The sequence below is a fragment of the Legionella israelensis genome, from assembly GCF_004571175.1.
Lineage (GTDB): Bacteria > Pseudomonadota > Gammaproteobacteria > Legionellales > Legionellaceae > Legionella_D > Legionella_D israelensis.
In genome coordinates this window covers 173014-230684 of the sequence record NZ_CP038273.1, presented here as the reverse complement: position 1 = coordinate 230684, position 57671 = coordinate 173014, and the positions used below count along the sequence as shown (strand labels likewise).

The following is a 57671-nucleotide window of genomic DNA, read 5'->3' as shown; positions in this document are numbered from 1 at the left end:
CTGATAATTGGTCGTTGATATTGGCTTATTTGATATCCTTTTGGCAGATCAGGATAAAAATAATTTTTTCGCTCAAAGGTTGAAAAATTATTAATTTCTCCATCAATTGCAAGACCAAATCGAACAGCTAAAAAGACGGCTTGTTTATTCAATACAGGTAAAACACCAGGTAAGCCAGCATCGATAAAGCTGGTTTGGGTATTAGCCTTGGCGCCGAAATCGGTGGGGGCACCGGAAAAGAGTTTTGAAACTGTTTTTAACTGGGCATGAATTTCCAGACCAATAACTGTATCCCATTCCATATCTAACCTTATTCTGTTGGATGAACTTGATGCCAGTGTGTTCGTTGCTGATATTGATGTGCAATGTTCAGCAATTGATCTTCACTGAAAAATCGTCCGGTTAACTGTAAACCCACAGGAAGACCTTGAGAAAATCCTGCCGGTATGGAAATTGCAGGAAGGCCGGCAAGATTAGCGGCAACAGTGAATACATCCGCAAGATAATTTTGCACTGGATCGCTGTGTTTCTTTTGCTTAAAAGCACAAGTGGGCGCAGTGGGTCCAAGAATGACATCGACCGTTTTTAAGCTCTCCAGTAATTCATTTTGAATGAGACGGCGTATTTTAAGTGCCTGTAAATAATAAGCATCAAAATAGCCGGTCGATAAAACATGGACTCCGGTTAAAATACGTCGTTTAACTTCTAAACCAAAACCTTCATTACGTGAATGCTTAATCATATCATGTACCGTATCAGCCTTTTTACTTCGATGACCAAAACGGATGCCATCATAGCGTGAAAGATTGGATGATGCCTCAGCACAGGCAATCACGTAGTAACAGGGAACCCATAAAGATTCAAGTGTTAAATTCAGTTCAACAATTTCAGCGCCTTCCTGCTCATAGAGCTTTGCAGCATCATAAATCAATTGTTGAACGTTAGCATCCACTCCTGGTCGAAAAAAACAAGAGGGGAGGCCGATTCGCAAATTGGCTAAAGGTTTGTTCAGGTTAAGGCTATAATCGGGAATGCTGTGATTGACGGAAGTTGAATCTTTAGGATCATGTCCTGCCATGGCTTGTAAAATATAGGCTAGATCTTCGGCGCTTCTCGCCATTGGCCCTGCCTGTTCAAGACTTGAAGCATAAGCCACCATACCATAGCGTGATAATAAACCATAAGTGGGTTTAATCCCTGAAATGCCGCAAAAAGCGGCTGGCTGCCTTATGGAGCCGCCTGTATCTGTGGCTGTGGCAAATGGTATGAGAGAAGCTGCTACAGCCACAGCCGATCCACCAGAGGAGCCGCCGGCAACCCGTGAAGTGTCCCAGGGATTTTGCACAGCACCGAAAAAACTCTTTTCACTGGAAGAACCCATGCCAAATTCATCCATATTGGTTTTTCCGAGCATCACTGTTCCTTGCTCATCCAGCTTTTTTACTATGGTTGCATCAAAAGGGGATACATAATGAGATAACATGTTGGATGCACATGTGGTTGGCAGGTGTTTTGTGCAGAAAATATCTTTGTGAGCCATGGGAATGCCTGTTAAGGTATTGGTCTGACCTTTCTGAATAGACTGATCTGCAGCTTTTGCTTTTTGTAAAGCTTGTTCTTCATTTGTACAGATAAAAGCATTTAATGACTGATGTTGTACGATTCGTTTCAAAAAATATTGCGTCAGTTCAACACTCGATATTTCACGTTGATGAAGTGCTTCGGATAATTGCTTTATCGATAATCGATGCATAGACTATTTCCCGGAATCAATCACTTGAGGAACAAGATAATGGCTATTTTCTTCATCAAACAAAGGGGCTATTTCTTCCAGTTCAGCTGCACAATTTTCTTCACTGATCACATCTGCTCTTAAGGGTTGGTGAAGATCAAAAGGGTGGAACAGTGGTGCGGTGCCATTTGTGTTGACTGATCTTAACTGCTCAACAAAATCCATGATTTTATTGACATCCTGCCCTAGAAGTTCACTTTCATTTTCTATATCCAGACAAGCCAGCTCGGATATTTTTTGCAAATCTTTTGCTTTAAGCGTCATTATGCCACCTATTTTGAAAAACGGTCATTATATCGGTTAAAAACAAATTCTGAAATCTCATATTTTAAATGAATGAGAAGATAAACTCATATTTCCCGCAATTTTTATTGTTTACTCATGTTACGAGCTTCGTTTTTTTGCCTCTTTGGACGCAATTTGGAATTTCAAATGCTCATTTACTCCATGTACACTGTGCTTTAAAATTCCAAATTGCGTCCAAATGTTCTAAAAATACCATGCTGCGTAACATGAGTTAAAAAAAGCACGCCACATTCCCTTTTTTATTAATATTGTATACAGTAAGATAATCCGTTTTCACGTTTTGATGCTAAGAGTAATTCATTTATGTTTCGGTCTGTTAAAACATCAGGAGGAGTGAATATATCAATCACTCAGGAAAAACTTATTTATGGACAGGCTATTGAATCACTTATTGATAAATTGGATGCACATCAAGGTGCTTTATTTGCTTCGAGCTATGAGTATCCTGGTCGCTATACCTGCTGGGACATTGGTTTTTTTAATCCACCCTTGGTTATTGAATGTCGACAGAAAAAAATCCGGATTAAAGCCTTAAATTCACGCGGCAAAATATTAATGCAAATCATCTCTCCTTTATTGCATGGATTAAACATGGCTGTTCTGGTTTCAGAGTCACAGGAAAACTGTGAGCTTGAAATCCTTACATCTGAATCTTTCTTTAGTGAGGAAGAGCGGAGTCGTCAACCTTCAGTGTTTAGTGTATTAAGGGAATTAATAGCCTTCTTTAAAAGCCCTGATGAACCTTATCTTGGAGTTTATGGTGCTTTTGGTTATGACCTTATTTTTCAATTTGAAGCCTTGCACAAGCATCAAGTGCGGGATATGGAACAACGTGACATGGTCCTGTATTTACCCGATGAAATTTACGTTGTGAATCATCGTAAAGAAGAGGCGTTTATAAGACGTTATGAGTTTGAATATGGTAAGAAAACAACCGCTTATCTTACACGTGAGGGTACTGGATATCCATATTACTCTGAAGATAAACCAACAAAAAAGGCCGATCATGAGGTGGGTGAATACGCCAGAATTGTGGAATTAGCAAAAGAACGTTTTGCTTGCGGTGATCTCTTTGAAGTTGTTCCAAGTCAGACTTTTTATAGTCATTTTACTGAGCAGCCTTCCAGTTTGTTTCGTCGCATGCGCCAGTTAAATCCATCTCCCTATGGCTTTTTTATCAATCTTGGAGAAGGAGAATATCTGGTTGGTGCTTCTCCAGAGATGTATGTCCGTGTTCAAGGCAATCGTGTAGAAACCTGTCCTATTTCCGGTACGATTCAAAGAGGAACCAATGCTATAGAGGATGCTAAAAATATTCAAAGACTTTTAGATTCAGAAAAGGAAGCCTCTGAGCTGACCATGTGCACGGACGTTGATCGAAATGACAAATCTAGGATTTGTGAAGCGGGGAGTGTAGAAGTCATTGGTCGACGTCAGATAGAAATGTATTCGAGACTGATTCATACTGTTGATCATGTAGAAGGAACGCTCAGAAAAGAATTTGATGCGATTGATGCTTTTTTAACTCATATGTGGGTTGTGACTGTAACTGGCGCTCCCAAGCTATGGGCAATGAACTTTATTGAAAAACATGAAAAATCACCGCGAAAATGGTATGCCGGTGCAGTTGGATGGATGGGATTTGATGGCAATATGAATACCGGCCTGGTTTTACGAACCGTCCGTATTAAAAAAGGTATCGCTGAATTAAGGGTAGGGGCAACACTTTTGTATGACTCTAATGCTGAAGCTGAAGAGCAGGAAACAAGGCTGAAAGCTTCTGCATTTCTTGATATGCTGAACAATAACAAGCCTTTCACGTCCGCGAAAAAAAGCCACTTAAAGACAGGTGTGAATAAAAAAGTACTGTTGATCGATCATCAGGATTCATTTGTGCATACTCTGGCAAATTATTTTCGACAGACTGGCGCTGAGGTTATCACGGTTCGTTTTGACCGATGTCTTGATTACTTGAAAGATCATCGTTTTGATCTGGTCGTTCTTTCTCCGGGCCCAGGAAAACCTGCCGATTTTAATATTAGTCAAACCATTTCAGCCGTTTTATCACATGGCATGCCTTTATTTGGGGTTTGTTTGGGACTACAGGGCATTGTTGAATATTTTGGCGGTTCATTGGGCGTGCTGGACTATCCTATGCATGGTAAGTCGTCTTTAATTCAGGTTCAGAAAGATACACCGCTTTTTCATGGTCTGGGGAAGTCTTTTAGTGCTGCGCGATATCATTCTCTCTATGCTTTCAGAGAACATCTTCCTGAAGAATTGATCATCACAGCTGTAAGTGGGGATGATAATGTTATTATGGCCATCACACATCAGTCATTACCCATTCATGCCGTGCAATTTCATCCCGAAGCACTACTTTCCTTGCCTGAAAATGCAGGAATAAAAATAATAACTAATTTAATGGACATGGTTGGTTTGAATGCGTGATAAGCTACTGATTATATATGGTATTTCCATTCTTCTTGGAATTGCTACTGGACTTATTGGCTCGTTATTTCAACTGGCCATCAGTGGTTTGAATGATGTACTGGTTATTTTTTTCAATTTTTTTCAAAGCATGGGTTGGCCTGTGCCTCTGATGTCTGCATTAACTTCCATGATCATGGTCGTGATGGCATGGATTTTAGTTAAATATTATGCTCCTGAAGCATCGGGCAGCGGTGTCCAGGAAATTGAAGGTTCTTTATTGCATGAACGGCCTATTTTCTGGAAGCGATTAATTCCTGTGAAATTTTTTGCCGGTGTTTTGGCCATTTCTGCCAAAATGGTGATAGGTCGTGAAGGTCCAACGATTCAAATGGGCGGCAATCTCGGTGAAATGTTTGGTGACTTAATGCATATTCCAAGACATCGTCGAGATACTTTGATTGCTGCTGGAGCTGCTGCTGGACTTGCAACAGCTTTTAATGCTCCTTTGGCAGGAGTGCTGTTTGTGCTTGAAGAAATGCGCAATGAGTTTAATTTTTCCTTTACCAATTTTAAAATGGTTGCTATTTGTTGCGTAATGGCAGTTATCACTTTACATTTGATTATGGGTGCACATCCTGCGATTCCAATGAATATTTTTTCTCCTCCCGATATGGGCTCACTCTGGCTTTTTTTCCTTTTTGGAATTCTTGTTGGTTTTGTTGGCCTGTTGTTTAATAAAATACTAATGAGTACTCTTAATAATCTGGATTTACTTCATAGATGGCTGCGAATATTGTATGTGCCTTTTGTCGGTGCTCTGGTAGGGTATTTAGCGAGTGTTTATCCTGATGCTGTGGGTGGAGGGTACAGTATTATTCAGAATTCTTTAGCGATGCCACTTGGTTTCAATGTGTTGTGTTTATTGATTCTGATTCGCTTTGTCACGACCATGATGTGCTATTCGACCAGTGTTCCTGGAGGTATTTTTGCTCCAATGCTTGCTCTTGGAACTTTGCTTGGACTTGCTTTTTCTCATATGTTTCAACCGCTGATTCATGACTTGTCTGTACATTCTGGTATGTTTGCTGTAGCAGGAATGGGTGCACTTTTTGCTGCAGCTGTTCGTGCGCCAGTTACCGGTATTATATTGGTAGTGGAAATGACGCAGAATTATTTATTGATTTTACCCTTAATGGTAACCTGCTTGACCTCAACCACTATTGTCCAGTTGGCCGGTAATCCACCTATTTATACCCAGCTCTTACGTCGTACTCTAAAACTGCAAAAATTAAAAACATGATTAAATGATGCGCAAAATAATAAAAAGCCGTACCGGAACTATAGAAAGCTTGGATTCCTATTTTGAAGTCGATATACTTTGCGATTATGCAAGTAATCTGGTTGCCTGATGGCAAGTTATCTTAAGCACTATAAAACAGCCTGGTTTTTTATTGTTCCCCAGTTGCTGGTCACTTTGGTGTTTTTTATATGGCCAGCTTTCAGCGCTGTGATGCAATCTTTTTTTTATTCCGACCCTTTTGGTTTGAATCGTCATTTTGCTGGTTTCGCTAATTATTTAGACCTGTTTCATGATCCTGCTTATGGTAAAGCCGTTTGGATCACATTCATCATCGCCTTTTTTGTCACAATATTAACCATGGGATTTGGCTTGCTTTTAGCTTACCTTGTTCAACAACGACAAAAGAGTCAGGCTATTTATAAATCCATGCTCATCTGGCCTTATGCCGTTGCTCCTGCTGTAGCTGCCATCTTATGGCGTTTTTTATGCCATCCGACCCTGGGTTGGCTGGCACAGATTTTGCAAAAAGTAGGTATAGATTTTGATTATCTTAAAAATCCGCTGCAGGCAATTTCTGTTGTGGTGTTGACAGCAAGCTGGCAGCAATTCAGCTATAATTTTTTATTTTATTTTGCTGCCATTAAAGCCATTCCACAATCACTAATTGATGCAGCAATTCTTGATGGGGCCTCTAGCTGGCGTCGCTTTTACCAAATCATTTTCCCCTTGCTTTCACCTACCACTTTTTTTCTCCTTATTATGAATCTGATTTACGGGTTTTTTGAGACTTTTGGTATTATTCACGTCATGACTCATGGAGGACCAGGAAACAGTACCACCAATTTAATTTATAAAGTATATCAAGATGGATTTATAGGTATGGATGTAGGCAGCTCATCGGCACAGTCAGTTTTGTTGATGTTGATAGTGGTGGGATTGACTTTAGTGCAATTTAAATTTATCGAAAACAAGGTTCATTATAAATGAGTCTCATAAAAAAATCATTGCCTGTAAACATTTCTGCTGTCTTGGCCACAACATCTCGATTTTTTGTGCGTCGGTGCTCATATGCTGTGCTGCAATGCTCGAAAATCAAGGTCTTGGGGCTCAAACTAACAAAATGTCTACAGACTCTGATTCCTCATATCTTTTTATCTCTGTTTGTAATAATGCTTTTTTTACCATTGTATTTGGCTTTGGTGGCTGCCACTCATGAAGGTTCTGCCTTAATGCACACACCTTTACCTCTATGGCCAGGGACTGAGTTTTTTAAAAACATGAAAACTGTATTAACCTCAGGCTTAGCTGTGACCGGCGGTGAACCAATTTTAAATATGTTATGGAACAGTTTAATCATGGCACTTCTTATTGCCGGCGGTAAAATTGTTCTTGCTTTATGCTCAGCCTTTGCTTTGGTCTATTTTGATTTTCCATTTAAAAAATATTGTTTTGCTCTCATCTTTTCCACCATGATGTTGCCTGTGGAAGTAAGAATCGTTCCCACCTTTCAGGTCATTGCTTCATTTGGCTGGCTAAACTCATATTCCGGACTCACTTTGCCTCTCATGGCTTCGGCAACAGCTACTTTTTTATTTCGACAGTTTTTTAAAACTGTGCCAAGTGAACTGGTTGATGCGGCAAAACTTGACGGTGCAGGGCCGCTTCGCTTTTTTTGGGATATTTTGCTACCTTTATCACGAACGCAGATGGCGGCATTATTTGTTATTTTATTTGTGTATGGCTGGAATCAGTATTTATGGCCACTCGTTATCACTACAGAACCGGATATGGCAACTATTGTAATGGGTATTCGTTATGTGGTAGGAGTGGCTGATCAGGTACCTCAATGGCATTATATTATGACCATGGCAATTATTGCTTTGGTGCCACCCTGTATGGTAGTTATGTTGATGCAGTATTGGTTTGAAAAGGGGCTCAAGTAAAATATGGCTGCGGTTAGTCTAATAAATGTCAGCAAGCACATTAAGCCTCACTCCATTCTCAATGAAATTAATTTAAGCATTGAAAAAGGAGAATTTATGGCTGTCGTTGGCCCTTCCGGCTGCGGTAAGTCAACCTTATTAAGGTTGGTTGCCGGATTGGACTCAGTGAGTAGTGGGGAAATATTAATTAATAATCAATGTGTTAACAAAACTCCTGCCTCCAAACGAGATATGGCAATGGTTTTTCAAAGTTATGCCCTTTATCCTCATATGACCGTATTTGACAATATGGCTTATGGCTTGAAAATGAGGCGATTAAAAAAACAGGAAATATTCAAGCGGGTTGAAGAAGCCGTTGAAATGTTGCAACTTAAAGAATTTTTATGTCGTAAACCGAAGGAATTATCCGGAGGACAAAGACAGCGTGTTGCCATGGGACGAGCCATTGTGCGTTCTCCAGCGGTTTTTTTATTTGATGAACCCCTATCTAATCTTGATGCAAAATTACGTACTGAAATGCGCCATGAGATAAAAAAACTTCATCAACAACTTAAAACCACATGTTTATATGTAACGCATGATCAGACAGAAGCTATGACAATGGCTGATCGCATTGTTATTCTCAACAAAGGTTATATCGAACAGGTAGGTACACCGCAAGAGATTTATCAAAAACCGGCTTCTGTTTTTGTTGCAGGGTTTACTGGACATTATCCCATGAATTTTTTTCCTGCCCGCCTATGTGCGCAAGGAAAAAATATTGAAACGAGCATAGGTTTGTCTTATACCTTATCAAGTCGGTCTGATGAAATCTCACTCGCACAGGAGTTGTTAATGGCTGTCAGGCCGGAACACTGGCTGGTGAAATCCGATGAAGACAAGAATTGTATAAAAGCTAAGATTAAATATATAGATGACATGGGAGCAGATAAGCTGGTCCAGGCAACTGATTTATGTCAGGGCATTGATGTGACAATAAGAGTGCCGGCAGATTGGAAATTCCAGGATGAATCTATTTATATCGGTCTACCGGATAAAAAAGTCCATTTATTCGATTTAAAGACAGGCGAGCGTGTCGGAGATTGATTGATGAAAAAAGAAAAAGCTGGTCTTAAACCTATTGATAAGCCCGTATTTGGTTACTGGCAGGCTTTATATCGAGCATTTTATTCGAGCCGATTATACATTGATGTTGGTAAGCGATGGAAAGGATTCGGCTTTTTGTATTTACTATTGGTTATTGTTTTATTTTCAATTCCTTTAACTGTACAGACCATTGCTTATTTTAATCGCTTTTACACTCAACAGATTGTTGAGCCACTGAGAAAAATACCGACTTTGTATATTCAAAATGGAGAAGTCAATTTTGACAAACCTATGCCTTACTTCGTAAAAAATGAAAAAGGCAAAGTTCAGGTCATTATTGACACAACAGGCACCATTTCAAATTTAAGCCAAAATTATCCAGAGGCGAGTATTTTGATAACCAAAAACAAGCTTTATTTCCGAACACCCCAATCACCTCTGCAATATACTTTGCAGGACAGTTCCGACAGTCAGTCGGTATATGTGGAAAAACTGGATAAAAACATGAACCAGGTTTTTAACGGCGAGGAATGGTTGAAAAATAGTCAGGTTATATCGCTTAAGTATCTTTTTATCGCTTTAGTGCCGCCTGTTGTCATAGGCTTCTTTTATGTCATGTTTGCTATTTTTATACCGGTACTGGCTTTATTAGGACAGGTGTTCTCACAAGTCTTTTTTACTTTCAAAATCAGCTTTAAACAATCCTGTCGTTTGCTCATGGTAGCGGGAACTCCAGCCATTTTATTCTTTTTAGTGGTCTTGTCCCTGCCTATCAGAATTCCCGCTGCGGGGCTTATTCTGCTGATTATTTTATCCATATACTTTGCTTTTGCTCTCATGTTTTTGAAACGCGAAAGTCGACGAGTAGTCCGTCAGTGAAAGATTTAATTCATTTTGCACATGGAAACGGTTTTCCTGCTATGTGTTATAAGCAACTTCTGACAGAGCTGGCAAACAAATTCAATTATTGTTATATCGATCGTATAGGCCATGATCCTGGTTTCCCGGTTACAGAAAACTGGAATTATCTTGTTAATGAGATATTAACCAGTGTTCGTGCACAAGGGAAACAACAACCGGTTATTGCTCTTGGCCATTCTCTTGGTGGTATCCTAAGCTTGCTGGCAGCTATAGAAGAGCCCGGTTTATTTAAAGCCGTTATTATGTTGGATTCCCCTTTTATTGGCCCGTTTAAATCCAGTATGGTTCGATTGGCAAAGGTATTAGGTGTGATTGATCGTGTTACTCCGGCATTCAGAACGCGCGGAAGACGCCAACATTGGCAAAATAAAGAACAAGTGCTGGCTTATTTAAAAACTCGTGATTTATTTAAAACATTCAGTGAAGAATGTTTACAAGATTATGTGAATTATGGGCTGGAAAAACGAGAAGATAGGTTTCATTTACGCTTTGATAAAGATATTGAATACCGTATCTATAGAACCATTCCACACACTTTGCCCCATTATAAAGGAAAATTAACAGTACCTGTTGCCTTAATATATGGTGACAAAACAAATATAGTAGATAAAATGGATCTAAGATATATGAAAAAGAAGTTTGGTATACAGTGCTTTGCAACAAAGGGTACTCATTTGTTTCCAATGGAATACCCACAAACTGTAGCTCAAAAAATTATGCATGTGGTGGATGCTATAATTTAAGGATAAGTCACTCTATCATTGTAAAAAATTCCCAAGAATAAACTGGGTTTATTTCCTCGGGTATTTTTTTCGTAATGATAGAATTTAATTGTAACAACAACGCTGACAACGCAAAACAAAAGGAGAGGATCGTGTTACAAAGTATATTCATGATTGCTGCTATCGGGTTTGGAGTGTATTTATTATATAAACGGGCCTCTCTTTCAGTTTGGGCTATCAGTTTTACTCTATTTTCTGCACTGATCCTCAAATATGTAGAACCGGGTGCTATAACAAAGTTATTCTTGCTCGCGTCTCTCACTATGTTGGTGTTTCTTAATATAAAGCCATTGAGACGCCAGTTGATCTCTCAACATTTGTTTAAATTGATTTCGAAATCCATGCCGTCTATGTCTTCGACCGAAAGAGAAGCCTTAGAAGCAGGGACGGTAAGCTGGGAAGGCGAGATTTTTTCTGGTGCTCCGGATTTCAAGACACTGAGAAACTCACCGACTGTTCAATTAAGTGAAGAAGAACAGGCTTTTATGGATGGTCCAGTCAATGAATTATGCCGCATGATTGACGATTGGGATATTACCCATAATAGAACGGATATGCCGGAAGAAGTATGGGCATTTATTAAAGAAAAAGGTTTTTTGGGGATGATTATCCCCAAAAAATATGGCGGGCTTGAATTTTCTGCCACAGCCCAAATGTCAATACTGACAAAAATCTATGGCCGATCGATTACAGTGGCTACTTCCATATCTGTACCAAATTCATTAGGTCCAGCAGAGTTATTACTAAAATATGGCACAGAAGAACAAAAGAGCTATTATTTACCTCGTTTGGCCGATGGTCAGGAAATACCGTGTTTTGCATTAACTGCCCCAGATGCCGGCTCTGATGCGGCCTCTATTCCTGATAAAGGGATTGTTTGCCGGCAAGAATTTAATGAGGAAGAGGTTGTTGGCATAAAACTGAGCTGGAACAAGCGTTATATCACCTTATGTCCTATAGCCACAGTGATTGGTTTAGCATTCAGGCTGTATGATCCCGAGCATCTTTTGGGTAATAAAGTTGACATTGGAATAAGTTGCGCTTTAATTCCTGCTCATACTCCTGGTGTTGTTAAAGGCCGCCGCCATTTTCCTCTTAATTCTGCTTTTTTAAATGGACCGACACAAGGAAAAGATGTTTTTATTCCAATGGATTATTTGATTGGCGGTGCTGCAATGGCAGGACAGGGCTGGCGCATGCTGATGGAATGTCTTAGTGCAGGAAGAGCGATTTCTTTACCTTCAAGTGCTTTGGGAGGCGCTCAGGCGGCGGCATTAACGACAGGAGCTTATGCAAGGGTAAGAAAACAGTTCAACCAGCCCATTGCGAAATTTGAAGGGATTGAAGAACCTTTGGCACGTATTGCCGGATATACTTATTTGATCGATGCTGCATTAACCATGACGGCAGCAGCTATTGATCATGGCGCCAAACCATCCGTTGCAGGCGCAATTCTGAAATATCATACTACAGAACGGGCGCGACAAATTGCACTGGATGCCATGGATGTTCATGGAGGTAAGGGAATTTGTCTGGGTCCCAATAATTATTTGGGAAGGGGCTATCAAGGAGCACCCATTAGCATAACGGTAGAGGGAGCAAATATTTTAACACGAAGCTTGATTATTTTTGGCCAGGGTGCCATTCGATGCCACCCCTACATTTTCAAAGAGCTGGAAAGTGTCAGGAATCATGATTTGGTATCTTTTGATAAAACATTCTTTGCCCATGCCGGGTTTGTTCTGTCGAATTTAACCAAATCCATTGTTTTCTCCATAACCGATGCACGCTGGTCGAAAACACCAGCCAGTTCCGTCAAGCGTTATTATCAGTTGGTTCATCGTTACAGTGCTAACCTGGCTTTTCTGGCTGATTTCTGCATGTCTGTTATTGGCGGTGATCTTAAACGAAAAGAGAAAATATCGGCTCGATTAGGTGATATGTTGAGTACTCTTTATCTGGTTTCTGCTGTACTAAAGCGTTTTCATGAAGATCATGAGCCTGTTTCAGACTTACCATTGGTGCAATGGTGTTGCCAGCAAATGCTTTATGAATGTGAGCATGCCATGAGTGGTGTTATAACAAACTTCAATCGCAAATGGGCAAAAATTATGCTAAAAGTTATTCTTCTTCCTTTTGGTCGTCGTCGCCATAAGCCGGAAGATAAGTTAGGTCAAAAACTTGCACAAATAATTTCTGAACCCAATGAAGTTCGTAATCGTTTGACCCGTTTGGTTTTTAAAGATTCTATAGAGAATTGCCCTGTGGGTCGACTTGAAGCTGCCTTTCAATTAATTTGCTCCACTGTTGATCTGGAGAGAAAAATTATAAAAGCTGCCAAAGAGGGTTTATTACAAACTCCAAGTTTTTTGGATCAAATCAAAGAAGCCAGAGAGCTCGACCTTATTTCTGATGAAGAAGCGGACCAACTATATAAAGCAGAAGCAGCAAGACAGCAGGTTATTGCTGTGGATGATTTTGCCAGTGATGAATTAAGTCGAAATGTGGTAAAGCTTGCCACTAAATCCCTGGAGGATAATTTGTTAACAGAAATGGTATAACTTTTGTTTGGAGATCCATCTTGCGAGAAAGCTCCTAAAAGTCGACACGCCTGTATTAGACTTTTTTGGGGAATTTTTCTCGTAGCTTGGACCAAAATCTCTCTGTTGTTATGCTACTATCAACAAAAGGTTAGCTTATAGCTGAAATGTAAGGAGCTTGACCCTGGCATAACAACGGCAAATTAAGCAAGAAATAAAGAAAAATTTAAATCAGATGCATTGGGCACAATGGCATTACCATTTCGCCATAATACTTTGTATTTACTACCAGAGTTGGCCGTATCTTTAGATTATACTTCTTCTAAAGTTTCATCAGGCATAGTAACGTTAAGTTCAAGCACAGCACTGTCACCCATCCTCTCTAGATTTACACTGACTTGATCATTGCTGATTGGTACATATTTGGCAATTACTGATAATATTTCTTCTTTTAGTTTGGGTAAGTAATCTGGAGTATTACGCTGAGAGCGTTCATGCGAAATAATAATTTGTAATCTCTCTTTTGCTAAAGAGGCCGTGGATGTTTTTTTTCGCAGATAATTGAATAAGCTCATGCTGGCATATCCTCCTTATTTTTGCCGAAAATTCGACGGAGTATTCCTTTACGCTCGTTGCTTATGTATCTCATAGGTCTTTCTTCACCTAAAAAACGTGCTATGGCATCCTGATAGGCAAGACTTGCATCACTTTCCGCTTCCAAAACAACAGGTGTACCAGTATTAGAGGCCTTTAAGACTGCCTTGGATTCAGGAATAACGCCTATCAATTCAATAGCAAGAATCTCTTCAACATCATCAACTGATAACATTTCCCCTTTTTCAACCCGGTGTGGATCATAGCGAGTTAACAAAAGAGATTCTTTGATTGGCTCTTTATTTTCAATAGCGCGTTTTGATTTACTTGCCAGTATTCCCAGAATACGGTCGGAATCTCTTACGGAAGACACTTCGGGATTAGTGACAATAATAGCACGATCGGCAAAATACATTGCCATAAGAGCACCAGATTCTATACCGGCTGGTGAGTCACATACAATGTATTCAAATTCATTGGATAAATCATTCAGAATTTTTTCAACACCTTCAAGTGTCAGAGCATCCTTATCGCGTGTCTGTGAAGCCGGAAGAATATATAGGTTCTGAATTCTTTTATCTTTAATTAAAGCCTGATTTAATGTGGCCTCTCCATTGACAACATTAATAAAATCATAAACAACCCTGCGTTCACAACCCATAATAATATCGAGGTTTCGCAGACCAATATCAAAATCAATTACAACGGTTTTATGGCCTCGCATGGCCAGTCCAGAGGAAATGGCCGCTGAAGACGTGGTTTTGCCTACTCCACCTTTACCTGACGTTATTACAATAATTTCAGCCACAGATGTTTCCTTCCTCTTTGATAAAAGATTTATTATTTGCCCTCAGTTTACACGTTTATTAACCATGAATTCAAGATGTCATCGATTGAATTGTAAAAATGTTAACAATAGGCAGGCAATAAAAAACATTAGAGTCTAAAAGGGTGGGTAATTATGTTTTGAGGAAGCTTTTATTTATCATGAAACATTTTCTTTTCAGTCACCATTTTGTGCCATAATTTGCTGAATAAATGAAATTGTTGTTTAACATTTTCCAATTTTAATGTATACTAATCGGTTAATTTAACCGCAGGAGTAAGGATGATGTCTCTATCCAATCTTCCACTAGCACTGACATTTGATGATGTCTTATTAGTTCCGGCTCATTCCACTGTTTTACCGAAAGATGTTAGCCTTCAAACCAATGTGACTCGGGAAATTCCGTTGAATATTCCCTTGCTTTCTGCTGCTATGGATACTGTAACAGAGGGAAGATTAGCCATTACCATGGCCCAGGAAGGGGGTGTTGGTATCATTCATAAAAACATGAGTATCCAGGCCCAGGCCGAGGAAGTGCGCAAGGTTAAAAAATTTGAAAGTGGGATGGTCAAAGACCCTGTTTCTGTGACACCTCATATGACCGTACAGGAACTTTTGCAGGTTATGGCAAAGCATAATTTTTCAGGCGTTCCTGTGGTTGATGGAGAATACTTAATCGGTATTGTTACCAGTCGCGACATTCGTTTTGAAACCAATTTATCTCTTCCTGTCTCTGCAGTCATGACGCCCAAAGAACGTTTGGTTACTGTCAAAGAAGGTGCCAGTCGTGAGGAAATACGAAGTCTTTTACATAAACACCGGATTGAAAAACTGCTCGTTGTCAATGAAGCATTTAACTTGCGCGGGCTCATTACTGTGAAGGATATCCAGAAAGCAAAAGAAAATCCATTTGCCTGTAAAGACAGCTCAGAGCAACTGAGGGTGGGTGCTGCTGTGGGAGTCGGCGAGGGTACCGATGAACGTGTCGAAGCCTTAATTGAAGCTGGTGTGGATGTCATTGTGGTGGATACGGCTCATGGTCATTCTCAAGGGGTTTTGAGTCGGGTGAAATGGATAAAAACACATTTTCCCGACATTCAGGTAATTGGTGGTAACATTGCCACCGCTGATGCAGCACTGGATTTGGTAAAGGCTGGTGCCGATGCTGTTAAAGTAGGAATTGGACCTGGTTCCATTTGTACGACACGTATTGTAACCGGTGTTGGTGTTCCCCAGATAAGTGCCATTACCAATGTCGCAGAGGCTTTAAAAGGAAGTGTCCCCATTATTGCTGATGGAGGCATTCGATTTTCCGGTGATGTCTGTAAGGCTCTGGCCGCCGGTGCTGATGTAGTCATGCTGGGGTCGATGTTTGCTGGAACAGAAGAATCTCCTGGAGAAATAGAACTTTATCAGGGCAGAACTTATAAGAATTATCGAGGGATGGGGTCGATTGGAGCAATGGCTCAAGCACAGGGTTCAAGTGACAGGTATTTTCAGGATACGTCTTTGGGTGCTGAGAAACTGGTACCGGAAGGTATTGAAGGTCGTGTTCCTTACAAGGGTCTGGCACAGAATGTAATTCATCAGTTAATGGGCGGATTACGTTCTTGTCTGGGTTATACTGGTTGCAGTGATATAGCAACCTTGCATAAAAAAGCCCAGTTTGTCCAGGTGACTAATGCAGGCATGCGTGAATCACATGTTCATGATGTCAATATCACCAAGCAGGCCCCTAATTACCAGGTTGATAATTAATGAAAACAAAATTTAAAGAGCAACCCATTCTTATCCTTGATTTTGGTTCACAATATACACAGCTCATTGCACGACGAATTCGCGAAATGGGGGTATATTGTGAAATATATCCTTATTTTATTGAAAAAAAGCAATTTTTAGAAATGAATCCCCGCGGTGTCATTTTATCGGGAGGTCCTTCAACCGTTACCCAGATTAACAATCCCCGAGCACCTGAGTGGTTGTTTAAAACCAGTCTTCCTATACTTGGCATTTGTTATGGAATGCAAACAATGGCCGTTCAGTTAGGAGGCGAGGTACAAATCTCTTCTTTGCGCGAGTTTGGTTACGCAGAATTGCGTTTGCATGGCCATAGCCATTTATTGAGCGATATTGAGGACAGAGCCGATGAAAACGGCAATGCACTGCTGGATGTATGGATGAGTCATGGGGATAAAGTGACTGCTTTACCTCAGGGATTTAAAATCATTTGTGAAACGCAGAATGCACCTATAGCTGGCATGGCTGATGAATCTCGTCATTGGTATGGCCTGCAATTTCATCCGGAAGTGACGCATACCCTTCAGGGCTTAAGAATTTTACAACGATTTGTAGTCGATATTTGCAAAGCTTCAACTACATGGACCGCAGGCCATATTATTGAAGAATCTGTTGATCTTATCAGACAGCAAGTGGGTAAAGATAAAGTATTGCTGGGTTTATCAGGTGGAGTAGACTCCTCTGTAGTAGCTGCTCTACTGCATAAAGCTATCGGTGATCAGCTGGTTTGCGTATTTGTTGATACTGGCCTTTTAAGACAGAATGAAGCCGAGCAGGTGATGCTGATGTTTGCTCAGCATATGGGCATTCATGTGATTGCTGTCCATGCAGAGGATCAGTTTTTATCCGCTTTAGAAGGTGTCACCTGTCCCGAAGAAAAAAGAAAGCGGATTGGACGAACATTTATAGAAGTGTTCGAGAAGGAAGCTGAAAAAATCCCCCGTGTAAAATGGCTCGCACAAGGGACTATTTATCCGGATGTTATCGAGTCGGCAGGAGGACACTCCAACCCCTCCACAGTGATCAAGTCTCATCATAATGTAGGTGGGTTGCCGGAGAAATTGAATTTAAAGCTGTTAGAACCTATACGTCAGCTTTTTAAAGACGAAGTACGTAAAGTGGGACTTGAGCTGGGACTGCCTTATGATATGGTTTACCGACATCCTTTTCCAGGCCCTGGATTGGGTGTGCGGATATTGACAGAAGTAAAAAAGGAATTTGCTGATATCTTGCGTCAGGCCGATGCAATATTTATCGAAGAATTGTATGCTGCGGATCTATACCATAAAGTCAGCCAAGCTTTTGCTGTTTTTCTGCCGGTTAAAAGTGTGGGGGTAATGGGAGACGGTCGCCGTTATGATTATATTATATGCTTGCGAGCTGTAGAAACTGTAGATTTCATGACAGCTCACTGGGCTCATTTGCCTTGGGATTTTTTAGGAAAAGTATCTAACCGGATTATTAATGAAGTTGAAGGCGTGTCACGTGTTACCTATGACATTTCAGGTAAGCCTCCTGCAACAATTGAGTGGGAATGAACAATCCATTCTTTGACGGTGTCTACGAAGAATACTTTGATAAAATGTCGGATCGATATTGGATGAAGCAGGCTTATGAACTTGCTCTTAAAGCACAACGTCAAAATGAGGTTCCGGTAGGTGCCGTGCTTGTTGATGAAAATCATCGTCTACTGGGGCAAGGTTATAATACCGTTTTAAAACATCACGACCCCACAGCTCATGCAGAAATTATTGCCGTCAGAGAAGCTGCTCGTTCGCTTGGAAATTATCGGCTTTTAAATACAACTCTTTATGTCACTTTAGAACCATGCCCGATGTGTGCGGGTGCCTTGGTCCAGGCCCGCATTAAACGTTTGGTCTTTGCTACCCGGGATTTCAAGACAGGAGCTGCGGGCTCGATTTTTAATTTGGCACATAATTTGCTGTTAAATCATAGAATCCAGATTGATGAAGGACCTATGCAGTATGAGTGTGCATCACTCTTAACGGATTTTTTTGCTGTTCGTTCGTAGATTGTATTTTTGGAACAGCTTACGAATGCTCATTTATGGCGCATATTAAATGAAAATTATCCTAAAAAATTAATGGGCGAGTATACTTAATTCCTGTTTTAAAGCCTCTTTCTCATTTTGATTGAGCATATGTCCATGCTGATTGGTAATATAGAAGGTATCTTCCACGCGCTCCCCCGCAGTTGCAATCTTGGCGTTATGCAAATGTATTTTTAAATTAAAAAAAACACGACTGATTCTTGCTAAAAGACCCGGTCTGTCATTGGTCACTAAAAAAAGGGAGGTTTGCTGATTTAAATGATCCTCATCAAAGCTAATTTCTGGTTTAAATTTAAAATGCGCATGAGCTCGAGAAATTCTTTTTCGAGAAATAACAGGTAGCTGATCAGACGTAGATACCAGAGAATCGAATAAAGCTTTTTTTATGCTTTCAGTTTTTTGTTTATCTAGAAAAGCTCTATCCTGATCATCAAGTATGATGTAAGTATCTAAATCATAGGCATTATCACAGGTGATGATCGAGGCTTCCTGGATGGTCATATTGAAATTGCTGAGTACCGTGGTTGTTATAATGAATCGCTCATCTTTATGTGGCATGTAAATAAATATTTCGGTTCCTCCTTGAGTATGGTGCGGCATGATTAAAATCAAGGGAAAGGTCTTGCAATTCAATATTGCTTTGGTGTGACGGACAATCACATCTGGTGATTCATGTAAAAAATATTTACCTTTAAACGTTGACCATAGTTTTTGCACTTTTTGCTGATCAATATCTTCTTGGCTCAGTAAATCCATAGCAATTTGTTGGCGCACGGTAATGAGGGATGATTCATCAAATGAGGTTTTTTCTTTTTTCATCAAGTCATTTGCTGCATGGTACAGTTCCTTGAGCAATGAATCTTTCCAGGCATTCCACAGTTTTGGATTAGTGGCGCAGATATCAGCTACGGTCAGCAGATAAAGATAATCGAGGTAATCTCGATGGGGCATCAATTTGCAAAATTCAGTGATGGTTTTTGGATCATAAATATCTTTGCGTTGAGCAGTGATTGACATAAGCAGATGATTTTGAACAAGCCATGTCAGTAAATGTGTATTGTCTCTATCAAGTCTGTGATGTTGAGCGAAATGCTCAGCTTCTATGGCGCCTAATACGGAATGATCGCCGTTTCGTCCCTTGGCAATATCATGAAACAAGGCAGCAAGATAAAGAATTTCAGGTTTTTTGAGAGTGGGGAAAAGATTAGAGCACAGAGGATAACTACTGAAAAAAGCTTCCTGTTTAAAGCGGGAAATATTACGAATCACAAACATCGTATGCTGATCGACTGTGTAAACATGAAAAAGATCATATTGCATTTGTCCCGTTACGGTTGCAAAACAGTCAAGATATCGGGCTAAAACACCATAACGGTTCATGCGTTGCAAGGCTTCATAAGGTTCCTCTGCTTTAAGAATATTCATGAATAATTCAGTTGATATTTTTGCATTTCGAAAGGGCGTATTGATTAAATAAAGGGATTGACGAATTAATCGTATCGAGCTGGCTCGAACGCCTTTAATTTCAGGTTTTTTGGCAATCCAGAGAAACAAGGAAAGAATGGCATGAGGACGTTGTCGAAAAACCCGCGCATTTTTAGCTTCAATATAATGATTGGATAGTTGAAATTCGTTATCAAGGCTGATTAACCGTTGTTTAGGGTGCTCAATAATGACTTCTGCAAACCATTGGAGCAGCATTTCATTCAATTCCCGACTTCGCTTGATGATTTTAAAATACGTTTTCATAAACTGTTCAATGGCAAGAGAATGTGGTTTGTCTTTGTAACCAAAGAATTCAGCAAGCCTGATTTGATGATCAAAAAGCAGGCGGTCTTCTTTTTTCCCCGCAAGCATGTGCAAGGCAAAACGGACTCGCCAGAGAAAATGTTGACATGAAACAAGTTCTTCGTATTCCTTATCCAGAATAAAGCCACTGTAAATACCGTCAGCGAGTTTTTTAATATTAAAATGTCGTTTGGATATGCTGAGTAATATCTGTAAGTCTCTTATTCCGCCAGGACCATTTTTAACATTAGGTTCAAGATTATAAGCGGTTTCATCGTATTTTTTGTATCGCTTGTTCTGTTCCTCTTGCTTGGCAAAAAAATACTCTTTGCTAGGCCACATATGTAATGGATGGGTTTGATAAATTAATTCTTCCATTAAATTAGCCCGGCCACAAAGCAGGTGCATGTCCATGATGCTGGAAATCACGCTTAAATCATTGCTGGCTAAATCGGCACAATGTTTCACGGTTGTGAACTGGTGGCTGGTTTCAAGCCCTATATCCCAACAGTCCTGAATAAAAGATTGGGCATGATCCAGGGATGACTCATTGATATCATTCGTATGTAATAGCAGTAAATCAATATCAGAATAAAGCTGTAATTCACGTCTGCCATAACTGCCGAGAGCAATCAGACAAAATGCATTATCTACATGTAAGTTGTTTTTTTGAAACAAAGCGATGAGTAATTCATCTATGAAATGGACAAGTTTTCGTGTGATAACTTGAATACTTCCATGCTCACGTAATTCATTACACAATTCATTTTTGAACTGTCGGAGATTTTTTTTTAATTGCCTGTTATCGTTCTTCATCACGTAAGGTCAAAATTTCGACCCCATCCTCGGTAACCAGTAAAGTGTGCTCCCACTGGGCAGACAAACTGTGATCTTTGGTTACTACGGTCCAATTATCTGGTAATAAACGCGTATGATGTTTGCCAATGTTAACCATTGGTTCAATAGTAAAAGTCATTCCAGAACGTAAAATTTCGCCTGTTCCCGGAGTGCCGTAATGAAGAACTTGCGGATCTTCATGAAAAATGCGACCAATACCATGACCGCAATATTCTCTTACGACGGAGCATCGATTTTTTTCTGCATGCTGTTGGATAGCATGTCCAATATCGCCAAGCCGAACACCGGGCTTCACCATATTTATGCCAATAAAAAGGCACTCATGAGCTATTTTGACAACATGAAGAGCTTTAATAGAAGGCTTACCTACAAAGAACATTTTGCTTGTATCGCCATGAAAGCCATCCTTAATGACTGTTACATCAATGTTAATAATATCCCCTTCTTTTAGTCTTTTTTTTCCAGGTATCCCGTGGCAGACAACATGATTAATAGATGTGCAGATTGATTTTGGAAAACCATGATAATCCAAAGGGGCAGGTATGGCTTTTTGAGTATTTACGATGTAATCATGACAGATATTGTTTAATTCATCGGTGGTTACACCTGGTATGACATAGGGTTCTATCATTTGTAAAACTTCAGCAGCAAGACGACCTGCCACTCGCATTTTTTCAATTTCTTCAGGAGTTTTAATTGTTACCGCCATTAACCTATCGCCCATGTATAATTTTAATGTTAGTCCGACATAAGAAAAACAGAATTTTCTTATGTCGGGCCAGGGTATTTTGTTGGATCCGTATAAAAGCTTTGCTTTTTAGGACAATGCTCGTTTAGCAACATAAAAATTTGTGTAATTTCATGTCGAACTTACGTTAATATTTTAGCATCGTTGGAGTTTTCCGTCACGAGATTAAAAGAAGGTAAATTTCTTATCATAGTATTCTGTCTGGGTTTTAACCGTTTTTTAAATCGAATTCTGCTGTATATAGTTACCGCGCTAATTGGAGCTAAAAAATGACTAAGATCCGGATTTTAAGATAATTTTTATACCTTATTAAATAAAAACAGCGCGGGTGTGACTGCGCTGTTTTTACCCTGATTAATATTATTCTGAATCAGTGTCGTTGGTATCATCCTCATCCATCAAATTAACACCTTCATTGCTTTCAGTTTGATCTTTTTTATCCATTTTTTGCATGTGCATCATTTTTTTATCCATCCATTTCTGCATCATGTCAATATATTGTTTTTTCTGATCATCGTTAAGAACATTATAAATTTGATTTTTCATCATGATTTTCGATTTTAAAATCGAACCAAGTATTTCTTTTTTCTGATTCACCAATTGATTTAATTGATTTTCATCAATTTTATCCGATTTAACTAAATCAATCATTTGTGAGCGCAGATTTTTTAGTTCACCAAATTTTGCTCGCATGCCTTCCTTATATTGCTTTTTAATATCTTCGATTTGGTTCTTTTGTGCATCTGTTAAATTTAACTTCTCCAGCATTTTTTCCTTGTATTCATGCCCCGGGCATTTTTTCATGTTATCCGCTGGGAGGGCGAATACTGTAGCTGTATTAACAGAAAGAGAAAATGCAATAGCTGATAACCATATCATTCCTTTGTTCATTGTTAGCTCCTTTTATAGATTAATAAGAGTATGACTTTCTCGCTGAAAGTATAGAACAAAATATTTATTCTGCGGTTAATTTTTGGATAAAGCGATCAATTTTATTGGAGAGGTGAAAGACAGAAATATTTGAAAAACAAAGTTTCATTTGCTGAAATTAACTATTTATGGTATAAGTAACGCGCTTAAATACACACACGTTTCGACACATATGGCTGGGTCTCAAATTGGAAGTGCGTTCATTTTGGGTGTCATATGGGGAGCGTGGAGGCATAACCCAGGAGAAAATGATGAATGTAAGTATGCGTGAACTACTTGAAGCGGGAGCTCATTTTGGGCATCGTACCCGTTACTGGAATCCCAAAATGGCCGAGTATATTTTCGGTTCTAGAAATAAAATCCATATTATTAATTTGGAAAAAACCTTGCCAATGTTGCGTGATGTCACCAATTATGTCGGGCGACTGGCTGCAAACAATGCAAAAATATTGTTTGTAGGAACGAAACGCGCAGCTCAGGAAAGTATCCGCAGGCACGCTGAGAGATGTGGTATGCCTTACGTGGATCACCGCTGGTTAGGTGGTATGCTGACCAACTATAAAACTGTTCGTCAATCCATTATTCGTTTAAAAGAATTGAAGGAAATGCGCGATAAAGGGCTATTTAATACTATGATTAAAAAAGAAGCCCTGATGTTAAACCGTGAGCTTGAAAAACTTGAACAAGGATTGGGTGGTATTGAGAATATGGGTGGTCTGCCCGATGCTTTATTTGTTATTGATGTAGGATTTGAGCATATTGCCGTTGAGGAAGCGCGAAAACTACGAATTCCAGTAATAGGCGTGGTGGATACTAATAATTCTCCTGATAACATCGATTATATTATTCCTGGAAATGACGACTCCATGCGGGCTATTGATATTTATGTTCGCTGTATTGCCGATGCCATTCTTGATGCAAAACAAGGCAAAACCGTGGGTGAAGTGTCTTCTGATGCTGAATTTGTCGAAGTTTCTGATGAGCCTGAGAAAGCTGTTGAAAAAACAGGGGAGTAAAACCGTTTGATTACAGGGGGCTTTGAGTTGTAGGCTCTGTTCACTTGCCTTTTATCGTAGCGAAAATTTGCGCTAAGCTCTGCGCTGGCTAAGGCCGGTATCAGCCGAATTTAAAGCCGTTAAATGATAAGTGCACAGAAGCTAAGAGCAAGCCCCCTTTTTATTATGTGGAGGTAGAGAAAAATGACGATTAGTGCCGCATTAGTCATGCAGTTACGTGAGCGTACCGGCGCTGGCATGATGGAGTGTAAGAAGTTTTTAGTAGCCGCCGACGGAGATATTGAAAAAGCCATTTCTGAAATGCGCAAGGCAGGTCAGGCTAAAGCTGATAAAAAAGCAAACCGAATTGCTGCAGAAGGTGTTATTGTCGTTGCGCGCTCTGCGGATGGAAAATCCGCTGTAATGCTGGAAATCAACAGTGAAACCGATTTTGTTGCACGTGATGAAAGTTTCACCAACTTTGCTGATAAAGTGGCTGAGACTGCATTACATGCCGATACAACAGATGTTAACGAGTTATTGAAGGAAACTTTGCCAGGCAATATGGCTATTGAAGATGCCAGACAGGAATTGGTAGCTAAAATCGGTGAAAATATTCAAATTCGCCGCATTGCGCGTTTAAGCAGTGAAGGTGTTATAGGCTATTATTTGCACGGTAATCGTATCGGGGTGATGGTCGCTTTGAAAAATGGAGATGAGTCTTTGGCAAAAGACATTGCTATGCATGTTGCAGCCAGCCGTCCTATGGTTGTTAGCCGTGATCAGGTATCTGCAGAATCCATTGAAAATGAACGTGAAATATTTACTGCTCAAGCTCGCGAAAGTGGGAAGCCGCAAGAAATCATTGATAAAATGATCGAAGGCCGCATTAATAAATTTATGGATGAGGTGAGTCTGCTGGGCCAACCTTTTGTCAAAGATCCCAACATTAAAGTAGGTCAACTCTTAAAGGAGAAAAATGCAGAGGTGCTCTCTTTTGTTCGTTTTGAAGTTGGTGAAGGTATTGATAAAAAAGAAGATAACTTTGTAGAAGAAGTAATGGCACAGGTTCGCGATAAATAATGAATAATACTAAACCTTTAAAATATAAACGAATCCTACTTAAGTGCAGTGGAGAAGCCCTGATGGGGCAGGCTCAGTTTGGTATAGATCCGAAGATTCTGGATAAAATAGCGAAGGATGTTGCAGAACTCATAGCTATGGGGGTTGAAGTAGGCCTGGTTATTGGCGGTGGCAATTTGTTTCGTGGTAAAGTATTGTCAGAGGCGGGTTTAGGCAGAGTTACGGGAGATCACATGGGGATGTTGGCCACCGTAATGAACGCTCTGGCTTTACGTGATTCTCTTGAGCGTATAGATCTTCCTGCCCGAATCATGTCGGCTATTCCGATGTTGGGTGTGGTCGATCCTTATCACCGCCGTAAGGCCATCACTCACTTAAGAAACGGGCATGTGGTTATCTTTGCCGCCGGTACGGGTAATCCTTTCTTTACGACGGACTCTGCTGCTTGTTTGCGAGCTATTGAGGTAGAGGCTGATATTGTTTTAAAGGCTACTAAGGTTGATGGTATTTATTCTGAAGATCCGGTCAAAAATCCACAAGCTGTTCGCTATGATTACTTAACCTATAAAGAAGTTTTAAGTAAGGGTTTGCAAGTGATGGATGCAACAGCTATTTGTTTATGTCAGGAGCATGGTATGCCTTTACAGGTTTTTGATATGTCAGCCCCGGAAGCATTAAAGAAAATTGTATGTGGAGAGCGCATAGGGACAATTGTAGGAGCAAATCATGATCAATGAGATTAAACAAGAGACTGAAAAACGGATGAAAAAAGCCGTTGAGTCTTTACAGGTTGATTTAACTAAAATAAGAACTGGACGAGCTAATGTCGGTTTGCTTGATCATGTTATGGTTGAATACTATGGAAGTCCAACACCTATCAATCAGCTTGCAAATATTACCGTCAGTGATTCACGTACTCTGTTGATTACTCCTTGGGAGAAAAATATGGTTGCTCCCATTGAGAAGGCGATTCTTAATTCCGATTTGGGCTTAAATCCGGCAACAGCAGGAAATGCTATTCGTGTTCCAATGCCGCCTCTAACGGAAGAGCGTCGTAAAGAAATGATAAAGGTCGTACGGGCGGAGGCTGAGCAAGGTCGTGTTGCTATCCGCAATATTCGCCGTGATGCTAACAATCAGTTAAAGGAACTTGTTAAAGACAAGCAAATTTCTGAAGATGAAGAACGACGTTCGACAGAGGTTATTCAGAAATTAACGGATAAATACATTGCAGAAGTAGATCTGCTTTTGGCAGAAAAAGAAAAAGATCTTATGGAAATTTAATCTGATTTTCCGTACCGCAGTATTTGTAGATAAAAGTAAATTTGGAGTAAAAAAGCATAGCTTACATCGTGTAAGTGAGTATTTTCGATTCAAATATACTCAATTTCTAACAAAAAATATGCAGGTGCGGACCTCTCCTCTTTTGTAAAGCTTTAAACTCATTCATATTTCATGCTATAAAAAGAATGACAGCGTTGCGGGAAGAAAGAGAACCCATAAACTTCTCGTTTTGGTGTTTTGAAGCTTCATTTTATGGCTAAAATGAAGTCTCAACAGAACCTAGAATAATGACCTACAATTGTAACAATCCAAGCACAATTTTATAAACAATAAAAACAAGTTGAGGTTGTGTGAGTGTTCAATAGCACAAAGGCGACATTAGACCACGCCACAGTTGCAACAGAAAGGTTAAATGAAATGAAAGCTATTGATAAAGATGATCTATCATAAGTCCTCATGAGTATGTCAGCTTCAAGCGACTTAAACTTGATGTTGTCGGTTGTCAAATAGAAATGGTTATGGCCAAATAAAAAGAAGAACCATAATTAAAAACCTAAATAATTAGGTCTTGTTTTCACGAGATTTCTGCAATATGTCCCCATAAGGCATCCCACTCTAATCGTTTAATGGTCGTGGCTTGATAGAGATATTTAGTAATGGCAGAAAAAGAATGGCTGTTGCAGGCGAGGATGATAATATTAGCACTTCCTTTTACTGGAATGCTTACGGTATGAAGAAATTGTTTCTTAATACGGTTTAATAAGTTAAATTGTTCACTGGGATTGGCGAGATTAACAGCAAGGAAACCATATTTTTCCAGGTTTTTTTTACAATTTAGAAAAAAAACATCTGTATTGCACTCTGAGGGAAATGAATGTGCGTTATATAAATCGATGAGTATGTGCTTAAATGATGTTGATTCTTTTTGCATAAATTCGGTGGCATCTTGTTGAATAATTTCTAAATTCTTTATTTTATCCGCCATAAAAAATTTTTGCGCAATTGTAATGACATCGGGGTTTTTTTCAACAGCAATCAATGGGCTGCTGGAATTGTGTGAGGACAAATAATGTGCTGCTCCAGCTCCCCCTAATCCAAGCATACAGGTTTTTCCTGGCATGTTGCGCGCCAGCAAACATAAAACGGAGATATATTTTAAAATGGGTTTTTGCGGGTTTCTGCGGTGAATAACCGTTTGTAGAGCATCGCTGTCAAATGTCAACCAACGATAAATCAAATTTTGATAAACATGGGCGTTGTTTGTCGAGCTGTAAATACAATGACCAAATTTTGTTTTCCACATGATTATAACTGAAAAGGATAGATTGGCCCTAATCTAAGTATACCTGTTAATTCATCAAGAGCCTTAAAATTTTCTTCAATAAGTTGTGGATCATTAAAATCATCCGAACTTAATTCATTGCGATAATGGCGAAGGATCCAGTTTTCTAACATATTTAGCAAATGCTCGTCTATGATAACGCCCTGATGCATTGCCTTAAGTTCGTTATCATTCAATGGAACGCGAAGCCGTAAACAGGCAGGACCTCCTCCATTTCTCATGCTTTGTTTAAGCTCCATATAATATACTTTGTTAATTGGATTTCTGTCATCGGCAATCATTTGCTGGATAATGGTGTTAATTTTTGGATGTTCTGCACACTCTGTGGGGGCAATGAACATCATATGAGATGTCCCAGGTATTGTGATTAATTGTGAATTAAAAAAATAGGTACTAACTGCGTCATCAATACTCATTTCTTTAGAAGGTATTTCAATGATATTCAAAACGAAAGGAGCTTTTTTCTTTAGCTCTTTTAAAACCTCCGCTTGATTTAGAAAGGCTTCTTCATGAATTAAAAATACAGACTCATTTGCTACGGAAATAACGTCATTATGAAAAACACCTTGATCAATAGCAACTGGGTTCTGACAGGCAAACACGACTTGTTCGGGATTTAAAAGATGACTTCTGGCGATTGCTTTGGAGGCTTCCAGTGTTTGTCGTGCGGGATAGCGTTTAGGGAGGGGATTTATTTGCCGATGAGCTAGTGCTTGTTTGTCGTAGACCAGTAAGTAAACGGCAGGAGAATGATGATGTTCACACAGGCGATTATGATTGGCAGCACCTTCATCACTGGTTGTTGAAGAAGGTGGCAGAATTGGATGATGTTGAAAAAAGCGCTCATCATTGAAAATGATTTTTAAAAGCTTGCTGGAAAATTCAGCTTCTTGCTGGCGATGTAAATTACTGATCAGATTTGCTGCTGTAAAATGAACTTTCCTGTCAGCGGTATCGATGCTGGCAGTTACTGTAGCAGCATTGGCAGCCCACATACTGGAAGCTGAATAGACAGCATTTAACAGTCCCGGAGCCTCCTTTTTCGCTTTGTCGATTTTCTGTACAAAAGATCCGGTAAAACCAAGTTGCTCGAGTAAATGAAGATTAGGACGTTGATGTGGCGGAAGGAGGGCTTGCTTGACTCCATGCTCATGCAACAAACGCATTTTCGCTAACCCTTGCAACGCCGCAGCCTTGGGGTTAGCAACCGTTAATGCATTCACTGCCGAGGCAATATTTCCTACGGACAAACCCGCATAATTATGTGTGGGACCTACTAGCCCATCGATGTTTAATTCATATACTGACACGTTCTATTCTCCCAAGCCAGGAAGAAGCTTATCAGGTAAAGTTAATTCAGACTGCTCCTGGCTTGCTATAGGATAAGCGCAGTAATCGGCTGCGAAATAGGCGCTTGGTCTATGATTACCGCTTATACCAACTCCGCCAAAGGGCAGACTACTTGCTGCGCCTGTCGTAGGCCTATTCCAGTTAATCAGTCCAGCCTTTACTGAATTAAAAAAATAGTGATATTGCTGCTCATTTTCGCTTAGCAAGCCGGCGCATAAACCATATCGAGTCTCATTAGCCAAACCCAGTGCCTGTTCAAAATCCGAATAACGATAAACTTGAATCAAGGGTGCGAAAATCTCCTGATCGAGAGGTTTTTTGACCTCTGTCATTTCAATAATGCCTGGGGAAAGCAGTCCAGTATTTTCCTTCAACAAGCGCATTTTTAGTAAAGCTTTTCCCCCTCTGGCCATCAAGTCTTTTTGCGCATCAAGATGTTTTATGGCTTGCTCGTGACTGATAACAGGTCCCATGAAGGGTTCAGGAGTCTCTGTGAATTCGCCTGTTTTAATGGCTTGGCTTGATTGGATGAGTTGGGATAAAAAGCTATCACCGGTTTCACTGTCAGGGATGATTACGCGTCTTGCGCAGGTACAACGTTGTCCGGCGGTAAGAAATCCTGATAGCAAGGTGTGATAAACGGTAGCTTGAATGTTTGAAATTTCTCCAATGACCAAAGGGTTATTTCCGCCCATTTCCAGGGCCAGAATGACCTCTGGTCGATCAGCAAATCGTTGGTGAATATTTAATCCAGTTAAATAGCTTCCCGTAAAATAAACACCTTGTATGTCTTGTGACAATATAAATTTGGCACTATCGGCATCTCCTTGTAAGCAATTGATTACCCCATCCGGTATACCGCTGTTTTGCCAGCATATCATGATCAATTCAGCTACAGAGGGCGTAAGTTCGCTGGGCTTATAAAGTACGGTATTGCCAGCAAGAAGTGCTGGAACAATATGTCCATTACTAAGATGAGCGGGAAAATTAAATGCCCCTAAAACGGTAACCACACCATGTGGTTTATAGCGTAAGTTTGAAGTAATCTCATTCTTATAAGATTTGGCTGTGGTTCTTTCTTTGTGAGCCTGTATGGACAATTTGACTTTTCCAATCACCGAATCGACTTCTGTACGAGCTTCCCATAAGGGTTTTCCTGTTTCCAGGGCTATGAGTTGGGTTAATTCCTCTCTTTTTTTCTCTACTTGCCTGGAAAAAGACAAGGCAAACTCACATCTTTGCTCAAAATCCAGCGATGACCATTTAAAAAAAGCTTTTTTGGCAGCAAGATAGGCGGAATTTATATGTTCTTCTGAAGCTGCATATCCTTGCCAGAATATCTCTCCATTTGCTGGGTTCACAGATACCAGAGGTGTCTTGCTATCATTAATCCAATTACCGTTTATAAACTGTCCTTTACCGAATTCCCTGTCTGTCATGCTACCCATCATATAACCTCGTCTGAATTAAGTGGATTCATTGATGTTTAAAGGAACAATGCGTAATGAATCGCCAATTTGAACTTGTAGTAAATCTGCTGTGGTCTTGGAAATAAGACATGTTTTCTGTTCTTTATTATGAACGACTTGGCCAATGGTTGCGCGAAAATCAAGCTGTGTGTTTGCTACAATGTAGTCTTTGCTGATGACGTCATCAAGAATATTTTGAATGTTCACCTTTTCACTGAGTGAAACGGTTTTAATGTCATTTAATGGAGCCTCAATTGTAGGACCGGCATCAAAAATGTCTATATAGTTGATGTTACGAAATCCTTCTTTTAATAAAATGTTCATTGCGGGGACTGTGTTCGGATGAGGTTTACCAATAGCTTTTTGTGCCTCTTGTGAAAGAAGTTTGACAAAAATCGGACTTGTTGGCATTAAATCAGCAATAAACTCTTTATTAGTAAATAAAACCAAACGATCGGCTTCGGCAAAAGACATGTGAAAAAAATGGTCACCAAGGGCGTCCCAAAAAGGTGAGCGGCCTTGGTTGTCCGAAACTCCTCTCATTTCTGCAATAATGACGGGAGAAAAACGATGAGGGAAATTTGCCATAAAGATGAAACGTGACTTTGATAATAATAAACCATTGCCGCTGTGTCTGTAATCCGAATCAAGAAACAAGGTGCAGATCTCAGTTTTGCCCTGGTTATCATTAACCAGATTGAGAACTTCGTTATCAATGCGAATATTTAATGAGTGACAGATACGTGATTGTCTGGATAGTTTATAAGAGTAGAAGGGCAAATCATGACCTATACATGCTTCAATAGCAGATGTTCCAATAACTTTGGATGATTGAGTATCTTCAAGGACAAAGAAATAATACTCATTAGCTGGCTCCTGGAGTTTTTTTTGAAAAGAATCTTCTGACCACTGAAGACGTTTGCGAAGCAAGGCTTTTTCTTTAGGGAGTGTTGTCATCCCTATGCCGCTTTGTTTTGCCAGTTGATGAATAGCGGAAAGATCGGATGTTTTTACTTTACGAAAGAGCATCATGACTGGATATCCTCAAGTCCTCCTTGAGCAAGATCACTGAGTAAAAGAGCGCTGAGTGCCGCTCGTTCATAGAGGCTTTCCAAAACAATAAATTCATCAGGACTGTGAATATGGCCGCCCCTGACACCTAAGGTATCGAGTACAGGCAATCCAAGAGAAGCAAGATTATTACCGTCACAACATCCACCGCTGTCTTTCCAGTCTATGCTTAGAGCTAATTTTTCTCCACAGCTTTGCAGACGCGAAAAAAGACGTTCGGTGCTTCTGCAGACCCGTTTCACAGGTCTTGCGAATTCTCCCTCAATCTGGAGTGAATAATCAGGTCTTTTCAATTTAGACACCAAGGCGTTTAACTGCTGCCTTACCCAATGCTCATCCTCAGGTAGGCTGATGCGTATATCTAGCTTGACCACCGCTTTATCTGGAACAATATTCAAAGCATCTCCACCTGCTATTTTGCCCACATTAATAGTGACACCGTCTCGCAAGCCATTCAGAGCGTGTATTTCTGTGATCACTTCCGCCATATAGCAGATTGCATTACGACCCTCATAGAAGGCACGTCCGGCGTGTGCCGCTTTTCCTGTCGCAATAACAGTCATTTTACCACTGCCTTTACGGTTTTTGGCCAACGTGCCATTTTTAGTCATTGCAGGCTCATAAACCAGAGCCGCCTGGTAATGTGGAGCAAGCTCATTGAAAAGCACTGAAGATGAGGGGGATCCGATCTCCTCATCTGCATTTATCAATACATCCCAACCGAGCTTATCGGCAGCTTTATTTTGCTCAAAGGCAGATAGGGCATGGAGCATGACAATTAAACCGCCTTTCATGTCTGACACACCAGGACCGTTAATTTCATGGTCACTGATATATCTGAGTTTCTGAAAAAGACTGTCTGCAGGATACACTGTATCCATATGGCCACAAAGCAATACCCGTCTTTTCAATTCTGGTCTTTTTCGAATCCATAGCGCATCACCGCATTTCTGCTGCACAATGTGACCAGACATATTTATCGTAGTGAAGGTCGGTAGTTTCCTGGTGTAGATTTCGTCAGCCAAGGGTGTATAAACATCAATCAATACTTTTGACATGCCTGCAAGACCGGCTAAATTTTCACTACCGGAATTGATTTCACAGAACTGATGTAATTGATCGATCATTTTCCGCTCGCCGGATTTTACATGATCAATTAGCTCTTTTAATGGTTCCATACATCTATCATCCATAGATCAGAGCTAGAACATTAGCTTAAAACCAACTGCTTCGCAAGATAGGCATTGGATTAGATTGAACTGGCAAACAGATGTTATTGAACGATGATCTGCGGGATATTTGGGTTTCGATCAATTTTGCTATCAGATTCTTTTTCTTTCTGAATGCTCTCTTCAGCACATGAGATTTTTTCCATTCCCGTAATGATTTCTTTTCTTTCCTGAGCAAAAAAACCTGCTTTTGTCGTTGCCCAGCCTTTTTTCAACAATGAGGTATAACGACCTGCAGTAAAAGCAAGGGCGATGGCACCAAGGAGTGCTTTCATTAAGCCGGCGAGAACATATAACGGAGGATAGTTTATTTGAAGATTTTCCTGTAATTTCTGAAATTGCTGTAAATTATTCGTGTCTTGAGGTTTTAAAAGAACATTGGGCGTACGTGATACCACCTCCAGCAATAGGCGCTGATTACTTACATTTTCCTGATAGAGTTGTTCAGCCTGACTTAATATTTTTTTAGCAATTGTTTTATGTTCAGAAGCGATATTGTCTGCCTTATCAATTTCATTGATATTTTGTTCAACCCTTAATTTTATCAGTTGTCTGACACGCGAGTGCGGGCAATTCATGTCACGCCAGTGGATTAACCAGGATTTCGCTTCATTTTGCTTGATATCTTCATAATTGGCATTGACATAACGGTCAATGACATTCCAGAGGCGTTTCAAATGATGATTGATTCCTCGTCCCTTAACTGCCGTAGGTGCTGCCAGTATGGCTTCATTAAACTCATCCTGGGTCATTGGATGGTCAGTACCAAAGGATTTCAAAAGATTGTAATACGCTGAAGAAACGCCCCCACGGTCAATGGCATCTTTACAACTAAAATTGACGCTGACCGGATTTAGAGTTGTTAGAATATAATCCGTTAATTTAAATTTACAAAAATGAAACCAGGCCGCTTGACGCTCAGCTCTGCTTAAATCCGCATTTTCTTCTATCCCAAGTTCGGCAAAGCTTAGTTTTATCAGGTCGCTGATTTTTTTCTTTTCCTCAGCTTCATCGGCAAATAACCGCTTTCTGATTTTAGGAGAGATATGAAAATCTTTGATTTTACGAGAATGGTCTGGATCTTCTAAGGCTATGGCCAAAAATTCCTTAAACACATCATCATATTTTAAGGAAGAACGTGTTTTTTTATAATGATCTTCTTTCATTAAACCGCCGTCAGCCGGCAAGGTAATAACGGCGATATTATCGTGTCGATCTTCCAGTCCTTCCAACTCTTTAGTGATTTCCTGCTCACTTAATAAAGGTGGCGGGGTAAAACCATCGCGATGAAGATTATTAATATAAACATGTGTGATTCTGGGGGTATCTTTTTTTTCAGGAGGATATTTTTTCTTTTGTATCCTAAGCCAATGCTCAAAGAAGGGATTTATACGATAATCGTTATGATGACGCTGGCCTTGTGTTCCAAAACGATATTCGGTTGGATATGTTTGGTGATTTTGATATTCGTAATGGCGAATACTTGGAATGTTGGTTTGGTACTGGCTTTTATAGTCTCCAAAGTTGGAAAGCAAACGCTGCCAGGCTTCCCCGGATTTTACTGGATGATTAACGCTATGTTGAGGGGGTAAGGGTATTTTTTTTAAACTTTTGGTGATTCTTCTTTCATTGGAACCCTTTCTAGGCGTTGTAGTATCCGCCAAATATTTAAATTGTTTGTAGACTGAATTTAAAATATTATTGTCGTTATGGTAAATGGCAAAAAAGAAATCATCCAGTTGTTCCTCCTGTCCTTTTTGCTTGGCCGTTTCTTTTATCTCAGTAAGGTTTTTTTCTAAAAGTTTAAATAAAAGATAATAGACGTTTCCATAGATGACTTTTTGATTGTAAACGCTATCTTTTATTTTTTTTAATATCTCGACTAATAATTCATCATGCTGCGAAAGGATATCAAGTATAAACGCAGGAACAGAGAGATTTTTTAAGTAGGCATAACTATTTTGATTATGCATGCTTGCGCTGTTTAAAACAGTTGATTTGCTTTTTTCTCTTGCCATGAGAACGTTTTGCCTTATGATAGATATTATCATTGCTTTTAACATCGAAAATATACCATAAAAATGATTTTAAGTGCAAATAAATTGATCAGTTGTTCTCCTGTTCATGAGGAATGGCAGGAGCTGCTTAATGTTGCTCTACAAACGGTAGACAATGACTATCTGAAAGAAATTCAAACTGATGAATCCTGGCTTCCAGGTCTAAACAGACTTTTTTCTGCCTTTAGTCTTTCTCTATCAAGGGTAAAATATATTTTATTGGGTGAGTCACCATACCCCAGAGAGGAATCGGCCAATGGCTATGCATTTTGGGATGATTCTGTGGGGTCTTTATGGAGTGAAAGTGGTTTATCAAAGTCAGTTAATCGAGCTACATCACTGCGCAACTGGATGAAGGCTTTACTGCTGGCAAGAGGAGATCTGCAGGATGATCTATCGCAGCAGGCTATCGCCAGGATAGATAAGTCAGGCCTGGTGCAAACTGCAGAAGCTTTTTTTCAAGGTATGATGAAAAAAGGATTTCTGCTGTTGAATGCTTCACTGATTTATAGTAAAGGAGAAGTGAAGTATCATGCAAAACACTGGCGGCCTTTTATTCATAGTATACTTTGTCAGTTGGAAGTGATTAGTCCATCGATACAATTGGTTTTATTTGGTAAAATAGCGGATAATGTTCCAAAAACATCGTTAAAAACGGCTTTGATGGCAGAACACCCTTTTAATATCAGTTTCATTACCAACCCTGCCGTACTAAGCTTTTTTAAACCTTTTGACTTATTGGCACGTTATGAATGAATCAACCATTGACCTTCAGGAAATTTCCAAATTTGAACAGCATGCCAAAGACTGGTGGGATCCTGATGGTCCGTTAAAAACCCTGCATGATATCAACCCTTTGAGATTGGAATTTATACTGATGCATCAGTCATTGGGAGGAAAAAAAGTGCTCGATGTGGGTTGTGGTGGGGGACTGTTAACGGAAGCCATGGCTCGTAAAGGGGCAAATTGTATGGGGGTTGACGCTGAGAAAAACGTTATAGAAGTGGCAAAATCGCATGCGGCATCTCAAAAGGATTTGGCTCTTTCTTATCATTCCGTGGCTATAGAGGATGTTCAAGATGAAAATTTTGATATTGTTACCTGCATGGAAATGCTGGAGCATGTACAACATCCTGAGTTGGTTTTGCAGCATAGTGCGCGGGTGTTAAAACCAGGGGGCTGGTTATTTCTTTCCACGATAAATCGCTCTTTAAAAGCCTATGTTGGTGTTATCTTGGCCGCGGAGTATCTGTTGGGTCTTTTACCTAAACAAACGCATGATTATAATAAATTGATTAAGCCCAGTGAATTGGCTCAATTTGTTAGGGACGCAGATCTGAATATAAAGGATATGAAAGGGATGAGATATAATCCTTTTCTCAGAACAGCGGTATTAACTTCGGATGTTTCGGTTAATTATTTGTTCGCCTGCCAAAAAAGTGAATAATTCAAGTCATCAAAAAACGCACGAGAATGTTGGAGAACACAGGTCAAAACTATATTCTCCTTTTAGCGAGAATGTTTTTTTCCACCATATCTTTCCTGGTAACGTTGATAAGCATATTTGGCCTGTTCCTCAGTAACCACATCTACTTCATTTCCATAAATGTCTACTCTTGCAGCATCCACTTTTTGACAACTTAAATAGGCAGGTGATGCACTGTAGTAATTTAGTGCCTCTCTTAAGGATTTTTTACTGAAAGGAGGGGAGTCAAGCCGTTCATAAAAATCAATGATATCATCAAAGATACCAATTTTCAGAGGCTTAACCTGAGAGCCTTTTTTAAAAAAAGCAGCTGGGAAGTGTTCTATTAACCAATCAATAACAAACAATTTGTCTTTTTTTGCAATATCGGATTGTTGATTCATAAGCGCACCTTTATGGTTATTCAATTTATAGAATAATGATGTGTTATGCTCTGCTTAAAATAAACATCTTCTTTAGGTTAATCAAGTCTCTTGGCTTTTCATTATTGAAAGATATAAGAAATTTCTCAAGTTTTTGTAAGAAAGCCGCGATATTAGTGCAAGCACATTGCTTGTGTGGGTTTTAATATATTGATATTTAAAATTTATTTTTTTCGTCCATTATGATAATAATTTTTATAGCAAATATACTCTGCCTTGCTAATGTTAATCTCTGCTGCTAGATTTAAGTTAGGACTTGCAAGGATGGCGAGTTCGATAAAAGGAATTACATACCTACTAAGGAGTTGTTCAGGGAAGAACATCGGTTCATGGAAGATAACAGGAAGTTTTCACGGGAAGACTGCGAAAAGCCAGGGTCTGTTTACCCTGGCTTTATATTTACCCGATAAACCCGGAATGCGTGAGAAAATATTTATCCGGATAATAGGCAAAAACAACCGATCCGTTTTTAATGGCATTAATCAGCGGCTTGGCCAGTGTTTTTGCAACAGCTGGGCAGCCCCAAGAGCGGCCTGCTCGCCCAGTTTTCTTGATAAAAGAAGGTTCTACATACCATGCTCCATGAATAACAACTCTTCGCTGATAAGCATTGTTGTTAACTCCTTTTTCAAGTCCAAGGAGATTCAGGGAATAACCTTTGGAGCCCATATAGGTATCACGGGTGACGAATGTTCCAAGGCTTGATTCTTTGCTGGAGTTTTTATTTGAGAAATGGTGAGGAGTGTTAACACCGGAATTTTTACCGTGTGCCACATAAGTATTATATAGAAGTTTATCTTTTTTAACATCAAAAACCCACATTCTTTGTTTATTGGATGGCAATGAGTAATCAATAACGGTAAGAATTGGTTTTTTTGCAATGCCAGATGATTTTGCTTTCTGATAGGCAGTTAAAGCCAGTCTTAAAACTTTTTTATTGAGGCTGGGTGCTTTTTCACTTAAATGATTGACTTCGGTTTGTATATCAAATGCAGGTGCAGCATATGATATTGTGCTCGATGTCAAGTTGCTTGCCAAAATAATGCTTGAAATCAAATAAAGTATTGAGTTCATAGTGCTCCTTATTTTACCTGCTTAAACTATAATGCTTATCAAACATTGAACAGTATTAAACATCATGAATAGATGCTGCTCAGTGTCAGTCTTGGTCTTCACAAGGATAAATTTCTGAGGGAAACAAGACCTTTAAGCAATCAAAGGTTGTTGATTATATCTACAAGTCAGGTAAATGTAAATTAATTAGGGTTTTTGTTAAACATCAGGTAGAATTATTATGCAATTCATAGGGTTAGAAAAAACAGTCTATTTTTGATTGATTAAAATATATGCGATTAGATCATAATAAATACTAAATCGCACAAAAAAAGGCGATTTATTTGTATAAATTATGTCTATAAAGTGTAAAATCAAAACAATCAGATGGCTCTGGTTCTATGTTTTCAGGTTTAACACGCGATTATTTTTGCTGTATTCACATTTTCTTTTGGCGTATTCTGCTCTATCATTAGTTCGTTTTGGCCATAGCTGCACTGGAGATTATTATGTTAGAACAAAAATCTCTGCACTTTCCGCAGGGTGTACGGAGCGTAATAAACAACGCTTACCGTATGGATGAGCTGACTTGTATCCATGAGTTGATTGATAAAGCTGCATTAAGCGATATTCAGAATGCCGCCATCAGAAAAAATGCTATTCAACTCGTTGAGGCGGTCAGAAATGCTCGAAGAAAAAGTACTGGCATAGATTCATTCTTAACCGAGTATGCACTATCAAGTGAAGAGGGTATTGCATTAATGTGCCTTGCCGAGGCTTTTTTACGTGTTCCAGACAGTGCTACGATTGACAGTTTGATTAAAGATAAACTTGCCGAAGGGGACTGGAGATCTCATCGTGGCCAAAGTCCCTCATTTTTTGTAAATGCCACAACCTGGGCTTTAATGTTAACTGGCAAAATTTTAACACCTGAAAAATCAGACAGCGTGTTGACGAAGGCCCTAATGAAATTGGTTAATCGCAGCAGTGAAAAATTTATTCGTTCAGCTGTAGAAAAAGCCATGCGTATTATGAGCAAACAATTTGTTATGGGACGAACAATTGATGAAGCCATCTCTCGTGCCAGAAAAAAGGAAGAACAAGGCTATTTATATTCTTATGACATGTTAGGGGAAGCTGCATTAACAGCGTTTGATGCTGAACGATATTTTCAGGCCTATGCCAATGCAATTGAAAAAATTGGCAAAAAAAGTAATAAAAAATTGGATATTTACCACAGCCCCGGCATTTCAGTAAAATTATCAGCTCTTCACCCCCGCTATTTCGAAGCACAGCATGAGCGTGTTATGAAGGAACTTTGCCCCCGTTTGCTTTCACTTGCACAAATGGCAAAGCAATATGATATTGCTTTAACTGTAGATGCTGAGGAAACGGAGCGTTTGGACTTATCTCTAGATATTATAGAAAAAGTTTTTTCTGATCAAAGCCTTACTGACTGGAATGGTTTTGGCTTGGCCGTACAATCTTATCAGAAACGTGCCTTTTATGTTCTGGACTGGGTGGCTGAGCTTGCAAGACGAGAAAAGCGGCGAATTATGGTTCGTCTCATTAAAGGTGCTTACTGGGACAGTGAGATAAAAAAAGCTCAGATGCAGGGCTTGTCAGAATATCCGGTATTTACACGCAAGGCATTTACCGACGTTTCTTTTCAGGCTTGTGTGCGAAAGATACTTACCATGACAGACGCCATTTATCCTCAATTTGCCACACATAATGCTTATTCTGTAGCGATGGTATTGAATCTCGTAGGTGAGTATCGGGATTTTGAGTTTCAGTGCCTGCATGGAATGGGAGCGGAGCTTTATGACGAAGTAGTGCCGCAAGATAAGTACAACATCCCCTGTCGAATATATGCTCCTGTAGGAAGTCATGAAGATTTATTGCCTTATCTTGTCCGCCGATTACTGGAAAACGGTGCGAACTCTTCTTTTGTCAATCGTATCGTTGATGAGAAAGCGCCCGTTAATGAATTGGCCGAAGATCCAATACATAAGGCAAGGCAGTTATTATCAAAAATCAATAACAATATTCCTTTACCTGAAAATATTTTCATGCCCGAGCGTAAAAATTCACGTGGTCTTGATTTAACAGATAGAAAGAAGAGAACTGAATTACAGCAAGAGCTTTCTGAAATAAAAAAGGAATGGAGAACCTTGCCTGTTGTTGCAGGAAAGACACGGTTTGCATCTGAAATTAAGGTCATTTCGCCGCAACAGCCGGATCGTGTGATTGGTTATGTCGCAGAAGCCACAAAAGAAGATATTGAATCAGCATTAGCACAGGCAGAGTCCTCTTTTAAGTCCTGGAGCCTGACATCCGTAGAACATCGGGTTAACTGCCTTGAGAAAATGGCTGGGCTGCTGGAAGAAAACATGACGGAACTGCTGGCAATGGCTTGCCTTGAAGCTGGTAAAACATGGAGTGATGGGATTGCTGAAGTTAGAGAAGCTGCGGATTTTTGTCGTTATTATGCAATAAGTGCCAGACAATTAATGGGGCAGCCTCTTAAATTATCAGGATACACCGGTGAAACGAATGAATTAAGTCTCCATCCGCGAGGCACCATACTCTGTATCAGTCCGTGGAATTTTCCTTTAGCTATCTTTACGGGACAAATTGTAGCTGCACTGGTTACAGGTAATTGTGTGATAGCCAAGCCGGCAGAACAAACGCCTTTGATTGCCGGTTTTGTTGTTAATTTATTGCTTAAAGCTGGAATTCCTGAAGGGGTGATTCAGTTATTGCCAGGAACAGGGGAAGCTGTAGGAGCTCCTTTGGTTGAAGATAAGAGGATTAAGGGAGTCATATTTACAGGTTCTACGGAAACAGCTAATCGCATTCATTCCAGTTTAGCCGCGAAAACAGGCGCTATTACGCCTCTGATAGCAGAGACAGGCGGTCAAAATGCCATGATTGTAGATTCATCGGCTTTACCAGAGCAAGTGATTATGGATGTACTGGTTTCTGCTTTTGGCAGTGCAGGTCAGCGTTGTTCGGCCTTACGTGTTTTATATATTCAGGATGAGGTGTATCCTCGTATGATGGAATTATTGAAAGGAGCAATGGCTGAACTTCAAGTAGGTGATCCTTCATGGTTTAAAACGGATGTAGGACCGGTTATTGATGCGGAAGCTTTGGCCAATTTACAAAAGCACGTAAAAAAAATGGCAGAAAAATATGAGATCATTTATCAATGTGATTTGAATGAAGAATGTGAGGGTGGCTATTTTATGCCACCTACAGCGATTGCCATTGATGAACTTGCAGCTCTGAAGCGAGAAGTATTTGGACCTGTATTACATGTGATTCGTTATCAGCGTAAAAACCTTGATCAGGTCATCAATGACATCAACAATACTCAATATGGTTTAACGCTTGGAGTCCATAGTCGTATTAATGAAACGATAGAATACATTCGTCAACGAGTTCATGTAGGTAATTGTTATGTAAATCGGAATATGACAGGGGCTATTGTTGGATTACAACCATTTGGTGGCGAGGAGCTGTCGGGAACAGGTCCCAAAGCAGGCGGACCTCATTATCTGCTAAGACTTTGCCATGAAAGAGTGTATACCATTGATACTACCGCGGCAGGAGGCAATGCCAGTTTGATGTCTTTATCCGAAGAAATATAAGGAAATTCGGCCCATCTATGAAGGTATGGCGCGCAAAAGCATTTCTGTTTCTTCCTCTTTTAGGAAAGGGAAGAAACAGATATTTGGGTAAGGCTATGCCACGGCTTCCTTGGAATCAAAATTTTCCTTTAGAGCGCGTCTTAATATTTTGCCGACATTGGTTTTAGGCAACTCATCATGAAATTCAATGATTTTTGGTACTTTATAAGCGGTTAAATGCTCTCGACAGTGGTTAATGATCTCTTCTTCAGTCAATCCAGGATTACGTTTGACAATACAGGCTTTTACCTTTTCTCCTGACTCAGCATCATTGACACCGATGACACCTACTTCCAAGACATCCGGGTGCATACCTATCACTTGTTCGACTTCATTAGGATAGACATTAAACCCTGAGACAACAATAAGATCTTTTTTGCGATCAACCAAATAGATATAACCTTCTTCATCCATTCTCGCAACATCACCGGTTTTTAAAAAACCATCAGCAGTAAAAACCAATGCAGTCTCATCAGGGCGTTGCCAGTATCCAGCCATCACTTGTGGGCCTTTAATGCATAATTCACCGCTATGGCCAATGGCCACATCCTGGCCATTTTCATCCCGAATGGCGATATCGGTTGAAGGTAATGGTAAGCCTACACTGCCATTATAACCTTCAACATACATCGGATTAATGGTCACAGCCGGACTTGTTTCAGTTAAACCATAGGCTTCCAATACTCGCGTTTTAGTGATTTCACTCCATCGAGTAGATACGCTTTTTTGTAAAGCCATGCCACCTGAAAGAGCAAGCTTTAGTTTTGAAAAATCAACTTCTTTAAACTTGGCATGATTAAGCAAAGCATTAAAAAGAGTATTCACACCTGTGATGGCGGTAAAACCGCTGTTTTTAATCTCCTGAATAAAATGTCCTATATCGCGGGGATTGGTAATAAGAATATTTTTAGCTCCGGCTTTAAGGAAGGTCAGACAATTCGCTGTTAGGGAGAAAATATGGTACAAGGGTAGTGCCGTGACGATAATATCCTGCTCTGTCTTTGACATTAAAGGTGAAATCCAAGTACTAGCCTGTAATACGTTGGCAATCATGTTACCGTGGGTCAGCATGGCTCCCTTGGCTACACCGGTTGTACCGCCTGTATATTGCAGAAAGGCAATATCCTCCTGATTAAGCATCACCCATGTCAATTCTCCTTCACGTCCTCTTTTCAGAGCATCATTAAATGAAACGGCCTGAGGAATATGATAGGTAGGAATCATTTTTTTGATATATTTAACCACGGAATTGACGATGACTCGTTTTACAACGGAAAATAAATCTGCAACTTCAGTGATAATAATATGTTTTAATTGCGGAATATGGGGCAACGCCTTTTCAACGGTATGGGCAAAATTGGCCAGAACTATAATGACTTCAGCCCCCGAATCATTCATTTGATGAATCACTTCATCACTGGTATAAAGTGGATTTGTATTGACGACAATATAACCTGCTCTGAGAATAGCAAACAGAGCAACGGGATATTGCAGCAGATTGGGCATCATAACAGCAACCCGAGCCCCTTTTTTCAAGCCTAATTGCTGGAGATAAACAGCAAGCTGTCGACTTAGTTTTTCCAAATCAGTATAACTGATCTCTGTTCCCATATTGTCATAGGCTGTTCGTTCATTGTATTTAGCGCAAGACTCATCAAATAAAGAGACCAGAGATGAATATTGATCCGTATTGATTTGCTTGGGTATGCCATCCTGATAATGCTCTAACCATCGTTTATCCACGTTGATATCCTTCTGTTATGATCTTCCTCATGCTAGTATAAACAAAAATAATGATGATGGATATTAGGAAGATGGCTGCAAATTCACTCAAATCCCAGGCTTTCAAACTAAAAGGCAGACTTTATACCTTTACTGTGCTTCAGGTAATTCATCCTGAAATCGAATTGTTTTCCCGGCAATTGACTGAAATCATTGCAAAAGCACCTAAACTCTTTGAAAACGCACCGGTTGTATTGGATTTTTCCTGTGTGAATCGGTTTGATTTTGACTTGAAGAATCTTTGCCAAGTTATCAGAGAGCAGGGGATCATTCCTGTAGCGATACAAGGTGGTAATTCTTTTCTCGACACCGTGGCCCAATGTCAAGGACTTGCGGTCTTGAAATCATCCTCTACACAGGATAAGCCTTTGGATGGCCAGGAACAGGAAAATGCACTGCCGGATTCAGTAAAAGCAAAAATTTATTCAGCACCAGTCCGTTCTGGTCAGCAAGTGGTTGCTAAAAACAGCGACTTGATCGTCACATCATCGGTGAGTCATGGAGCAGAACTGTTGGCTGATGGCCATATCCATGTTTATGGTGCATTGCGTGGACGAGTTTTGGCAGGAATTTCCGGTGATAGTGAGGCCAGAATATTCTGCATGTCTCTGGATGCTGAGTTGATCTCCATCGCTGGCTTTTATCGTTTAAGCGATGCGATTGATAGCCAGACAGGTCCCTGTCAGATTTATTTAAAAGATGAACATATACATATTGAGCCTTTATGATTGCAGCTGTTTTTATTTCTGATTTACATCTTAGTCCTGATGAACCTGATATCAGTCGTCGTTTTGATCACTTTCTTCTATGGGCACAACAGCACTCCGTGAAAACAATTTATATCTTAGGTGATTTCTTTCATGCCTGGCCAGGGGATGATGGTATCGATGAATGGTGTAAAGAAATCGCAAAAAAAATAAAATCACTAAGTTCAAAGGGTATTTTATTTTATTATATGCATGGTAATCGTGATTTTTTATTAGGTAAGCAGTTTGCAAAACTGGCTGGTTGGACGATGATTGATGAACCTGCATTAATAGATTGTGGCGAGGAAAAAGTGATGCTGGCGCATGGTGATGGTTATTGCACTCAAGATGTTCATCACCAACGCTTCAGACGTTTAACGCGTAATCGCTGGTTTAAACGTTTTTTTCTATTTTTGCCTTATTTTTTGCGCATCAGGCTAGTCAAGGCTGTCCGTCAACGCAGCCAGTCAAATCGCAAGCCAATAGAGGCTATGGATGTGGTGGAAGAGGCCTTTTTATCCCACATGCAACAGATAAGTGTGAATACATTAATTCATGGACATACACATAAACCAGGTGTGCATCAATATGAAAAAAATAACCGTCTGTTTCGCCGCTATGTGCTGAGTGACTGGGATGACAGGCCACAATTATTGTGTTATGATAAATCAAAAGGTTTTTATTTTAACCAGTTGTCACTGGAAGCGGAGTGAGTAATGGCTGAAGAAAAGAGACAAAAAGAAATAGAAAAAAATCAAGAATTTAAAAAAGCTTATTTAGAGCAAGTTAGAGAAGACATACAACGTCGTTTGAAAGAAGAACAAGAGAATAGACTTGCCTTCAGGGTGGCAAAAAGAGAACCATCTGATAAGAAATTAATTGAAAAAGAAGAAGAAGCCTGGAAGCAGGTAGCCAAGGATTCAGAAAGTGATATAACGACTTTCAATGACTTACGTTACTTTATTACGGCAATGGCGAAAGATTCCAAGAAGTTTGCTGAAGCACTGTCTTATACCACGGAAAGACTTTCTACATGGATGGGAAGGGGCATAGGAGATCTCATACAAAGCAAAGCTATCGATCCTTTAACCAGGAAATGGGAGACTCGTGAAAGTCAGATTGAATTGCCTGATCTTTTATATGCTATAGATGTAGATGAAAACGGAAAGTTGAATTTTGAAGAATTAAAAGCAAAAGGCGGTTTAACGCCTAATGCAGCCGTGAATGTTTATTTTCAGGAACGGGTTAAGTTGTGGTTAGAGGAAAAGGGATATGTGGCTGATAAAGCAAATCCAGATAAGTATAGCCATAAGGTGTCAGGAGAGCCGCTTGATAAAGCTACGTTTGATGGATTGCGCAAGGAATTACATAAGACTTTAAATGAAGAACTTGCTCCGAATCTTGAAGAAACACAAACCACTTCTCCAGGTCCATAATCATTATCAATAAAATGCGATGTTCAACTTTTAGATTGCAGCAACCGCTTATCCACTTCATATGTGGTTTTACTATTGCAAGCTATGAGAATTTGAATGTTGAACATCACATAAATTGATTGTTGTTTTAAAGCGAGCCCGGAATTCCGCTGTGAAAGCGGAAAACCGTATCTTTTGAACAGATAAATTCATTCTCCAAATGGAGAAAAAAATCAAGTCGCTGATTAATTTCGCCGCCATATCTTTGCGCAAGATGTAAATAGTTTTCAAAATGCCTTGCTTCCGATTTCACCAGAGTTCTATAAAAACGCACTAGATGAGGATCATTAAGATGAGGAATAAGCTGGTAAAAGCGCTCACAGGATCTCGCTTCAATAATTGCTCCAATGATTAATTGATCTCGCAGCCTTTCCTTACCATTGTTCGCTGCTACATGTTGATGTAATTGCTGGGCATAATTAGAGGGTTTCAGTGGAGAAAAAGCAATGTTTTTCTGCTGAAGAATAGCAATGACTTTCTCAAAATGAAGGAGTTCCTCTCTGGCCAAGGGTGACATGATCTCAACAACAGCCTCTTTCTCCGGGTATTTGCTGATAAAATTAAGGGCAGTGGCAGCCGCTTTACGTTCACAATGCGCATGATCAATTAACAATATAGGCAAATGTTCAACGGCATATTCGATCCAGTCCTTAGGTGTAGCTGTTTTTAAAAAATCAAATAAAAACTGTAAATCGGAATTTAATGGCTTTGACATCGCTAAATACACTATACTTTAAAAAAATCGTCTTATAACACAGACTTTTGTAAATTCAAATCAGGTGAAGTATGAACGAACAAAAAGAGCATGATGAATTGTCCAGCTGGTATTCATCCTATGGCTTGATTACAGCCGAACGGATTTTAGAAAAATACCATATGCGCCTGACACAAGATGTATTGATCCGAGCTTTTAAAAATCCTCATAGTATTTATTATCGCCTATTGAGAGTACCTATAAAAAACGTGCTGAACGGGATTATTTTAACTCAGGCAAAAGATTATCAAACCTATGTTCAGAAGCTGTTTATAGATTATTTGCTTTCCGGAGAAGATGGAAAGGACAATAACACTCCTGGAGCTTCTACTCGAGAAGAACTTGAAGAAAAGCGCCAGGAACTGACTGCTCTTGGCGAAAGATTCCAACAGTTGGAACGTGAGCACTCTCAACTTATTTCTGAAAGTCAAGCGCAGCTTATTTCATTTTCCGTAAAATGGAAAGCCTTGATGAATAAAGCCGTTCAATCCTGTGAGAAGATGATGAAAGAAGAAGGAAAAAATGTTCCTGAGTCTGCCATTGAACACGCGATAACCTATGCTTTGGCAAATATAACAGAACAGGATGCTTCTGGCTTGAATAAAGATTCTGATTTTATTCAAAATTTCACAGAAAATCTTGGCTTAGTAAATCATCATCTGGATTTGGATAAATTATCAACAATTTTTCAAGATTTTTTCTCTGCATTTAAAAGCATGGAAGAAAATCTGGAGGTTTACATTGATAAAATAAAATCTATGGCAGAGCAATTGCGTGAGTATCGCAGCGAATTTTATGAAAAAATTATACAGGTCAACGAATTATTATATAACCTTTCGGACTATAGAATGAACGATGAGCAGATTAAAATCAATAAAGAAGCTTTAAATTTTGATCGGGATATTATCTAAAAATACTGGAGCATGCTTCCATTCACTCTTTCAAACGAAAAATGGGTAATTTGGTGACAAAATAGTTTGGCAAGTAAGCCAAACTATAATCAAGTATGATTTTGCCCTGATGAGTTAAAAATTAAATTAGCCAGAAGATGTTCAAATCATGTATAATGCCCAATTTTTATATGGGCAACGCCTGGATGTAATTTTAACCTGTTGGAGTATACGTATGTCTAAAGAATTAACCTTATCCATCATTAAACCTGACGCGGTTGCGAAATCAGTGATTGGACAAATTTATACACGTTTTGAAAATGCTGGCTTAATTATTGTAGCTGCTAAAATGATGCAACTTTCGCGTGAAGAGGCGGAGCGTTTTTATGACATTCATAAAGTGCGGCCATTTTTTAATGATCTGGTAGAGTTTATGATTTCTGGTCCCGTGATGGTACAGGTATTAAAAGGGGAAAATGCTGTCATGAAAAATCGTGAACTTATGGGAGCCACTAATCCCAAAGAAGCTGCTCCAGGTACAATCCGTGCTGATTTTGCTGAAAGCATTGATGCCAATGCAGTTCATGGTTCAGACAGCCTTGAAAATGCTGAACGTGAGATTCATTTTTTCTTTGAACCTCATGAAATTTGTGATCGATAAATTCATCGCGGAGTGCTGCATGATGAATCAGACAGTTAACTTACTTGATTACAATTACCAACAATTACGTCATTTGTGCATGGAGTGGGGTGAGAAGCCTTTTCGTGCTCAGCAGTTAATCCAATGGATTCATCAAAAAGGCTGCATGGATTTTTCAAACATGAGCAATCTTGGCAAAGATTTCCGGAAGAAACTTTGCCAATCTGCAATCATCAAATTACCAGAAATAGTTTCCAGCCAGAAATCCAGCGATGGCACTTGTAAATGGTTATTAAAACTTGACTGCGGTAATTGCATTGAAACCGTCTACATTCCTGAGACTGCGCGTGGAACATTATGTGTCTCTTCTCAGGTGGGTTGTGGGCTTAACTGTAGCTTTTGCTCCACGGCGAAGCAAGGATTTAACCGAAACCTTACTACAGCTGAAATCATTGGGCAGGTTTGGCTTGCTGTTCGAGAATTATCAACTCAACAAGGAACACACGACAAACATATTACGAATATTGTTATGATGGGAATGGGCGAGCCTTTGCTAAATTTTGATAATGTAGTAACCGCTATGGACATTATGATGGATGATTTTGCTTATGGTCTTTCTAAAAGGCGGGTTACTCTAAGTACATCAGGTGTGTTGCCGGAACTTGAGCGGCTAAAACAAATCAGTCCGGTATCTTTGGCGGTATCTTTACATGCTCCTAATGACTCTTTACGTAATGAATTGGTGCCTATTAATAAAAAATATCCTTTGGCACAACTAATGGCTATATGTAAAAACTATTTTAAAGATGAACCCAAACGGAAGGTTACTTTTGAATATGTCATGCTCAAAGACGTGAATGATCAGCCTGAGCATGCTGAGCAATTAATTAAGCTGCTTAGTAACGTTCCTGCAAAAGTGAACTTAATTCCTTTTAACCCTTTCCCCATGACCCAGTATGAGCGATCCTCATTGAAAACCATTAATGAATTTCGTGATCGACTGGTAGCGAAAGGCATTAATACCATTACCCGCAAAACAAGAGGTGATGACATCGATGCTGCATGCGGCCAGCTAGCCGGTGAAGTCCAGGATAGAACAAGCCGATCACGGCGATGGCAAAAATTACATTTTAATCTGAATAAAGAAGAAAAAACCGCTTCATAAAATTCTCTCCAGGACAAACTCATCTAATTTTTGATCACAAGAGACCTTTTTTGGCTACTTATTATGTTTTCCGTAGCATCCATACGATTCTGTATCAAGCGCTGCGTGGATCCAGCTCATAAAGTGCGGAATGCAGACATATTTATTTTACCCTGAATTCCCTACTGCTTTTCTATTAGCTTCAACATGTAAGACTTAGACGACTCCATTTTTTGTAGATGAGAAAATGAATAGCATAAAACTCGTATTTTTGATGTTTCTTGGGGTATATATTATGCTATCATTTGTTTTTGTTTAGGGGATTTGATTTCGTGATTGTTCAATCATTGGCTCCATATCCGCTATTGAGCAGCACAATTTTGTTTTTTGGATATTAAACATATGCATGATGGTTTGGTTTTTAATACAATTTTTTTAGTGTTTGCAGGCGCAGCGTTGTTATCTACTATTGTGTTATATACCAGGCAATCTCTGCTCGTCGCTTATATTATTCTTGGCGCGGTCTTAGGGCCCTGGGGGCTTCGGCTTGTTACCGATGTTGGTATAATACAACAAGTCGGTGATATAGGTATTGTGTTTCTATTGTTTTTGCTGGGATTGCATTTACAACCGCAAAATCTAATCCACATGCTTAAAAAAGTAACCTGGGTGGCATTGATCAGTTCATTGTTGTTTGCGGCTATTGCTTATTTTATTGGACGCTGGTTTGGGTTAACCGTGACAGAATCGCTCGTGCTTGGCGCATCCATGATGTTTTCAAGTACGATCATCGGTTTAAAGCTTTTACCGACCACTATACTTCATCATCAGCATACAGGTGAGGTGATGATCAGTGTCTTATTGATGCAAGACGTTATCGCTATTATTATTCTGATTATCATTAACGGCGCTGAACAGGGAGGGCAGTTTAGTCTTGAGGATCTTCTTTTAGTCAGCATAGCACTTCCTCTATTAACGCTTTCTGCTTTTTTGGTGGAGCGTTATGTTCTTGTAAAATTACTTGCTCGCTTTGACCGTACCCAGGAATATGTTTTTCTTTTATCTATAGCCTGGTGCCTGAGTTTATCTGTTGCTGCTAAAAAACTTGGACTTTCAGAAGATATTGGTGCTTTTGTTGCAGGAGTTGCTCTGGCATCCAGTCCGATTTCATTGTTCATTGCCGAAAGTTTGAAGCCCTTAAGAGATTTTTTTCTGGTGATGTTTTTCTTTTCTGTAGGAGCAACCTTCAACTTCAGTTATGCAGCCCAGGTTCTCATTCCAGCTGGCATCTTAGCTACACTTATGCTGATTTTGAAACCTTTGGTTTTTTGGTTGCTGCTTTATAAAGCCGGTGAGAAGAAGCCGGTTTCCAAAGAAGTTGGTATACGTCTGGGACAGGCCAGTGAATTTTCCTTATTGGTAGCAAGCATTGCCCTGGCAACCAAACTTATATCCGAAGTGGCATCGAATCTGATACAGGCTACAACTATCCTGACTTTTATCGTTTCATCTTATTTTGTTGTCTTAAAGTATCCAACACCTATTGCCTTATCGGATAAAATGCGGAAGGATTAGATCATGAAACTGCTTGTCATTGTTTTATGTTTATTTAGTGAACGTTTTTTAATTCATACGGCTTCGTTTAATCGCTTCAGCTGGTTTAAGGAATATTACTCGTTTATTGCCAGGAATTTGCAGCCCTTAGGCGCACTATCTGCCCCCGGATGGCTTTTGATAGGTCTTATACTTCCAATTGTCATTATTTCCGCTCTGGTACTGTTTTTTCTTGAGGATGTCTTTTATGGATTTTTTGGGTTGATCTTAAACATCATTATTCTTTATTATTGCCTTGGACCACAAAATCCCTTTTATCCTATTAATGAGAAAAAAGTAAATGCCCGAGGCGCTGATCAAAATACTGTTTCTGGCAGATATCTGGTAGAAGTTAATGGACAATTATTTGCTGTTTTATTTTGGTATATTTTGACTGGCCCGCTTGGCATTATTATCTACCGAACCATCTCACTTTCACAGGATTATGAACCTGTTGCCGCTAAGGCTAAATTAATTATTGCTTGGCTTGACTGGTTACCAGCAAGAATGACTGCCTTATTTTATATGTTGGTAGGGAACTTTCAGCGGGGCGCACATTATTTTGCAAAATATTTTACTGGTGGACCGGCGAAAAATAATGCCATGTTAAGTGAATGTGGTATTGCGGCAGCCAGTATAGAAGGAGATAAAACAGCTTCAATATCCGCAGCAGAAAATCTTGTAGAGCACTCTGTGATTGTCTTTTTAGTCTTTTTGGCTCTTTTTACACTTGCCGCGTGGTTATGAAAGTTGATCTCAGGTATGATTTTAATTTTGACATTTTGCATCACAGTATTTTGTAGATAAAAATTGAGAGAAGAAAGCGACAGTTTTCAATAAGCATGAGCATTTGCGCTTTAAATTTACTCAATTTATAGCAAAAAAGAAACAGATGCAGAGTACCAGATCATTGATTTGCTTTTAGTTGCCTACCCTATGTTTTGCTGGATTATTCGGAAAAGTGTGTGTTGAAAAACATCTGTGAACATTAAAACATAGAAATTAAAGTTTTTCGGCCAAGATAGTAGAAATGTCAACAGACCTTAATATAATGTTAACGAATTAAAAATAATAATGAGTTAGACTATGAAAAACACGTATCATTTATTGTGTTGTTTTTTGGTTATATTTCTTAGTGGTTGTATGTATTCAAACCATTATTCGAAAAATTCTGCTCTTTTCCTGAAGACCAAATCAATTTCTCCCGCGGCTACATGCAAAATAACATGTCAAATGAAAAAAAATGATTGTTTTAAATTATGCAAGGATAGCTGCGGTAATTGTCAGTCCAGATCCATTTTTTCCACGCGAAAAAAATATTCTAGATATGTGCACGAGCAATGCGTAAAGGGAGAAGTTGTTGCCCGAGAGTTGAATTCTTATCGTGATCCACTACAATGCCGCAAAGTCACCTGTAATTGTTGCGCTGATTTCGACACCTGTATTCAATCATGCAATGGTATAATACAGAAAAGACTTAAACCAGCATCAAAATGCTGTTAATAAATACGATTGCTTACGAGGTATTTGTTCATGTCTGATAATATGAAAAATGATATTGATCCAGTGGAAACACGTGAGTGGCTTGATGCATTACAGTCTGTTTTCGCTGTGGATGGAAAAGAACGCGCTGCTTTTATATTAAAGCAACTGGTCAAAAAGGCGAAAACTGAAGGCTTGAGTTTAACGGAATCTATTCATACCCCTTATCGAAACACCATTCCTGTGCATGCAGAAAAATCAATGCCTCCAGATGATGGATTAGGTAAACGCATCAGTGCTTTAATACGTTGGAACGCCGTAGCAATGGTTTTAAGAGCTGGTAAATATGCTCCCGAGCTGGGCGGTCATATTGCCTCTTATGCTTCCGCAGCCACATTATATGAAATTGGTTTTAATTATTTTTTTAAAGGCCCCAAAGGTAAAAACGGCGGTGATTTGTTGTATATACAAGGACATTCTTCACCTGGTATTTATGCCCGTGCTTTTTTAGAAGGCCGGTTGACAGAGAAACAGCTTGCTCATTTCAGGCAGGAAGTAGAGGGAGAGGGACTTTCTTCTTATCCTCATCCTTGGCTCATGAGTCATTTCTGGCAATTTCCTACCGTTTCCATGGGTTTGGGTCCTTTACAAGCCATTTATCAGGCTCGTTTTTTAAAATATCTTGAAAATCGCAGCCTGATTAAATCTGAAGGGCGGAAAGTATGGGCATTTCTCGGTGATGGAGAAATGGATGAGCCTGAATCTGTAGGTGCTTTATCGATAGCAGCAAGGGAAAAGTTAGACAATCTTATTTTTGTGGTGAATTGTAATTTACAACGGCTTGACGGACCAGTGAGAGGTAATGGCAAAATCATCCAGGAATTGGAAGGACTATTCCGCGGCGCTGGCTGGAATGTTATCAAAGTGGTCTGGGGAGGGCGTTGGGATCCATTGTTTGCCCGCGATGACCAGGGTCTGTTACAAAAGCGGATGGAAGAATGTGTAGATGGGGACTATCAAGCTTATAAAGCCAATGATGGTGCGTATGTAAGAGAACACTTCTTTGGTCAATATCTTGAATTAAAAAAAATGGTTGAAAATTACTCCGATGATGAAATCTGGCGTTTGAACCGTGGTGGGCATGATCCACAAAAAGTATATGCCGCCTATACAGCTGCCACAGAACATACAGGCAGTCCCACGGTTATTCTTGCCAAAACCATTAAAGGTTATGGTATGGGAGCTGCAGGTGAAGGCCAAAACATTACCCACCAACAAAAGAAAATGACTATTGAACAGCTTCGTGCTTTCCGAGATCGTTTCAGTATACCTATAAGTGATGATGATATTGATAAAGTTCCCTTTTATCGGCCGGATGATGAGAGTCCGGAAATTCAATTTTTGACAAAACAACGTGAAGCTTTGGGAGGATATTTACCTTCCAGAACAACGGAAGGTGAACCTTTAAAAATACCGGAACTGTCGGCATTTTCCAATGTAACAAAAGGGACAGGTGATCGGGAAATATCAACCACTATGGCTTTTGTTCGTATATTGTCAACCTTATTAAAAGATAAGGAATTGGGTTCAAGAATTGTCCCTATTATACCTGATGAATGTCGAACATTCGGAATGGAAGGTCTATTCAGACAGATCGGTATTTATTCCCCAGTCGATCAGCTTTATACGCCGGTTGATCATGAACAAGTCATGTACTATCGTGAGGCTCGTGACGGCCAGATTCTGGAGGAAGGCATCAATGAAGCCGGAGCTTTTTGCTCGTGGATAGCTGCTGCCACCTCTTACAGTTCTAACAAACTCACGATGATTCCATTTTATATTTATTATTCAATGTTTGGTTTCCAGAGGGTTGGTGATTTAGCCTGGGCGGCTGGTGACATGCAAGCTCGCGGATTTTTGCTGGGCGGAACGGCTGGTCGTACAACTCTTGCAGGTGAAGGATTGCAACATCAAGATGGACACAGTCATATACTGTCTTCTACGATTCCTAATTGCGTGAGTTATGATCCAACTTATGCCTATGAACTCGCGGTGATCATTCAAAATGGCTTGAAACGTATGTACGAAAAACAGGAAAATATTTTTTATTACATTACGGTTATGAATGAAAACTATAGCCATCCTGATATGCCTAAAAACGTTGAAGAAGGAATAATTAAAGGCATGTATTTGCTTAAGGAAGCTGCGAAAAAGTCAAAAAACCATGTTCAATTGCTCGGCAGCGGTACGATTTTACGAGAAGTTATTGAGGCTGCAAGAATGTTAAAAGAGGACTTTTCCATCACCGCAGATATCTGGAGCATTACCAGTTTTACCGAATTACGGCGTGATGGTTTGTCGGTGGAACGGTATAATCGCATGAACCCTGATTCAAAGCCAAGAGAAGCTTATGTAAGCAGTCAGTTAAAAGATCGCAAAGGTCCTATTATCGCCAGTACAGATTATATGAGACTGTATGCCGAACAAATTCGTCCGTTTATATCAGCACCTTATATAACTTTAGGTACAGATGGATATGGGCGTAGCGATACACGTGAACAATTAAGACATTTTTTCGAAGTGGATGCAAAATACGTTGTGTTAGCGGCTGTAAGTGCGTTAGCTGAACAGGGGAATGTCTCGAAATCTCTTGTTTCTGAGGTCATGAAACGTTATGACATTCATCCTGATAAACCTGAACCAGTGACACAGTAATGTATTTCCCAAATTTTATTAAAGAAACTAAAGGTTTTTTGATGTTTTCGCCAGCTTGAGTTGAAAATCTTCAATGATCTTCAATGCATATGTAGTGAAGACAGAACATTGGAGATTTACGACCAGGCTGGTAGAAAAAATACCAACGGATCTTAAAAATAGTCTGAGCTGGCAAAACATATAAAACATATATAGCCTGCATAAAACATTTGTTGAGGAAAAAATGGCAGAAGAAAATAAAATAAAGGTTCCTGATATCGGTGGTGCTACCAATGTGGATGTGATAGAAATTTTAGTAAATGAAGGGGATGAAATAGATACAGATACTCCTTTAATTACTTTGGAGTCAGAGAAGGCCAGTATGGACATTCCATCTCCCAAAGCAGGTAAGGTGAAGGAAATTCAAGTAAAAGCGGGTGATAAAGTTTCGGAAGGCGATCTGATTTTAACATTGGAAGGACAAGAGGCTAAATCCAGTAAAGAGGATAAATCTACAGAAAAGAAAACAGAAAAAGATATCGAGTCTGGTAAAAAATCAACCCCGTCTGAACAGCAAGAAGAAACTCATGAAAAAACAGAAATTAAAGAAGTGAGAATTCCTGATATTGGCGGGGCAACTGATGTAGATGTGATCGAGATTATGGTTCAAAGTGGAGATAAAATTTCAAAGGACCAAGCACTGATTACTTTGGAAGGGGATAAGGCCACCATGGATATACCAGCTCCTTGTGCAGGAGTTGTTGATAAGATCAGTATGAATGTAGGTGACAAAGTTTCTCAAGGAGATTTGATATTAACTTTGCAGGTTAAAACAGATAAAAAAGTGGAAATAGAAGCTTCTGAAGAGACAGAGAATAAAAAAAAGGAAAAAGAAGAGAAGCTACCAACGACAGAAACAAAATCTGAAGCAGTCAAAGCACCGGTTCAGGAAAAGGAAGAGGCAGTAATGCTTCCTGCCGGGCCTGCGGTTCGTAAAATAGCCAGGGAATTTGGTGTAGATCTTGGCAAGGTAAAAGGAACGGGTCGAAAATCCAGAATTACCAAAGAAGATATACAAAATTATGTAAAACAGAAACTGAGCGAAAAAACAACAGCCACAGGAGTTTCTTTGCCTCCTGCTCCCCAGATCGATTTCAGTAAATATGGGGAAATAGATATAAAACCTTTAAATAAAATTAAAAGGCTGACTGGCATCAATGTTCACCGCTCATGGATTAATATTCCACATGTAACTCAATTTGATGAAGCCGATATAACTGAGTTGGAGTCATTTCGCAAGACGGAGCAGGAAAAAGCAAAAAAAGCGGGTTATAAGTTAACTGTTTTGGCTTTTGTCTGCAAAGTGGTGAGCAAGGCATTAAAGGAATTCCCACAGTTCAACACATCTCTGGATGAGAGTGGAGAAAATTTAATTTACAAAAAATATTTTAATATTGGTATTGCTGTTGAAACAGAAAATGGCCTCGTTGTTCCTGTCATTCGAGATGTGGGGCAGCTTTCGGTTGCTGATATTGCCAAGGAAATGGCTCGTTTAAGCTCAAAAGCACGTGATAAAGGTTTAATGCCGGTAGAAATGAGCGGTGGTTGTTTTACTATTTCAAGTCTTGGCGGCATTGGTGGTACGGCTTTTACCCCCATTGTGAATGGCCCGGAAGTTGCTATTCTTGGCTTGTCTCGTTCATCAGTGAAACCGGTTTATGATGGTGATAAATTTGCACCGAGGCTGATGCTTCCTTTATCTCTTTCCTACGATCATCGAGTGATTGATGGCGCAGAAGCCGCACGTTTTACGCGCTATATTGCTGAAACATTGGGTGATATCAGGCGTGTGTTATTGTAAGCTGTTGCCTTAATTTAATAGCGACAGCTCTAAATTATGTTTAAATACCAGGCTCCGTTGAATTTGTTATGGGGAAAGTTCAACAAAACCTAAAGAATGTTTAATAATGAGGCTTTGTAATGAGTAAAAAGATTAAAACTGATGTGGTCGTTCTTGGTAGCGGACCAGGAGGATATACTGCGGCATTTCGTGCGGCAGATCTCGGAAAAAAAGTTGTTTTGGTTGAACGTTATGAATCCATTGGAGGCGTTTGTCTCAATGTGGGATGCATACCTTCCAAGGCATTATTGCATGTAGCTAAGGTTTTGGATGAAAGCCGGGAGATGACTGAACAGGGTATATCTTTCGGAAAGCCCAAAATAGAGACAAAAAAGCTGCTTGAGTGGAAAAACTCCGTGGTAGGAAAACTTACCGGCGGTTTAAAGTCATTGGCCAAACAACGAAAGGTAGAGATTGTTACAGGCGTTGGTAAATTTAGTGGCAGTCATCAATTGGAGGTCGAAAGCAAAGAAGGGACGGTTGAAATTGAATTTGAGAACGCCATTATAGCGGTAGGAAGCGAATCGGTTAAATTACCTTTTATTCCCGAAGACAAGCGTATTTATAGTTCAACCGGTGCTTTAGATCTTAATGATATTAAAGGCGATCTTTTAGTGCTCGGTGGTGGTATTATTGGTATGGAAATGGCTACCGTATACAGTGCGCTGGGTGTTAAAGTTACTGTGGTTGAATTTATGGATCAGTTAATTCCCGGCGCTGATGGTGATCTGGTTAAAATTTTGCAAAAACACATGGAGAAAAAGGGCGTTAAATTTTTGCTTAAAACTAAAGTCACAGCTATGGAAGCGAAGAAAGATGGTATTTATGTGAGCATGGAAGGTGAGCATAAAACAGAGAAGCCTGTTTGCTATCAACAAGTTTTGGTTTCTGTGGGCAGAAAACCTAATGGTGGTGAAATTGCAGCGGATAAGGCAGGCGTTGAAGTGGATGATCACGGATTTATCAAGGTTGATAAACAAATGCGCACTAATATAGAGCATATTTTCGCTATTGGCGATGTGGTTGGCCAGCCTATGTTGGCTCATAAAGCCATTCCCGAAGGTCGGGTCGCGGCAGAAGTCATTGCAGGGAAGAAACATTATTTTGAACCACAATGTATTGCGAGCGTTGCCTATACTGATCCAGAACTGGCCTGGGCTGGGTTAACGGAAAAAGAAGCAAAAGAAAAAGGAATTAAATATGAAAAAGGCAGTTTCCCTTGGGCGGCCAGTGGTCGAGCTCTAAGCGTGGCAAGGGCAGAAGGATTAACCAAATTATTGTTTGATCCTGATACAAATCGTATTCTGGGTGCTGGAATTG

Annotated in this window: 47 protein-coding genes (2 of these 47 only partly in view); 29 read left to right on the top strand and 18 right to left on the bottom strand. The window is 39.7% G+C overall.

From position 1 onward, the window contains the following. The 3 genes in view from gatB to gatC are tightly spaced (at most 8 nt apart) and all read right to left on the bottom strand, a layout consistent with a single transcriptional unit that may run on beyond the window. Positions 1-302, bottom strand: the 5' end (the start) of a protein-coding gene (gene gatB, locus E4T55_RS01005; protein ID WP_058501460.1) for an Asp-tRNA(Asn)/Glu-tRNA(Gln) amidotransferase subunit GatB. Its footprint begins 1135 nt before the window's first position; the window shows 302 of its 1437 coding nt (coding positions 1-302); the start codon lies at positions 300-302; its stop codon lies beyond the left edge, outside the window. 8 nt (positions 303-310) lie between these two features. Beyond that, on the bottom strand, positions 311-1753 hold the full coding sequence (gene gatA / locus E4T55_RS01000; RefSeq protein ID WP_058501459.1) for an Asp-tRNA(Asn)/Glu-tRNA(Gln) amidotransferase subunit GatA: 1443 nt from the start codon (positions 1751-1753) through the stop codon (positions 311-313). Positions 1754-1756: 3 nt separating this feature from the next. After that, positions 1757-2056 (bottom strand): Asp-tRNA(Asn)/Glu-tRNA(Gln) amidotransferase subunit GatC, encoded by a 300-nt coding sequence (gatC, locus tag E4T55_RS00995; RefSeq protein WP_058501458.1) that lies wholly within the window; start codon positions 2054-2056, stop codon positions 1757-1759. Between the two features lie 345 nt (positions 2057-2401). Here gatC and E4T55_RS00990 point away from each other — a divergent pair, with 345 nt between their 5' ends. The 8 genes from E4T55_RS00990 (at position 2402) to E4T55_RS00955 (ending at position 13124) form a co-directional block, all read left to right on the top strand. Then, positions 2402-4549, top strand: a complete 2148-nt coding sequence (locus E4T55_RS00990; protein WP_058501457.1) for an anthranilate synthase component I — start codon at positions 2402-2404, stop codon at positions 4547-4549. Beyond that, entirely contained in the window at positions 4542-5831 is a 1290-nt protein-coding gene (gene clcA / locus E4T55_RS00985; protein WP_058501456.1) for a H(+)/Cl(-) exchange transporter ClcA, read from the top strand. Before E4T55_RS00990 ends, clcA begins: the two co-directional genes overlap by 8 nt. A 108-nt stretch (positions 5832-5939) precedes the next feature. After that, positions 5940-6818: a carbohydrate ABC transporter permease gene (locus E4T55_RS00980; protein ID WP_058501455.1), complete on the top strand. Its 879-nt coding sequence runs from the start codon at positions 5940-5942 to the stop codon at positions 6816-6818. 182 nt (positions 6819-7000) lie between these two features. Further along, on the top strand, positions 7001-7774 hold the full coding sequence (gene ugpE / locus E4T55_RS00975) for a sn-glycerol-3-phosphate ABC transporter permease UgpE (protein ID WP_238583416.1): 774 nt from the start codon (positions 7001-7003) through the stop codon (positions 7772-7774). Positions 7775-7777: 3 nt separating this feature from the next. After that, the gene (locus tag E4T55_RS00970) at positions 7778-8860 is read left to right on the top strand and encodes an ABC transporter ATP-binding protein (protein ID WP_058501454.1); all 1083 of its coding nucleotides are present in this window, start codon (positions 7778-7780) and stop codon (positions 8858-8860) included. A gap of 3 nt (positions 8861-8863) precedes the next feature. Further along, a complete protein-coding gene (locus E4T55_RS00965; protein ID WP_058501453.1) occupies positions 8864-9739 on the top strand; it encodes a DUF1189 family protein in 876 nt (291 codons plus the stop codon). Continuing rightward, positions 9736-10524: an alpha/beta fold hydrolase gene (locus E4T55_RS00960; RefSeq protein ID WP_058501452.1), complete on the top strand. Its 789-nt coding sequence runs from the start codon at positions 9736-9738 to the stop codon at positions 10522-10524. The genes E4T55_RS00965 and E4T55_RS00960 overlap by 4 nt, the downstream gene beginning before the upstream one ends. A 131-nt stretch (positions 10525-10655) precedes the next feature. Then, positions 10656-13124 (top strand): acyl-CoA dehydrogenase, encoded by a 2469-nt coding sequence (locus tag E4T55_RS00955; protein ID WP_058501451.1) that lies wholly within the window; start codon positions 10656-10658, stop codon positions 13122-13124. A 290-nt stretch (positions 13125-13414) separates the two neighbouring features. On the opposite strand, the gene minE is transcribed toward E4T55_RS00955, so the two are convergent. Further along, positions 13415-13678, bottom strand: coding sequence for a cell division topological specificity factor MinE (gene minE, locus E4T55_RS00950; RefSeq protein ID WP_058501450.1), 264 nt, complete (start codon positions 13676-13678; stop codon positions 13415-13417). Beyond that, entirely contained in the window at positions 13675-14505 is an 831-nt protein-coding gene (minD, locus tag E4T55_RS00945) for a septum site-determining protein MinD (protein ID WP_058501449.1), read from the bottom strand. Before minD ends, minE begins: the two co-directional genes overlap by 4 nt. A gap of 303 nt (positions 14506-14808) precedes the next feature. Here minD and guaB point away from each other — a divergent pair, with 303 nt between their 5' ends. Genes guaB through tadA form a run of 3 tightly spaced genes read left to right on the top strand, consistent with a single transcriptional unit; the run spans position 14809 to position 18352 of the window. Further along, positions 14809-16281 (top strand): IMP dehydrogenase, encoded by a 1473-nt coding sequence (gene guaB, locus E4T55_RS00940; RefSeq protein WP_058501448.1) that lies wholly within the window; start codon positions 14809-14811, stop codon positions 16279-16281. After that, positions 16281-17858: a glutamine-hydrolyzing GMP synthase gene (gene guaA, locus E4T55_RS00935; RefSeq protein WP_058501447.1), complete on the top strand. Its 1578-nt coding sequence runs from the start codon at positions 16281-16283 to the stop codon at positions 17856-17858. Before guaB ends, guaA begins: the two co-directional genes overlap by 1 nt. A 44-nt stretch (positions 17859-17902) precedes the next feature. Next, complete coding sequence (gene tadA, locus E4T55_RS00930; RefSeq protein WP_058501504.1) at positions 17903-18352, top strand: tRNA adenosine(34) deaminase TadA; 450 nt, start codon at positions 17903-17905, stop codon at positions 18350-18352. Between the two features lie 69 nt (positions 18353-18421). On the opposite strand, the gene glnD is transcribed toward tadA, so the two are convergent. From glnD to E4T55_RS00915, 3 genes are all read right to left on the bottom strand, one after another. Continuing rightward, the gene (gene glnD, locus E4T55_RS00925; protein WP_058501446.1) at positions 18422-20995 is read right to left on the bottom strand and encodes a [protein-PII] uridylyltransferase; all 2574 of its coding nucleotides are present in this window, start codon (positions 20993-20995) and stop codon (positions 18422-18424) included. Next, a complete protein-coding gene (map, locus tag E4T55_RS00920; RefSeq protein ID WP_058501445.1) occupies positions 20982-21746 on the bottom strand; it encodes a type I methionyl aminopeptidase in 765 nt (254 codons plus the stop codon). Before map ends, glnD begins: the two co-directional genes overlap by 14 nt. A gap of 399 nt (positions 21747-22145) precedes the next feature. Continuing rightward, the gene (locus E4T55_RS00915) at positions 22146-22676 is read right to left on the bottom strand and encodes a Spy/CpxP family protein refolding chaperone (RefSeq protein ID WP_058501444.1); all 531 of its coding nucleotides are present in this window, start codon (positions 22674-22676) and stop codon (positions 22146-22148) included. Positions 22677-22963: 287 nt separating this feature from the next. Here E4T55_RS00915 and rpsB point away from each other — a divergent pair, with 287 nt between their 5' ends. The 4 genes from rpsB (at position 22964) to frr (ending at position 26077) form a co-directional block, all read left to right on the top strand. Continuing rightward, positions 22964-23731 carry a 30S ribosomal protein S2 gene (gene rpsB / locus E4T55_RS00910; RefSeq protein WP_058501443.1) on the top strand — a complete coding sequence of 256 codons (768 nt, stop codon included), beginning with the start codon at positions 22964-22966 and terminating at the stop codon, positions 23729-23731. A gap of 183 nt (positions 23732-23914) precedes the next feature. Further along, a complete protein-coding gene (gene tsf, locus E4T55_RS00905) occupies positions 23915-24793 on the top strand; it encodes a translation elongation factor Ts (protein ID WP_058501442.1) in 879 nt (292 codons plus the stop codon). Then, a complete protein-coding gene (gene pyrH / locus E4T55_RS00900; protein WP_082636507.1) occupies positions 24790-25530 on the top strand; it encodes a UMP kinase in 741 nt (246 codons plus the stop codon). Before tsf ends, pyrH begins: the two co-directional genes overlap by 4 nt. Continuing rightward, positions 25520-26077 carry a ribosome recycling factor gene (gene frr, locus E4T55_RS00895; protein ID WP_058501440.1) on the top strand — a complete coding sequence of 186 codons (558 nt, stop codon included), beginning with the start codon at positions 25520-25522 and terminating at the stop codon, positions 26075-26077. Before pyrH ends, frr begins: the two co-directional genes overlap by 11 nt. Before the next feature lie 574 nt (positions 26078-26651). Here the strand turns inward: frr and E4T55_RS00890 are convergent. The 6 genes from E4T55_RS00890 to E4T55_RS00865 form a co-directional block, all read right to left on the bottom strand. After that, positions 26652-27380: a spermidine synthase gene (locus tag E4T55_RS00890; protein WP_058501439.1), complete on the bottom strand. Its 729-nt coding sequence runs from the start codon at positions 27378-27380 to the stop codon at positions 26652-26654. A gap of 2 nt (positions 27381-27382) precedes the next feature. Next, positions 27383-28729 carry an N-succinylarginine dihydrolase gene (astB, locus tag E4T55_RS00885; RefSeq protein ID WP_058501438.1) on the bottom strand — a complete coding sequence of 449 codons (1347 nt, stop codon included), beginning with the start codon at positions 28727-28729 and terminating at the stop codon, positions 27383-27385. Positions 28730-28732: 3 nt separating this feature from the next. Further along, positions 28733-30208 carry a succinylglutamate-semialdehyde dehydrogenase gene (gene astD / locus E4T55_RS00880; protein ID WP_058501503.1) on the bottom strand — a complete coding sequence of 492 codons (1476 nt, stop codon included), beginning with the start codon at positions 30206-30208 and terminating at the stop codon, positions 28733-28735. 27 nt (positions 30209-30235) lie between these two features. Next, the gene (gene astA, locus E4T55_RS00875) at positions 30236-31270 is read right to left on the bottom strand and encodes an arginine N-succinyltransferase (protein WP_058501437.1); all 1035 of its coding nucleotides are present in this window, start codon (positions 31268-31270) and stop codon (positions 30236-30238) included. Beyond that, complete coding sequence (locus E4T55_RS00870) at positions 31267-32487, bottom strand: hydrolase (protein ID WP_082636506.1); 1221 nt, start codon at positions 32485-32487, stop codon at positions 31267-31269. The genes astA and E4T55_RS00870 overlap by 4 nt, the downstream gene beginning before the upstream one ends. 95 nt (positions 32488-32582) lie before the next feature. Next, complete coding sequence (locus E4T55_RS00865; RefSeq protein ID WP_131780708.1) at positions 32583-34511, bottom strand: hypothetical protein; 1929 nt, start codon at positions 34509-34511, stop codon at positions 32583-32585. Between the two features lie 108 nt (positions 34512-34619). Between E4T55_RS00865 and E4T55_RS00860 the strand changes: the two genes are divergently transcribed. Together E4T55_RS00860 and ubiG are read left to right on the top strand one after the other, a co-directional pair. After that, positions 34620-35351, top strand: a complete 732-nt coding sequence (locus tag E4T55_RS00860; protein ID WP_058501435.1) for a uracil-DNA glycosylase family protein — start codon at positions 34620-34622, stop codon at positions 35349-35351. After that, positions 35344-36042 (top strand): bifunctional 2-polyprenyl-6-hydroxyphenol methylase/3-demethylubiquinol 3-O-methyltransferase UbiG, encoded by a 699-nt coding sequence (gene ubiG, locus E4T55_RS00855; protein WP_058501434.1) that lies wholly within the window; start codon positions 35344-35346, stop codon positions 36040-36042. Before E4T55_RS00860 ends, ubiG begins: the two co-directional genes overlap by 8 nt. A gap of 62 nt (positions 36043-36104) precedes the next feature. Here the strand turns inward: ubiG and E4T55_RS00850 are convergent, their stop codons facing one another. Together E4T55_RS00850 and E4T55_RS00845 are read right to left on the bottom strand one after the other, a co-directional pair. Continuing rightward, complete coding sequence (locus E4T55_RS00850; RefSeq protein WP_058501433.1) at positions 36105-36464, bottom strand: ProQ/FINO family protein; 360 nt, start codon at positions 36462-36464, stop codon at positions 36105-36107. Positions 36465-36902: 438 nt separating this feature from the next. Then, positions 36903-37577 (bottom strand): murein L,D-transpeptidase catalytic domain family protein, encoded by a 675-nt coding sequence (locus E4T55_RS00845; RefSeq protein WP_058501432.1) that lies wholly within the window; start codon positions 37575-37577, stop codon positions 36903-36905. 488 nt (positions 37578-38065) lie between these two features. Between E4T55_RS00845 and putA the strand changes: the two genes are divergently transcribed. Continuing rightward, complete coding sequence (gene putA, locus E4T55_RS00840) at positions 38066-41212, top strand: bifunctional proline dehydrogenase/L-glutamate gamma-semialdehyde dehydrogenase PutA (RefSeq protein WP_058501431.1); 3147 nt, start codon at positions 38066-38068, stop codon at positions 41210-41212. A 93-nt stretch (positions 41213-41305) separates the two neighbouring features. Here the strand turns inward: putA and E4T55_RS00835 are convergent, their stop codons facing one another. Continuing rightward, the gene (locus E4T55_RS00835) at positions 41306-42994 is read right to left on the bottom strand and encodes an AMP-binding protein (RefSeq protein WP_058501430.1); all 1689 of its coding nucleotides are present in this window, start codon (positions 42992-42994) and stop codon (positions 41306-41308) included. Between the two features lie 71 nt (positions 42995-43065). Here E4T55_RS00835 and minC point away from each other — a divergent pair, with 71 nt between their 5' ends. The 3 genes from minC to E4T55_RS00820 are packed head-to-tail and all read left to right on the top strand — an operon-like array spanning position 43066 to position 45215. Next, entirely contained in the window at positions 43066-43761 is a 696-nt protein-coding gene (minC, locus tag E4T55_RS00830) for a septum site-determining protein MinC (RefSeq protein WP_058501429.1), read from the top strand. Then, the gene (locus tag E4T55_RS00825) at positions 43758-44492 is read left to right on the top strand and encodes a UDP-2,3-diacylglucosamine diphosphatase (protein ID WP_058501428.1); all 735 of its coding nucleotides are present in this window, start codon (positions 43758-43760) and stop codon (positions 44490-44492) included. The genes minC and E4T55_RS00825 overlap by 4 nt, the downstream gene beginning before the upstream one ends. Positions 44493-44495: 3 nt before the next feature. After that, complete coding sequence (locus E4T55_RS00820) at positions 44496-45215, top strand: hypothetical protein (RefSeq protein WP_058501427.1); 720 nt, start codon at positions 44496-44498, stop codon at positions 45213-45215. 127 nt (positions 45216-45342) lie between these two features. Here the strand turns inward: E4T55_RS00820 and E4T55_RS00815 are convergent, their stop codons facing one another. Continuing rightward, a complete protein-coding gene (locus E4T55_RS00815; RefSeq protein ID WP_058501426.1) occupies positions 45343-45969 on the bottom strand; it encodes a MiaE family protein in 627 nt (208 codons plus the stop codon). A gap of 71 nt (positions 45970-46040) precedes the next feature. Between E4T55_RS00815 and E4T55_RS00810 the strand changes: the two genes are divergently transcribed. The 8 genes from E4T55_RS00810 to lpdA all read left to right on the top strand — a co-directional run. Beyond that, entirely contained in the window at positions 46041-46919 is an 879-nt protein-coding gene (locus E4T55_RS00810) for a hypothetical protein (RefSeq protein WP_058501425.1), read from the top strand. Between the two features lie 214 nt (positions 46920-47133). Then, positions 47134-47559 (top strand): nucleoside-diphosphate kinase, encoded by a 426-nt coding sequence (ndk, locus tag E4T55_RS00805; RefSeq protein ID WP_058501501.1) that lies wholly within the window; start codon positions 47134-47136, stop codon positions 47557-47559. 19 nt (positions 47560-47578) lie between these two features. Then, positions 47579-48703, top strand: coding sequence for a dual-specificity RNA methyltransferase RlmN (gene rlmN, locus E4T55_RS00800; protein ID WP_058501424.1), 1125 nt, complete (start codon positions 47579-47581; stop codon positions 48701-48703). A 381-nt stretch (positions 48704-49084) separates the two neighbouring features. Then, the gene (locus E4T55_RS00795) at positions 49085-50257 is read left to right on the top strand and encodes a cation:proton antiporter (RefSeq protein WP_058501423.1); all 1173 of its coding nucleotides are present in this window, start codon (positions 49085-49087) and stop codon (positions 50255-50257) included. A 3-nt stretch (positions 50258-50260) separates the two neighbouring features. Next, positions 50261-51022 (top strand): hypothetical protein, encoded by a 762-nt coding sequence (locus E4T55_RS00790; protein ID WP_058501422.1) that lies wholly within the window; start codon positions 50261-50263, stop codon positions 51020-51022. Positions 51023-51808: 786 nt separating this feature from the next. Beyond that, positions 51809-54472, top strand: a complete 2664-nt coding sequence (aceE, locus tag E4T55_RS00785) for a pyruvate dehydrogenase (acetyl-transferring), homodimeric type (protein WP_058501421.1) — start codon at positions 51809-51811, stop codon at positions 54470-54472. A gap of 223 nt (positions 54473-54695) precedes the next feature. Continuing rightward, the gene (gene aceF / locus E4T55_RS00780; RefSeq protein WP_058501420.1) at positions 54696-56312 is read left to right on the top strand and encodes a dihydrolipoyllysine-residue acetyltransferase; all 1617 of its coding nucleotides are present in this window, start codon (positions 54696-54698) and stop codon (positions 56310-56312) included. Positions 56313-56431: 119 nt separating this feature from the next. After that, positions 56432-57671, top strand: partial view of a dihydrolipoyl dehydrogenase gene (gene lpdA, locus E4T55_RS00775; protein WP_058501419.1) — the 5' portion only. Its footprint extends 185 nt past the window's final position; the window shows 1240 of its 1425 coding nt (coding positions 1-1240); the start codon lies at positions 56432-56434; its stop codon lies beyond the right edge, outside the window.

What these genes read in the sequence shown, in the direction of transcription:
- astA (WP_058501437.1), bottom strand. Translation starts at nt 31,270, where the DNA reads ATGATGCTCTTTCGTAAAGTAAAAACATCCGATCTTTCCGCTATTCAT.
- minE (WP_058501450.1), bottom strand. Translation starts at nt 13,678, where the DNA reads ATGAGCTTATTCAATTATCTGCGAAAAAAAACATCCACGGCCTCTTTA.
- E4T55_RS00860 (WP_058501435.1), top strand. Translation starts at nt 34,620, where the DNA reads ATGATTTTAAGTGCAAATAAATTGATCAGTTGTTCTCCTGTTCATGAG.
- map (WP_058501445.1), bottom strand. Translation starts at nt 21,746, where the DNA reads ATGGCGGTAACAATTAAAACTCCTGAAGAAATTGAAAAAATGCGAGTG.
- E4T55_RS00915 (WP_058501444.1), bottom strand. Translation starts at nt 22,676, where the DNA reads ATGAACAAAGGAATGATATGGTTATCAGCTATTGCATTTTCTCTTTCT.
- E4T55_RS00845 (WP_058501432.1), bottom strand. Translation starts at nt 37,577, where the DNA reads ATGAACTCAATACTTTATTTGATTTCAAGCATTATTTTGGCAAGCAAC.
- guaB (WP_058501448.1), top strand. Translation starts at nt 14,809, where the DNA reads ATGTCTCTATCCAATCTTCCACTAGCACTGACATTTGATGATGTCTTA.
- E4T55_RS00810 (WP_058501425.1), top strand. Translation starts at nt 46,041, where the DNA reads ATGAACGAACAAAAAGAGCATGATGAATTGTCCAGCTGGTATTCATCC.
- E4T55_RS00970 (WP_058501454.1), top strand. Translation starts at nt 7,778, where the DNA reads ATGGCTGCGGTTAGTCTAATAAATGTCAGCAAGCACATTAAGCCTCAC.
- minC (WP_058501429.1), top strand. Translation starts at nt 43,066, where the DNA reads ATGGCTGCAAATTCACTCAAATCCCAGGCTTTCAAACTAAAAGGCAGA.
- clcA (WP_058501456.1), top strand. Translation starts at nt 4,542, where the DNA reads ATGCGTGATAAGCTACTGATTATATATGGTATTTCCATTCTTCTTGGA.
- astD (WP_058501503.1), bottom strand. Translation starts at nt 30,208, where the DNA reads ATGACAGACAGGGAATTCGGTAAAGGACAGTTTATAAACGGTAATTGG.
- E4T55_RS00820 (WP_058501427.1), top strand. Translation starts at nt 44,496, where the DNA reads ATGGCTGAAGAAAAGAGACAAAAAGAAATAGAAAAAAATCAAGAATTT.
- rpsB (WP_058501443.1), top strand. Translation starts at nt 22,964, where the DNA reads ATGATGAATGTAAGTATGCGTGAACTACTTGAAGCGGGAGCTCATTTT.
- E4T55_RS00825 (WP_058501428.1), top strand. Translation starts at nt 43,758, where the DNA reads ATGATTGCAGCTGTTTTTATTTCTGATTTACATCTTAGTCCTGATGAA.
- putA (WP_058501431.1), top strand. Translation starts at nt 38,066, where the DNA reads ATGTTAGAACAAAAATCTCTGCACTTTCCGCAGGGTGTACGGAGCGTA.
- aceF (WP_058501420.1), top strand. Translation starts at nt 54,696, where the DNA reads ATGGCAGAAGAAAATAAAATAAAGGTTCCTGATATCGGTGGTGCTACC.
- aceE (WP_058501421.1), top strand. Translation starts at nt 51,809, where the DNA reads ATGTCTGATAATATGAAAAATGATATTGATCCAGTGGAAACACGTGAG.
- E4T55_RS00865 (WP_131780708.1), bottom strand. Translation starts at nt 34,511, where the DNA reads ATGCATAATCAAAATAGTTATGCCTACTTAAAAAATCTCTCTGTTCCT.
- glnD (WP_058501446.1), bottom strand. Translation starts at nt 20,995, where the DNA reads ATGAAGAACGATAACAGGCAATTAAAAAAAAATCTCCGACAGTTCAAA.
- frr (WP_058501440.1), top strand. Translation starts at nt 25,520, where the DNA reads ATGATCAATGAGATTAAACAAGAGACTGAAAAACGGATGAAAAAAGCC.
- ubiG (WP_058501434.1), top strand. Translation starts at nt 35,344, where the DNA reads ATGAATGAATCAACCATTGACCTTCAGGAAATTTCCAAATTTGAACAG.
- tadA (WP_058501504.1), top strand. Translation starts at nt 17,903, where the DNA reads ATGTCGGATCGATATTGGATGAAGCAGGCTTATGAACTTGCTCTTAAA.
- tsf (WP_058501442.1), top strand. Translation starts at nt 23,915, where the DNA reads ATGACGATTAGTGCCGCATTAGTCATGCAGTTACGTGAGCGTACCGGC.
- rlmN (WP_058501424.1), top strand. Translation starts at nt 47,579, where the DNA reads ATGATGAATCAGACAGTTAACTTACTTGATTACAATTACCAACAATTA.
- E4T55_RS00990 (WP_058501457.1), top strand. Translation starts at nt 2,402, where the DNA reads ATGTTTCGGTCTGTTAAAACATCAGGAGGAGTGAATATATCAATCACT.
- ugpE (WP_238583416.1), top strand. Translation starts at nt 7,001, where the DNA reads ATGCTTTTTTTACCATTGTATTTGGCTTTGGTGGCTGCCACTCATGAA.
- E4T55_RS00870 (WP_082636506.1), bottom strand. Translation starts at nt 32,487, where the DNA reads ATGGAACCATTAAAAGAGCTAATTGATCATGTAAAATCCGGCGAGCGG.
- E4T55_RS00790 (WP_058501422.1), top strand. Translation starts at nt 50,261, where the DNA reads ATGAAACTGCTTGTCATTGTTTTATGTTTATTTAGTGAACGTTTTTTA.
- E4T55_RS00815 (WP_058501426.1), bottom strand. Translation starts at nt 45,969, where the DNA reads ATGTCAAAGCCATTAAATTCCGATTTACAGTTTTTATTTGATTTTTTA.
- gatA (WP_058501459.1), bottom strand. Translation starts at nt 1,753, where the DNA reads ATGCATCGATTATCGATAAAGCAATTATCCGAAGCACTTCATCAACGT.
- E4T55_RS00850 (WP_058501433.1), bottom strand. Translation starts at nt 36,464, where the DNA reads ATGAATCAACAATCCGATATTGCAAAAAAAGACAAATTGTTTGTTATT.
- E4T55_RS00890 (WP_058501439.1), bottom strand. Translation starts at nt 27,380, where the DNA reads ATGTGGAAAACAAAATTTGGTCATTGTATTTACAGCTCGACAAACAAC.
- E4T55_RS00965 (WP_058501453.1), top strand. Translation starts at nt 8,864, where the DNA reads ATGAAAAAAGAAAAAGCTGGTCTTAAACCTATTGATAAGCCCGTATTT.
- guaA (WP_058501447.1), top strand. Translation starts at nt 16,281, where the DNA reads ATGAAAACAAAATTTAAAGAGCAACCCATTCTTATCCTTGATTTTGGT.
- E4T55_RS00795 (WP_058501423.1), top strand. Translation starts at nt 49,085, where the DNA reads ATGCATGATGGTTTGGTTTTTAATACAATTTTTTTAGTGTTTGCAGGC.
- ndk (WP_058501501.1), top strand. Translation starts at nt 47,134, where the DNA reads ATGTCTAAAGAATTAACCTTATCCATCATTAAACCTGACGCGGTTGCG.
- gatC (WP_058501458.1), bottom strand. Translation starts at nt 2,056, where the DNA reads ATGACGCTTAAAGCAAAAGATTTGCAAAAAATATCCGAGCTGGCTTGT.
- E4T55_RS00980 (WP_058501455.1), top strand. Translation starts at nt 5,940, where the DNA reads ATGGCAAGTTATCTTAAGCACTATAAAACAGCCTGGTTTTTTATTGTT.